55 protein-coding genes (2 of these 55 only partly in view) are annotated in these 57,671 nt (G+C 42.8%); 29 read left to right on the top strand and 26 right to left on the bottom strand.

The window, feature by feature from the left end:
• The 3 genes in view from PHU20_RS12415 to PHU20_RS12405 are tightly spaced (at most 1 nt apart) and all read left to right on the top strand, a layout consistent with a single transcriptional unit that may run on beyond the window.
• A protein-coding gene (locus PHU20_RS12415; protein WP_274825696.1) for a hypothetical protein crosses the window boundary here: on the top strand, positions 1–1,880 show its 3' portion. Its footprint begins 1,207 nt before the window's first position; only the last 1,880 of its 3,087 coding nucleotides appear in the window; the start codon falls outside the window, past its left edge; the stop codon is at positions 1,878–1,880.
• Between the two features lies 1 nt (position 1,881).
• Complete coding sequence (locus PHU20_RS12410) at positions 1,882–3,105, top strand: hypothetical protein (RefSeq protein ID WP_274825695.1); 1,224 nt, start codon at positions 1,882–1,884, stop codon at positions 3,103–3,105.
• Entirely contained in the window at positions 3,102–4,631 is a 1,530-nt protein-coding gene (locus tag PHU20_RS12405; protein ID WP_274825694.1) for a cellulase family glycosylhydrolase, read from the top strand. The genes PHU20_RS12410 and PHU20_RS12405 overlap by 4 nt, the downstream gene beginning before the upstream one ends.
• 54 nt (positions 4,632–4,685) lie before the next feature.
• Here PHU20_RS12405 and PHU20_RS12400 read toward each other — a convergent pair whose 3' ends face one another.
• Positions 4,686–5,915 carry a glycosyltransferase gene (locus tag PHU20_RS12400; RefSeq protein WP_274825693.1) on the bottom strand — a complete coding sequence of 410 codons (1,230 nt, stop codon included), beginning with the start codon at positions 5,913–5,915 and terminating at the stop codon, positions 4,686–4,688.
• Positions 5,916–6,118: 203 nt separating this feature from the next.
• A complete protein-coding gene (locus tag PHU20_RS12395; RefSeq protein WP_274825692.1) occupies positions 6,119–7,354 on the bottom strand; it encodes an oligosaccharide flippase family protein in 1,236 nt (411 codons plus the stop codon).
• A gap of 213 nt (positions 7,355–7,567) precedes the next feature.
• On the opposite strand from PHU20_RS12395, the gene PHU20_RS12390 reads away from it, so the two are divergent.
• Entirely contained in the window at positions 7,568–9,625 is a 2,058-nt protein-coding gene (locus PHU20_RS12390) for a tetratricopeptide repeat protein (RefSeq protein WP_274825691.1), read from the top strand.
• Between the two features lie 23 nt (positions 9,626–9,648).
• Here the strand turns inward: PHU20_RS12390 and PHU20_RS12385 are convergent, their stop codons facing one another.
• The 17 genes from PHU20_RS12385 to PHU20_RS12305 form a co-directional block, all read right to left on the bottom strand.
• Complete coding sequence (locus PHU20_RS12385; RefSeq protein ID WP_274825690.1) at positions 9,649–10,356, bottom strand: LytR/AlgR family response regulator transcription factor; 708 nt, start codon at positions 10,354–10,356, stop codon at positions 9,649–9,651.
• A gap of 1 nt (position 10,357) precedes the next feature.
• Positions 10,358–10,678, bottom strand: a complete 321-nt coding sequence (locus tag PHU20_RS12380; RefSeq protein ID WP_274825689.1) for an Hpt domain-containing protein — start codon at positions 10,676–10,678, stop codon at positions 10,358–10,360.
• 1 nt (position 10,679) lies between these two features.
• Positions 10,680–12,272, bottom strand: coding sequence for a PAS domain-containing sensor histidine kinase (locus PHU20_RS12375; RefSeq protein WP_274825688.1), 1,593 nt, complete (start codon positions 12,270–12,272; stop codon positions 10,680–10,682).
• Entirely contained in the window at positions 12,262–12,807 is a 546-nt protein-coding gene (locus tag PHU20_RS12370) for a heme NO-binding domain-containing protein (protein WP_274825687.1), read from the bottom strand. The genes PHU20_RS12375 and PHU20_RS12370 overlap by 11 nt, the downstream gene beginning before the upstream one ends.
• 80 nt (positions 12,808–12,887) lie before the next feature.
• On the bottom strand, positions 12,888–13,289 hold the full coding sequence (locus PHU20_RS12365) for a response regulator (RefSeq protein ID WP_274825686.1): 402 nt from the start codon (positions 13,287–13,289) through the stop codon (positions 12,888–12,890).
• 155 nt (positions 13,290–13,444) lie between these two features.
• Complete coding sequence (locus PHU20_RS12360) at positions 13,445–15,217, bottom strand: MutS-related protein (RefSeq protein ID WP_274825685.1); 1,773 nt, start codon at positions 15,215–15,217, stop codon at positions 13,445–13,447.
• A gap of 316 nt (positions 15,218–15,533) precedes the next feature.
• Positions 15,534–15,893, bottom strand: a complete 360-nt coding sequence (locus PHU20_RS12355) for an MmcQ/YjbR family DNA-binding protein (RefSeq protein WP_274825684.1) — start codon at positions 15,891–15,893, stop codon at positions 15,534–15,536.
• 10 nt (positions 15,894–15,903) lie between these two features.
• Complete coding sequence (locus PHU20_RS12350; RefSeq protein ID WP_274825683.1) at positions 15,904–16,227, bottom strand: Dabb family protein; 324 nt, start codon at positions 16,225–16,227, stop codon at positions 15,904–15,906.
• A 65-nt stretch (positions 16,228–16,292) separates the two neighbouring features.
• The gene (locus PHU20_RS12345; RefSeq protein WP_274825682.1) at positions 16,293–16,916 is read right to left on the bottom strand and encodes a DUF4230 domain-containing protein; all 624 of its coding nucleotides are present in this window, start codon (positions 16,914–16,916) and stop codon (positions 16,293–16,295) included.
• Entirely contained in the window at positions 16,909–17,268 is a 360-nt protein-coding gene (locus PHU20_RS12340) for a DUF4260 domain-containing protein (RefSeq protein WP_274825681.1), read from the bottom strand. The genes PHU20_RS12345 and PHU20_RS12340 overlap by 8 nt, the downstream gene beginning before the upstream one ends.
• 72 nt (positions 17,269–17,340) lie before the next feature.
• The gene (locus PHU20_RS12335) at positions 17,341–18,096 is read right to left on the bottom strand and encodes a cyclase family protein (RefSeq protein WP_274825680.1); all 756 of its coding nucleotides are present in this window, start codon (positions 18,094–18,096) and stop codon (positions 17,341–17,343) included.
• A 151-nt stretch (positions 18,097–18,247) separates the two neighbouring features.
• The gene (gene hemW / locus PHU20_RS12330; protein WP_274825679.1) at positions 18,248–19,381 is read right to left on the bottom strand and encodes a radical SAM family heme chaperone HemW; all 1,134 of its coding nucleotides are present in this window, start codon (positions 19,379–19,381) and stop codon (positions 18,248–18,250) included.
• 94 nt (positions 19,382–19,475) lie between these two features.
• Positions 19,476–19,841, bottom strand: a complete 366-nt coding sequence (locus tag PHU20_RS12325) for a four helix bundle protein (protein WP_274825678.1) — start codon at positions 19,839–19,841, stop codon at positions 19,476–19,478.
• 255 nt (positions 19,842–20,096) lie between these two features.
• Positions 20,097–20,651 (bottom strand): crossover junction endodeoxyribonuclease RuvC, encoded by a 555-nt coding sequence (gene ruvC / locus PHU20_RS12320; RefSeq protein WP_274825677.1) that lies wholly within the window; start codon positions 20,649–20,651, stop codon positions 20,097–20,099.
• A gap of 90 nt (positions 20,652–20,741) precedes the next feature.
• The gene (locus PHU20_RS12315) at positions 20,742–21,221 is read right to left on the bottom strand and encodes a hypothetical protein (RefSeq protein ID WP_274825676.1); all 480 of its coding nucleotides are present in this window, start codon (positions 21,219–21,221) and stop codon (positions 20,742–20,744) included.
• A 362-nt stretch (positions 21,222–21,583) separates the two neighbouring features.
• Positions 21,584–23,809 carry a TonB-dependent receptor gene (locus PHU20_RS12310; protein WP_274825675.1) on the bottom strand — a complete coding sequence of 742 codons (2,226 nt, stop codon included), beginning with the start codon at positions 23,807–23,809 and terminating at the stop codon, positions 21,584–21,586.
• A 109-nt stretch (positions 23,810–23,918) separates the two neighbouring features.
• Entirely contained in the window at positions 23,919–24,359 is a 441-nt protein-coding gene (locus PHU20_RS12305; RefSeq protein WP_274825674.1) for a hypothetical protein, read from the bottom strand.
• Positions 24,360–24,472: 113 nt separating this feature from the next.
• Between PHU20_RS12305 and PHU20_RS12300 the strand changes: the two genes are divergently transcribed.
• On the top strand, positions 24,473–24,988 hold the full coding sequence (locus tag PHU20_RS12300) for a DUF456 domain-containing protein (protein WP_274825673.1): 516 nt from the start codon (positions 24,473–24,475) through the stop codon (positions 24,986–24,988).
• A 12-nt stretch (positions 24,989–25,000) separates the two neighbouring features.
• Here PHU20_RS12300 and PHU20_RS12295 read toward each other — a convergent pair whose 3' ends face one another.
• On the bottom strand, positions 25,001–25,555 hold the full coding sequence (locus PHU20_RS12295) for a nitroreductase family protein (protein ID WP_274825672.1): 555 nt from the start codon (positions 25,553–25,555) through the stop codon (positions 25,001–25,003).
• Positions 25,556–25,596: 41 nt separating this feature from the next.
• Complete coding sequence (locus PHU20_RS12290) at positions 25,597–26,481, bottom strand: LysR family transcriptional regulator (protein ID WP_274825671.1); 885 nt, start codon at positions 26,479–26,481, stop codon at positions 25,597–25,599.
• A 77-nt stretch (positions 26,482–26,558) separates the two neighbouring features.
• Here PHU20_RS12290 and hutH point away from each other — a divergent pair, with 77 nt between their 5' ends.
• From hutH to hutG, 4 genes are read left to right on the top strand one after another with little or no spacing between them, the layout of a single operon-like run.
• On the top strand, positions 26,559–28,139 hold the full coding sequence (hutH, locus tag PHU20_RS12285; RefSeq protein ID WP_274825670.1) for a histidine ammonia-lyase: 1,581 nt from the start codon (positions 26,559–26,561) through the stop codon (positions 28,137–28,139).
• A 60-nt stretch (positions 28,140–28,199) separates the two neighbouring features.
• Positions 28,200–29,441, top strand: a complete 1,242-nt coding sequence (hutI, locus tag PHU20_RS12280; RefSeq protein WP_274825669.1) for an imidazolonepropionase — start codon at positions 28,200–28,202, stop codon at positions 29,439–29,441.
• 8 nt (positions 29,442–29,449) lie between these two features.
• Positions 29,450–31,474, top strand: a complete 2,025-nt coding sequence (locus tag PHU20_RS12275; RefSeq protein WP_274825668.1) for a urocanate hydratase — start codon at positions 29,450–29,452, stop codon at positions 31,472–31,474.
• A gap of 2 nt (positions 31,475–31,476) precedes the next feature.
• The gene (gene hutG / locus PHU20_RS12270; RefSeq protein WP_274825667.1) at positions 31,477–32,421 is read left to right on the top strand and encodes a formimidoylglutamase; all 945 of its coding nucleotides are present in this window, start codon (positions 31,477–31,479) and stop codon (positions 32,419–32,421) included.
• Between the two features lie 149 nt (positions 32,422–32,570).
• On the opposite strand, the gene PHU20_RS12265 is transcribed toward hutG, so the two are convergent.
• The 3 genes from PHU20_RS12265 to PHU20_RS12255 form a co-directional block, all read right to left on the bottom strand.
• Positions 32,571–33,908, bottom strand: a complete 1,338-nt coding sequence (locus tag PHU20_RS12265; protein ID WP_274825666.1) for a sulfatase-like hydrolase/transferase — start codon at positions 33,906–33,908, stop codon at positions 32,571–32,573.
• A gap of 213 nt (positions 33,909–34,121) precedes the next feature.
• Positions 34,122–36,191 carry a hypothetical protein gene (locus PHU20_RS12260; protein WP_274825665.1) on the bottom strand — a complete coding sequence of 690 codons (2,070 nt, stop codon included), beginning with the start codon at positions 36,189–36,191 and terminating at the stop codon, positions 34,122–34,124.
• A 367-nt stretch (positions 36,192–36,558) separates the two neighbouring features.
• A complete protein-coding gene (locus tag PHU20_RS12255; RefSeq protein ID WP_274825664.1) occupies positions 36,559–37,716 on the bottom strand; it encodes a homogentisate 1,2-dioxygenase in 1,158 nt (385 codons plus the stop codon).
• A gap of 424 nt (positions 37,717–38,140) precedes the next feature.
• On the opposite strand from PHU20_RS12255, the gene PHU20_RS12250 reads away from it, so the two are divergent.
• Positions 38,141–38,365, top strand: a complete 225-nt coding sequence (locus PHU20_RS12250; protein WP_274825663.1) for a hypothetical protein — start codon at positions 38,141–38,143, stop codon at positions 38,363–38,365.
• On the opposite strand, the gene PHU20_RS12245 is transcribed toward PHU20_RS12250, so the two are convergent.
• Both PHU20_RS12245 and PHU20_RS12240 read right to left on the bottom strand, forming a co-directional pair.
• Complete coding sequence (locus tag PHU20_RS12245) at positions 38,362–39,261, bottom strand: universal stress protein (protein ID WP_274825662.1); 900 nt, start codon at positions 39,259–39,261, stop codon at positions 38,362–38,364. The two genes, PHU20_RS12250 and PHU20_RS12245, sit on opposite strands and share 4 nt — an antisense overlap.
• A gap of 150 nt (positions 39,262–39,411) precedes the next feature.
• Positions 39,412–40,113: a Crp/Fnr family transcriptional regulator gene (locus tag PHU20_RS12240; RefSeq protein WP_420828677.1), complete on the bottom strand. Its 702-nt coding sequence runs from the start codon at positions 40,111–40,113 to the stop codon at positions 39,412–39,414.
• 116 nt (positions 40,114–40,229) lie between these two features.
• On the opposite strand from PHU20_RS12240, the gene PHU20_RS12235 reads away from it, so the two are divergent.
• From PHU20_RS12235 to PHU20_RS12145, 19 genes are all read left to right on the top strand, one after another.
• On the top strand, positions 40,230–42,602 hold the full coding sequence (locus PHU20_RS12235) for a heavy metal translocating P-type ATPase (protein WP_274825660.1): 2,373 nt from the start codon (positions 40,230–40,232) through the stop codon (positions 42,600–42,602).
• 75 nt (positions 42,603–42,677) lie between these two features.
• Positions 42,678–42,893: a cbb3-type cytochrome oxidase assembly protein CcoS gene (ccoS, locus tag PHU20_RS12230; protein ID WP_274825659.1), complete on the top strand. Its 216-nt coding sequence runs from the start codon at positions 42,678–42,680 to the stop codon at positions 42,891–42,893.
• A gap of 2 nt (positions 42,894–42,895) precedes the next feature.
• Positions 42,896–45,097, top strand: a complete 2,202-nt coding sequence (gene ccoN, locus PHU20_RS12225; protein ID WP_274825658.1) for a cytochrome-c oxidase, cbb3-type subunit I — start codon at positions 42,896–42,898, stop codon at positions 45,095–45,097.
• Between the two features lie 3 nt (positions 45,098–45,100).
• Complete coding sequence (locus PHU20_RS12220) at positions 45,101–45,295, top strand: CcoQ/FixQ family Cbb3-type cytochrome c oxidase assembly chaperone (RefSeq protein WP_274825657.1); 195 nt, start codon at positions 45,101–45,103, stop codon at positions 45,293–45,295.
• Positions 45,292–46,242: a cbb3-type cytochrome c oxidase N-terminal domain-containing protein gene (locus PHU20_RS12215; RefSeq protein WP_274825656.1), complete on the top strand. Its 951-nt coding sequence runs from the start codon at positions 45,292–45,294 to the stop codon at positions 46,240–46,242. The genes PHU20_RS12220 and PHU20_RS12215 overlap by 4 nt, the downstream gene beginning before the upstream one ends.
• A 31-nt stretch (positions 46,243–46,273) precedes the next feature.
• On the top strand, positions 46,274–47,695 hold the full coding sequence (gene ccoG, locus PHU20_RS12210; protein WP_274825655.1) for a cytochrome c oxidase accessory protein CcoG: 1,422 nt from the start codon (positions 46,274–46,276) through the stop codon (positions 47,693–47,695).
• A gap of 28 nt (positions 47,696–47,723) precedes the next feature.
• Positions 47,724–48,170, top strand: coding sequence for a FixH family protein (locus tag PHU20_RS12205; RefSeq protein WP_274825654.1), 447 nt, complete (start codon positions 47,724–47,726; stop codon positions 48,168–48,170).
• A gap of 2 nt (positions 48,171–48,172) precedes the next feature.
• Positions 48,173–48,877 carry a sulfite exporter TauE/SafE family protein gene (locus PHU20_RS12200; RefSeq protein ID WP_274825653.1) on the top strand — a complete coding sequence of 235 codons (705 nt, stop codon included), beginning with the start codon at positions 48,173–48,175 and terminating at the stop codon, positions 48,875–48,877.
• Positions 48,878–49,037: 160 nt separating this feature from the next.
• The gene (locus PHU20_RS12195) at positions 49,038–49,640 is read left to right on the top strand and encodes a TetR/AcrR family transcriptional regulator (RefSeq protein ID WP_274825652.1); all 603 of its coding nucleotides are present in this window, start codon (positions 49,038–49,040) and stop codon (positions 49,638–49,640) included.
• 28 nt (positions 49,641–49,668) lie between these two features.
• Positions 49,669–50,955 (top strand): TolC family protein, encoded by a 1,287-nt coding sequence (locus tag PHU20_RS12190; RefSeq protein ID WP_274825651.1) that lies wholly within the window; start codon positions 49,669–49,671, stop codon positions 50,953–50,955.
• A gap of 28 nt (positions 50,956–50,983) precedes the next feature.
• The gene (locus PHU20_RS12185; RefSeq protein ID WP_274825650.1) at positions 50,984–51,880 is read left to right on the top strand and encodes an HlyD family secretion protein; all 897 of its coding nucleotides are present in this window, start codon (positions 50,984–50,986) and stop codon (positions 51,878–51,880) included.
• A 13-nt stretch (positions 51,881–51,893) separates the two neighbouring features.
• Positions 51,894–52,796: an ABC transporter ATP-binding protein gene (locus PHU20_RS12180; RefSeq protein WP_274825649.1), complete on the top strand. Its 903-nt coding sequence runs from the start codon at positions 51,894–51,896 to the stop codon at positions 52,794–52,796.
• 52 nt (positions 52,797–52,848) lie between these two features.
• Positions 52,849–53,583, top strand: coding sequence for an ABC transporter ATP-binding protein (locus tag PHU20_RS12175; RefSeq protein WP_274825648.1), 735 nt, complete (start codon positions 52,849–52,851; stop codon positions 53,581–53,583).
• Positions 53,584–53,587: 4 nt separating this feature from the next.
• Positions 53,588–54,694, top strand: coding sequence for an ABC transporter permease (locus PHU20_RS12170; RefSeq protein ID WP_274825647.1), 1,107 nt, complete (start codon positions 53,588–53,590; stop codon positions 54,692–54,694).
• Positions 54,694–55,815 (top strand): ABC transporter permease, encoded by a 1,122-nt coding sequence (locus PHU20_RS12165; RefSeq protein WP_274825646.1) that lies wholly within the window; start codon positions 54,694–54,696, stop codon positions 55,813–55,815. The genes PHU20_RS12170 and PHU20_RS12165 overlap by 1 nt, the downstream gene beginning before the upstream one ends.
• A gap of 27 nt (positions 55,816–55,842) precedes the next feature.
• Complete coding sequence (locus tag PHU20_RS12160) at positions 55,843–56,235, top strand: group III truncated hemoglobin (protein ID WP_274825645.1); 393 nt, start codon at positions 55,843–55,845, stop codon at positions 56,233–56,235.
• A gap of 100 nt (positions 56,236–56,335) precedes the next feature.
• Positions 56,336–56,770, top strand: a complete 435-nt coding sequence (locus tag PHU20_RS12155; RefSeq protein WP_274825644.1) for an RrF2 family transcriptional regulator — start codon at positions 56,336–56,338, stop codon at positions 56,768–56,770.
• 69 nt (positions 56,771–56,839) lie between these two features.
• Entirely contained in the window at positions 56,840–57,571 is a 732-nt protein-coding gene (ric, locus tag PHU20_RS12150) for an iron-sulfur cluster repair di-iron protein (protein WP_274825643.1), read from the top strand.
• 15 nt (positions 57,572–57,586) lie between these two features.
• On the top strand, positions 57,587–57,671 hold the 5' end (the start) of the coding sequence (locus PHU20_RS12145) for a hemerythrin domain-containing protein (RefSeq protein WP_274825642.1). It continues 377 nt past the right edge of the window; 85 of the gene's 462 nt are visible here — the first part of the coding sequence; the start codon lies at positions 57,587–57,589; its stop codon lies beyond the right edge, outside the window.

Genomic DNA, 57,671 nt, shown 5'->3' with positions numbered 1-57,671 from the left:
TTCGACCCTCGCAGCCCCAGAAAATAAAAATGCTCCCCATCGTTAATTTTCTCAGTCAGGACGATCACGACCATTGGCGGTACCTGCCATTGGGTTTTGGGGATCAAATGGCATGGCTGTCGGCCCAGACCAACGCCATGACCGTGGACGGCAATTACCATTCGGCACGCCGTCTTCCAGAATTGACGACCAGGGCCATAGAACGATTGGAGAATTCAAAATTCAGGGGAGTCGAAGGCATTGGTTCTTTACAGCAATTTTTAACCGTTCCCGAAAAATATAATTTGAAATACATATTTTCCAATGACAAATTTTATGATCCCATTCTATACTTCTGTGGATGGCAACGCTTGCAGCAGCTCGAGAACGGCATCATGGTTTGGGAAAGACTCAACATACCTCCTATCCCCGCGATCATATCCAAAGATGACGTGGCCACATGGCTTAAGGTTATATGGGGCATCATACCCCTGCTTACGGTTATTTTGGCCTTTATCATCAATATCCAATGGGTATGGTTGCGTATGCTAAAATCCAAGAAGTTACCGGACGGGGCGTTTATGGACTATACCATCACCTATAAGAAATTCCCGAAAAAATTGGTGGACATCAACCATTTTTGGGCGTTGATCATGATTGGGATCCTTGCTTACGGGGCCTATTCTTTCTACCTGACCAATGCCACCCAATTTGCCCCAAAAAATGTCTTGACGGCTTATTATGATGCTTTGGATTTTAAGGAGTTCAAAAGGGCACATTCCTATCTTGATCCAGACGACGGGGTAGAACTATCGCAATTTATGCTGGAAGTTTCGGTAACCGATGGTATTCTTAGTTCTTATGCAAAGTTGGATTCCATTGGCATTGAGATAACACAGGAAACCCCATCGAGTGCGCAGGCCAAGGTAATCACCCATTGGATCACCCCTTTGGAAAAGGTCAAAAAGGACTTTTACCACACTTTGGCAAAGAAGAACGGCAAATGGTACATTGCGCCCTCAAAATTTGACAATGACCTGCCACCTGACCAATTGTTATCCTCAAATGGCACAACTTATTTCAATCATGGGAGACGTAGGATCACCACTCAGCAAACACATCATGAGGATGTTTTAAGACAACCTGTCTTGGAGGTGCTTACCGCTAAGTTGGTAAGGTTCAATGGCCAATATAGTATTGTGGGTGAATTACAGAACATTGATAAAATCCCGGCCGATGTGGTGATCAAGGCAACGCTATATAACGATGCCAATAAAGGATTGGCAACCTACAATGCCAAACACCAAATGAAGCACAAACTACTACCGATGGAAACCACTCCCTTTCGCATCGATTTTGAAGGCATTGCCTGGTCTTCGACAAAAGATACCCTGCCCCCCACCTTTGACCCAGATGAGTTTACCCCAATTGCCCTTGAGGAGCAGCCTACCAAATTCAACTTGCAATGTGCGGCCAACACGGCAACAACCGACTTGTACAAACAAATATCCCTCCAGGATTTGGGCGTTGACGCTAGTGGCATCAATGGAACACTATTCAATTCCGGCATCCAAGAGGTGACCATACCCCAACTTTTGTTCTCATACTACGATAACGCGAAAGAATTACTCTGGGTCGATCATCATTTCTTGCAGGAAGGTATTCGAATACAGCGAAAGCAGTCATTCCATTATGGGCCCTTGGATTTGAACAGTCTCCAAATCATAAATAGCAGTTTGGAAAATTGTTTTGTGAACGGTTTGCCCAATGCATCCATTTCGGATCTGATTTTCCCGAATAGGGAGCCTTCACACCTATTGGAACAAGTACAACCCTTTGAAGGAAACGGTTTTTCATTTTTAAAAATAGCAGTCAACGGTTATATAGGAAACCCCAAATAATTTGAAATACAGTATTTACATATCGATTTTTTTAATAGGCCTTCTGGGGTGTAGGGATACTATTCCCGAAATCCCACTTAAGCCGCATACTTTCGCTATTAGGCCAGTGCCGACACAAACAGTTGCAGGCACCCCCATAGAGATCCAATTGAAAACAAATGCCACGGCCGATCTAAGTTTGATCATCTCCAACGCCTTTGGCAGTGCGGTGATAAAACCCACCCATAAAAAAAATGTATCGTCATTTAGGTTCCCGAACGAATTCGCACAACGATCGGGGATTTGCCAATGGTCTTTGGTACATGACCATAAAGTATACCAAAAGGGTGAAATAAACATTCGCCCAAATCCAGGCCAAGGCACGACCATGGAATCGTATCTAGGGCCTAGGAGCATTTCGGCTGGGGGTACCGACTTTTCAATGTTCGTGGTATCCCCCACGGATAATTACGATAATCCTTTGACCGATGGTACGGAAATCGCATACACCTACCAGTTCAATAATACCATTCAATCGATACCGGTAGAACTCAATAAGCTCATTGGTTGGAAAAACATCCAAAGTACCGAAAAATCAGGACGCCTATTGGTTACCGCTTCATGCAATGATGCCAAGAGCAAAGCATTGACCACCTTGGTCTACCCTGCCCATGCCATCGATTTTAAAATCGATTTTACCCGCAACCATCAATTTGCCGACGGAAACCAAATCATTCGATTTTCGACAGATGTCATTAAGGATGCTTATGGCAATGTGATTAGTGATGGTACATTGGTGTCTTTTTCCGTGCTTAATTCAGAAGGAATGTTATTACAAACCAAAGGGACGACCATAAACGGGGTGGCCAAAGCCGAACTATTGCATCCGATCGAACGGGAAAATTGGGAAATTACCGCATACATTACCGGAACGGCCAAAAGCAACTCCCTTAAGGTTTCTTTTGAAGCTGCCGTTAGGGATTTTAACGTTTCGCTTTCGCAAGACCATAGAATCATAACGATCGCCAATATCGAAAGTTTTATGGGGCAATGGATTCCTGATGGCCTTCCCATTTCTATAGAAATAAAGGACGGGAAAGGTAATTCAATCGGCAAAAAACACACCACCTCCAGAAAAGGGAAAGCTGTTTTTACGCTACCGGGCGATTTTTATCCCAAGGGAAATTATCAAGTGCAGGTCGAGATTGCCGGCATTTTAAAAACCATTAACACAAGCCTCCAATGAAATTGAACAAGACTCTATATCGGGCGTTGTTATTGTCGTCATTTTTGGCCATAAATGGGCTCATCCTCTTTGGCATAAGCTCCATATGGTCTTATTTGAATACCGGAGCCGACCGTTCAACGATGCTCCACCTGCCCGAAGAACGTGCCTCCAACTACCTGCCCAAGGTCGATTGGGCCCCGCTAGACCATGAAGGTCGACCTATGGAAGAACAAACCTTAAAGGAAATAGAACGCGATTATTTAAGGGCTTGGCAAGTTCGCAATAGCGCACTGGAAACGAACAATACCTACGGCGTAGCCGATTATTATACCGATAGTGCCCGCACAAAACTCTTCCGAATCCTGGAACTCAATTCAGCCAATAACACCACCATTAAGAGCACAACGCTACGGCATCATCCAAAGGTCGAATTCTATAGTGCCGATGGCAAGTTGGTGGTACTCACAGACGAAAATGTAGAACGCCATGAACACATCTATTCCGATGGGAAATTGATCCTTTCCCAAAAAAGCACTCCCTCCTACCAGATTATGGTCATATTGGAGGACGGCTTTTGGCGGATAAGGCATCTTGTGGAGACCCCCAATGAAAACCCTAGGAATGCGGAACAAATACCCCCTTCAACTGCATCGATATCCCAAATAAAAGGTGTCAACTACTATCCCAGAACCCAAGCTTGGGATATGTTCGGGGAACAGTTCAAGGATAGTATCATCGATCATGACTTTTCCATTATCAGAAGCTTGGGCCTGAATACCGTTCGGTTATTCGTACCCTATGAAGCTTTCGGCAAGGTAGAGATCGACCCGGAAAAAATGGAGCAACTCAAACGCACTATGCACCTAGCTTCTAAAAATGACCTCAAAGTAATGTTGACCTTGTTCGATTTTTATGGGGAATACGGCATTCAGGATTGGACCCTTACCCGTACACATGCGGCTCAAATCGTAAACGCTTTAAAAGACCATAAAGCCTTACAGTCCTGGGATATCAAGAACGAACCCGATCTGGATTTCGAATCGCGGGGAAAAGAAAAGGTACTTGCCTGGTTAGATCAAATGATAGGCACCATAAAGCAGTATGACAACGAACATCCCGTTACTATCGGTTGGTCTAACCCTGAAGCGGCCATCAATCTTTCAAAAAAGGTCGATTTCATATCCTTTCACTATTATCGCGATCCCTCCGAATTCTTGGGCTCCTACGATGCACTTAAAAAAAAGGCATCCCTGAAACCGCTGGTACTTCAGGAATACGGATATTCTTCCTATAGTGGCATCTGGAACGGGTTCCTGGGTTCGGAAAATGACCAAAATGATTATTATAAAATGATGGACCGGATATTGGTAGAGGAACATATCCCACGTCTTTTTTGGACCCTATATGACTTTGGGGAAATCCCGGTTTCGGTGGTAGGCAGGTTACCTTGGCGGAAAGCGAAACAAAGATATTTCGGGATTATCGACCGTTACGGAAATCCAAAAAAATCCTATTCCCATTTCATTGGCGATCCAAAAAAATGAAAAGGGAACAGCTAACCAAACTGTCCCCCTTTCTGCTTAACCTAATTTATATTCTTATACCGAAATCCCTTTTTCCAACTTGGGAATATCCAAAGTAAAACCTTCTGATTTTGACAATGCAATGGCCTTGAAAAAATCGCCATACATTTGGGTAATGGCTGACATGGGTAAGGAACAGGCGGCTTGGTAATTTGCTTTTCCCAAAGTTATCCTATACGCATCATCGGTCAAGATGCTTTGAATGGCATCTGCTAGCGAATCCGCACTTTCAGGCTCGAAAAACCCTCCTTTATACCCCTCTTCCTTGACCAATATGCTTAAATCGCCCAAATCGGGTAGGGCTACTGCCTTTCCATAACTCCCGGCCTGGTGCAATACGCCAGAACTTCCGGTCGTAGAGGTATAAGGGAATACGACCACGGCACTCTCCCCGAAGATGATGGGCACATCCTCCTCCGCCACATAGCCGGTAAACCGCAACTTATCAACGTGGTCATATTTCCCCTTTACGTTTTCCAAATATCCCGGTGTGTTGGGGCTGTCGGTACCTGCGATAACGATTTCAATATCCTCATTCGTACGTTGTCGGATCAATTCAACCGCCTCGATCAATACCTCTACTTTTTTATAGGTTCCGAACTTGCCAAAGGCCATCACCTGCTTTGGACCTTCCTGCAAGCTATAATCCGGTTCCGGGGGTGTTTCGAAAGCTCCATGGGGGATCAATGCAACATTGCGCGCATCGTATTTCTTTTCCAGGATCGTTTTGTATTTACTTATGGTTACCGCCAATACATCGGAGGCCAAAACGAAGCGGGTTAGTGTCGTACCGATAAAATTATATATCCCCTGCAAAATTTTGTTCTTGGTAAAACCGGCATTTTCCAAATCGACCTGTTCCAAAATATTGTGCAATAAGGATATGGTGGGGATACCCCTTAACTTGCACATCAATGGCAACATCAGACCCAGGGCGGCCGGTATCTTTTTATCCCCGAACTTCAAGAATTGCAGATTGAACAAAACGGCATCCGGTTTCGTTTCGGAGATGGCCTTATTGATCTTAAAAACATTCTTCATACTATTGAAGTCCCAGCATTCCTTAACCGTGATCTTACAACCCTCCCCCTCAAATTCGAGATCCTTCGCTTCTTGGGTCCTATCGGTTATCAGTATAATTTCACTTACTTCTTCTTGGAGCCTAAAATGTTTTACCAAGTGGTATCCATACTCGGTCAAGGTTACTTTACTAGGCGGATATGCCGTTACAATCGCTAATTTCATAGGTTAAGATTTAGATTGATTCTTTGTTTTGATTCCGATACAAATATCATGGTTCACAGCCTTTAAATGGGCTGCTCGGCGGTGGATGGAAGTTTGATATAGACGAATGGAAGAAGTGGTCGGTTAAAGCAAGAGCCCCTAAGTATTGGGGATTTCTTAGGAGCTCTTTGGACATACTGCATAAATAGTATCGAATGACGGTATCAGACGATGGTTTTGGCAAAATAGATGAGTTGGGCGATCAATAAGGCCACCATGGCAATGATTTGTACTTGCACCACCATAGCTAAACTACTGTGAAAGAATACGACCAAGAGTATTTGGGACAATCCCAGTATTCCGGAGAGTAGTATGGGCAAGTAATGGTCTAGGGACAAGAAGTAGTAGGCAAAAATATTTGAAATGGCGAAAAGTGATGTTGCCAAAGCATAAAGCCATAATAAAGGGGCCATGGGCAAATAGGCTTCCCCGAACATCAACTTTATGATCAGTTCAGGAAACAGGTAACAGGAGGTTACGATCGCCAATGACAATAGCCCTATATAACCTACATATTTAAACAGTATGGGTGCCGTGGGTTCTCCATCCTTTTGCTTTTGGACAACAGCAGGGAGTAACAGCATTACGAACATCCAGGCGACAAAATAGACCACACGGCCAATCAGGGCCAAGGAAGCGTAAAGTCCGGCATCCAATGCATCAAAATAATGCTTCACCAGCAATACATCACTGTTGTTGATCACTATCTGCGTGAGTTCATAACAGGCGGTCAACACTATAAAATGGGAAACCCGCTTTTTATTCGTCGGGTGCAACAATCTTGATTTCCTTAAAGAAACCCCCTTATAATTCGAAGGTATCAATCCGAAAACAAATGACAATGCCATCCCTATCGCCACTAATAAAGCGGCATTGGAAGGCACCATTACGATGAGTCCCAAAGTAATCAACAACCTACTCCACATTTCGGTCTGATAGGTAATCGATAGCTTTGCAAATTCTTGCCTTCCTTGGTATTTACCCCTATTCACCGACATAAAAAAGTAAAGGGGTATCGCCAAACCGAAAAACCGGAACATCCATGGGGTGGTTGTATGGAACAATTGCTGTAGGTCCGATGAAAAGAAGATCAGCAACAAGGCGACCAGAACACCGAAAATACCCGCGTAGCGATACATTAAATTTTGAAAAGCCGCCCATTGCCCTTCCGAAAAAAGGACAGCGAACTTTGCCGTTGCCAATTGAAAGGTCATACCCAAAAAGGACAATACCAATAAAAGGGTTACCAAGAGGGCTGCATCGGCGAATGCTTCAGGCCCCAGCAATCTTCCCAAAATAAGGTTATAAAGGTAATTGCCCCCATTCACTAAAAGTACACTCCCCATAAACAGTTGCTCCGGGGATATTTTTTTCTGTACCAATTTAATCACTAATGCCATAATGGTTGATTTTTAGGATAAGCGTTTTTTCATATTTCGGTTCAAATATCTTCCAGATCAGCGTTTTATATTTTCGATTTAGGGTGGATGGGAGATTACTGTAGACGAATGGCAATTATCGTACTTCCGAGGTGAAACGACCTGTTTTACCTTTACCATGGAAATAAATCATAGCGTAACCCCTGTGATTTTTTAATATAAATCTTTTATAAAATGAAGCTTAACCTACCCTTCGTACTTTTATTTTGTATCTATACCGCAATTGCCCAAAGTCCTATGGAAAAAGGTTTTAAACTCTTGGAAACCGGTCAATTCGCAGCAGCAGAACTTTTTTTCGAATCCTATCTGGAAAAGGACCCCGCAAACAAAACGGCCCAAATTTGCTATGGCAGGGCCATGGGATTGAACGGCGAACCCAAAAAGGCAAACACCCTTTTTGCAAGGTTATTGGAAACCTATCCGGGTGATTTTGAAATTCAAATCAACTATAATGAGTCATTCTTATGGATCAAGGATTACCAAACCGCGAAACCTTTATATGCCGATTTGGTAACCCAAAACCCCGATAATTTCGGAGCCATATTGGGATACGCCAATACCTTGAGTAATTTAATGGAATACGAAAATGCATTACACTGGGTCGAAAAAGCCCTGGCCATCCAACCTGGCAATGAAGGTGCCGAAGTTTCACGAAAATATATGCGATTGGGGTATGCCAATAGTTTGGTCAATGGGCAGAAATACGAAAAAGGGAAGGCGCAATTGAACACTATCCTTACCGACTTCCCTGAAGACAAAGAAGCCCTGCTTAACCTGGCCAATTTATTCTTAATCACCAAGGCCGTCGACAGTGCGAAAGCAACATACCGACGCTATGCCACATCGCCCAAGGATTCCATTACCGCATTAAACGGCATTGCCCTTGCTGAACATATCAACGAAAAGGACAAAAAAGCTCTTTCCGTGGCGGAAATAGCCATGACCAAAGTTACGGAATTGAACGATCCAGCACTCCTGGAACGCACCTTGGAGCGATATGTGCAGGCGTTGATTTGGAATCGGAAGTTCAAGTCCGCCAGTCAGCAAATCGATAGTTTGTTTCGCGCATATCCAAATAAAACTTGGGTACATGCCCTTAATGCCACTTTAGGACTCTATACTTCCGATGCGAAAAAAGGTATTGAGAGCTATGATGCCATCTTGGCCCAAGATAGTGCATCGTTCGATGGGAATTTAGGAAAAGCCAACGCCTTATTTGCTGCGGATCAAATCGATGAAGCCTATAACGCGGCATTCAAGACCTTGGAAATCTTCAAAAACCAAAAAGACGCCATGGGTTTTATCGAAAAATTAAATGCCATTCATACACCCAGTATCGAGGAACACGCTGCATACACCTTTGACAATGGCAATAACATCGCATTTTACACCACTACCAGGGCAGACATTTCGCTTTCCACAAAGTTTCGAACCACGGTCTCTTACTCCTATAGGACCACCGAAAATACCGAAACGCTGAACAAGGCCGAATCCCATGTATTATTGGCCGGTCTGGCATATCGATTGTTGCCGAAAACCAAGCTAACGACCATATTCGGATTTAACAACTCCATATCTTCAACAGCCTCCTACACACAGCCTGTCCTGGATATCAAATTACAACTGCAGCCATTTAAACTACAAAATTTAAACCTTGGCTACCAGCGTGAAGTACAGAATTTCAATGCCGATCTGACCGAGCTTGAAATTGTACAGAATCATTATGGTCTGGACTACAATTTGGGCACCAACTTCGATTTAGGATGGTACACCCAGTTGATGCACACCCAACAGACCGATGGGAACCGGCGTAACCTTTTGTTCACTTCCCTATACTATAACCTTTTACGCAAACCGGCTTTAAAAACGGGAATCAACTTTCAGTATATTACTTTCAAAGCGCAATACCCTACCATATATTTTAGTCCGGAACAATACAAGGCCGTAGAGATCTTCGTTGATATGAGAGGTAAATTTTCAGGGAAAACAACTTATATGGTGAGTGCCGCATCCGGGCTACAACAAGTGGAGCAAGAAACACAAACCACGATTTTTAGGGCAGAAACCAGCCTTCAACATCAATTTTCAAAACGTTTCAGTGCCAACCTTTACGCAAAGTATAGCAATATTGCCTCGGCGACCGCTGCCGGATTCGAATTTACCGAAGTCGGACTTAAGCTAAAATGGTTATTGACCAAAAAGCCCTTGTTCTTTACAAAACTTGGAAACTAAAGTGTACTGCGGGAGTAGGGCGCCTATAGTAAATTAAGTCTTCGCATTAGTTCCGGTCTGTTTGAACGGCTAATGGGAATAACACTTTTTTCGATCAAGACACTATTGTCCTCGATGTCTATGATCTTTTTAAAATTAATGATAAAGGATCGATGGATCTGTAAAAAGGTCTTCTCCGGAAGTTTTTCCTTTATTTTCTTCAAAGTGGTATGTACTCGAAAAGGTTCTTTATCGGTTTTAATTTCAATATAATCCCCTTTGGCCTCGATGAACAGGATCTCATTGAACTTTAGTTTGATCAAGCGCCTATCTATATTTATATATAAGTCTTCCCCGATATCAGGGGTTTCCTCTACGGCATTGGCCTTTGGCCTTATGGCCAGGGCATTCTTGATTTTCCGAATCGCGATTTCAAAGCGTTCCAAGGTTATGGGCTTTACCAGGTAATCAACGATTGCCTCATATTGATAGGCATCGATCGCAAAGTCGGTATCCGATGTGGTCAAAACGATCCTTGGCGGATCTTTTAAGGTCTGTACCAGATCGACCCCGGTAAATCCGGGCATATGGATGTCTAGAAAAACTACATCTATAGCATGCTGGTTTAGGAATTTTATGGCATCAATGGCATTATCGAACTCCTCAATAACATCAAGCTCAGGCATTTTGGAGCATAATTGCTTTACAATGGCCCTTGCGGCAATCTCGTCGTCTACGATAATACAGTTCATATTAAATGGTTTTTAAGTACGATGTTATGGTATTCAATATCCTACGGAAATCCAAATCCAAATCGGTATTTCCGGTACGCAAATGCTCCTCATAGATTACGGCAAACCTATAAGCGTCTTCCATACTTAGAATGCTGAATTTATGCTTTAATTTATGTACGATTTCAGATGCCGCACGGGGTTCTTGCGCCACGATATGGTTTAAATAGATGTCCACTTCCTCTGGAAATTCATCTTTGATGATCGCAATGAATTTATTTTCGAATTCGACATCCTCTCCCGCGAGCTCTTTTATATAATTCAAGTTCGGTTGTTCCTTCATTCTATTTTTTTAATGTGAAGAAAAATGTGGTTCCTTCTCCCTTACTACTCTCCAACCAAATACGGCCTTCATAGAGCTCAATGATTTTTTTGACGATAGACAATCCAATTCCTGTCGAACGTTGCCCATTACCGATAGATTGGAATATCTTGAATATCTTTTCGTGATATTCCTTGGGTATCCCGACACCATTGTCCTGTATACTGAACTTCCAATAAGCTTCGGATTCTTCCGAGTAAATCTGTACAAGACCCTCTTCTCTTTCTATATTGACCACCGCATTGGCAATCAGGTTTTGAAACAGCTGGTGTATTTTTGTTTTATCCGCGAATATCGTCGGCAGGGTGTTCATGATGATTACATTGACATTTTCAGGGATGAAAATAATCTCCCTTATTTCGTTGATAACCTCATTCAAATCGACCTTCGTATTTTCCAGATGATCGTTATTGATGCTTGAATATTTCAATATCCCATCAATAAGCTTATCCATTCCTGCGATCTTCTCCTGGATCTGCTGTAGATTGAATACCCCATTTTCATCCAGTTTATCGTTATAATCCTCGGCTAGCCAGGTGGCCAATGCACTTATGCTCCTTAAAGGTGATTTAAGATCGTGGGAAACAATATGCGCATATTCGTGCAACCCTTGATTACTGGCTTCCAATTCTTTCAGCAATTTTTCTTTTTGCAGCTCAAGGTTTCTTTGTTCCGTGATATCCTCGATCATGGCGACTTCATACGCTACCCTCCCATCGTCATCCTTTACCGCATTTACAGAAGTTTTGGCAAGAAGGGTCGTACCGTCTTTTCGAACATAATGCTTGGTTATCGAGAAATTGTCGAGTTCCCCAGACTCCATCAAAGTCAGTAATCTCAAGGATTCCTCACTTTCCTCGGGAGAGGAAATATCATTTACACTAAGTTTCTTCAGTTCGGCCTCGGAATACCCCAAGAGGTTCAAAAAGGTCTTATTGGCCTTGATTACCTTCCCATCAACTATCAAAGCAATGCTCAAGGGGGAATTTTCTATAATGATATCGAGCTGCCTTTTCTGCTCGGTCAGCAAATGACTTATTTCCATTTCATGGGTTACATCACGGATTATGCCCTGTGCCGCGATAGGCTTATGATCTTTGTCGTAGATCATACTGGCGTTGATCTGTACATATTTCTCAGATCCGTCCTTTACATAGATCTTGGCCTTATAGTTCTTTAAAGTGCCTATCTCAAGCAATGAATTGAATGAACTGACCGTATAATCGATGTAATCTTTATGGACCAACTTCTCAAGGTTTATGGTTTCCTTGGTATGGTCATACCCTAAAAACTCCTTGGCCGACAAATTCATATTGATCACGTTGAACTGGAGGTCCATGACCACGTACGGATCGATGATATTAATGAAAACCCCATCCAATTCAGAGGTTTTCTCACTCAATAGATTTTCTAATTTACTATTGGCGTGTTTTAGATGTAGGGTAACGTCATAAAGCTCCTTGGATTTGCTCTCTAGGATTTTTTCTGCTTGGACCCGTGCTTTCTTCTGTCTATCCAGCGCTTTTTTCAGAAGTATAACTTCCTTACTTTCCATTCTGGGTAATATCAAATTTTACTTCCGTACCATCTTCCTTAATGAGTTCGTACGTAATCATCGCACTTCCATTGAAGTGTTCAAAGCATTTTTCGATCAATCCCTGGGCCAATCGGTAAAGGCCGCGTGAAGACGAATAAATCATGGATATCGAGGTATCGGTCTTGTCCAATATCTTGAACGATGGAAGCTCGGCATCCGGATACAATTTCTTTACATGGACATGAATATGGTCCTCTATCGAATATAGAAGTCCCAATGGGGAATTATAGCTCTGAATCACCTCCGGATGGGCTTTTCCCAAACTGGTAAATAGATAAAGTCCAAAAGCATACAGCAGATCGTTTACAGGTATGTTCACTTCCCCGCTAAGACCGGTGATCAAACTCACCATTTCATTGAAATCATACGTCCCGACAGAAGTATAAATACCTTCCGAGGGCAGATTTGCCTTTTCAATGATGTTATCTACCGTTTCTAGACCGAATTCCGATTCGACCATTTCCAAAAACTCTGTAAAAACAATTCCTTTCATTTATGATTTCATATTATTATCATAAAAGTAAGAATAGTAATACGTAAATGATAAAATTTGTTGTGTAACGGTCTTTTTTGTTAGGCTTTCACCAATTCATTGATGTTCCAATAGTCGAGCACCTTTTTCAATTTCGATTCGTAATCTTCGTATTTAAGTGGTTTAATGACATAACCGGCGATACCTATTTTGTAGCATTCCAATAGATCGGCCCTATTCTCTGAAGTGGTCAATACTATGGTCGGCAAATATTTCATCTTATCATCTTCCTTAAGGATTTTAAGGAATTCGATACCGCTCATTCTGGGCATATTCAAATCCAAGAGAATTATATCGGGCGATTCCCCTCCAGACTTTAAATACTCCAAAGCTTCTTCACCATTTTTGGCCTCAACAATGTTAACCCTCAATTGCAGTTTTGAAACCGTTCTATGAAGTTTCATCGTTTCAATGGCATCATCTTCGATAAATAGGATATTCATGAGGTATGTTTTAGGATTAACAAAGATGCTTAAATTACCCGAAGACCAAGGTTTACCATAGATGAATGAAAATTAAGTGTAGACGAATGGGAAGTTACTGTAGATAGACCCCAAAATTGGCCCCGCACTTCCAGTACTGCCCCAAGGATCCTAATTTAATTTACAATCTCCATCTTCTTCAATAAAAAAGAGGCATTCATATTTTGGCAAACCCCTTTTTTGAGTTTGTAATCAAAATACAATTCCCCATCGATGATTTCCGCATCAAAATAACAGTTCGCTACCTGGGGTAGATCCTTGGCGATTTCACAAAGGCTTAGATCATGGGTGGCAATGATACCGGTAGATTTGGAGGCCACCAGTTTTTGTACGAATTTTTTGGACCCAATGGCCTTATCCGTGCTATTGGTCCCCTTTAATATTTCATCCAAAATGATAAAGTAACGATCTTCTTGAATCTCATCGACAATGAATTTCAAGCGCTTCAATTCGGAAAAAAAATACGACTCATCATCGGCCAAGGAATCGGAAGTACGCATACTGGTGATCAATTTTATCGGTGCATATTCCGATCGGGACGCACATACGGGAAGCCCTACATTGGCCATAACTATCTGAAGGGATACCGTTCTCAAAAAAGTACTTTTCCCTGCCATATTCGCCCCGGTAATGATAAAAAACTGCTCCCTATCGATTTGAAAATCGTTCAAAACACTTTTTTTCGGATCCAATAAGGGGTGGCCTGCCTGGGTCGGCTTCAATACCACATCCCCTGTTGTGATCTTCGGATAGGTATATTCCGGATGGTTAAAAGCGAAATTGCCCAAACTATTATAGGCATCAAAAAATGCGACCACATTGAACCAAGAACCAACATCATGGCCATGTTTTCGTATCCACTGCTCCAACTTAAAAGACTGCCGTAAATCCCACAATAGAAAACCGTTGCCCAAAAAGCCGAAAATCATATTGTTCCTTTGGTCAAATGCATTTAAGATTTTGGAGAACTCCTTTAAAATTTTTGAGGTGGGTATTTTATGTTGCAAGACCCTTTCCTGTTTTTGTTTTAACAACCCCGACTTAAAATCGGTTCGTTCAAGTTGCATTATCAATTTTTGATATTGATGGAATGTACTTTGGACTTTTGAGGTATCTGCCGATAGTTTATTTATCCTTTTTAAATGCACTCCTGTGATACCGAGACCCAAGAACAACCAAAAAACAACGCCCCATCCACTTAAAAGGTCCATAAAATAAAGGAAGGTGAGTCCCACCGACACCAATGAAAAACCCATGGGCAAAAAAGACATATACTTGGGCACAAAAGCCTGATATCCCTTCAACCAATTCATGATGACACTAAAAGGGGTCTCAGTCTTTACCAAGCTGGCCACGGCTGAAAATTCCTGTCTCCATTTGGGCATTTGGCCCAATTCATTCACCGCCTCCTGTTTGGCCGGAATGTCTTGAATATCATTTTCCAACAATAGGGATGCTAAATACGCGCTGCCTTCCTTCAATGCCGTTCGGTTGGTATACTGATAAAAAGAACCCCTTCCGAATAGGTCGATATCCCGACAATAGTAATGATCGTCCCTATTGAATTCCTCCCCATCGGGCAAGTGATGGAAATTTCGCCCCAAAACCTCAACTTCGACTGTATTGATGTTGCGTATGGCTTTTATCCGATCTCGTCGGTATTGTAAATCGGTATGTCGTGAAACCAGAAAAACGAAAATAACAATCGTTACAATTACGATAGCCGCTACCCATTTCCCATTCCCGAAAGCAACGTATATACCGATCGCAGCGATACAAAAAATCGCCAATCGCAGCATACTCGAAGCAAACAATCGCTTTTTTAATTGGGATAATCGATCTTTATATTCGGAAATCCGTTCGTTATAGAACAATAAGGGTTCTTGCATTGGAGCTAACTTAATTAATCGGTAAAGATAGTGAAACCATCCTAGTTTTTGGAAAGGGCGTTTAGCTTTGCCATAGGTCCCGAATGATAAATAACACGTTGGGGAAAACGGTTTAAAATAGGTCCTAATCCATATTTTTAACCAGCACCGCTTCATAGGGCAATTTATCTACGCACTAGGTCAATTGTTCCGGGATGTTTGCTTGGGTACTACGAACTTCACTCCAAAGGCGACATCCTTTATGTTCATTATCCACCACGGTAACGGCCCAATCATTCAATAGCTCGGTCTTGTATTCCAAAATCGTTCGCACAACCTATTCCAGGGCTTCCAATTCCGCTTTGAGTTTTTTGGTGAATTTGGACACCACCAGATCATAGGAATGATCTACCAAGTCCTTCACCAAGGCATCTGGCAGTTCTTCGATGAACAAGGTGTTCCAATGTACTTTACTCATATGGTATCCCGGCGTAATCATTCCATCATATTCCTCCCGTAAGGAGATGGCCCTTTCTGGATCACATTTTAAATTGGCTTGGGATGGGACTCGCTCCAAAGGAACCAGAGCGAACATTTTACCCATGACCTTGAAGACCAAAGTATGTTCATCAAAAGGAAACTCCTCGGTAATCCCTTTTTTGGCAATGCAATAATCCCTAAACGCCTCGATGTTCATATCCTGATTTTTAAATTCCCATGGAATCGTAAACGATCACCTTTTTCCATAGATGGCCTACCTCCTCAATAAAAAGTTTATGGGGTGCTTCATCTTGATATTTTTGCTGGGCTTCCGCCGATTCGAAAGTAACGATCAACGCATAGGTGAATGAGCCATCGACCACATCCCTACTTGCCCTAGGGGGCTTGCCGATATATTTTGTCTTGGCGTAGGCCGAAGTATCCATGAATTTCCGGAGGGAGGCTTCAAATGCCCTCCGGTCTTCCTGCCTATCCGGATTTTGCAACCAAAAATATACGGTATGTGCAAAAGTAGTATCGAATCGTGTCATAGTATCGGTTTTTTGGCCATAACCTATCGCACTGAAAATTAAAAACATCACGGTGACCAAGAGCTTCATATATCCAATAGTTTCTTTTGTTTCCCTTCTATTTTCAAAGCGGAATAATCCAATTTCCAACCAATGGTCTCCACGATTTTTTCAATCAACAAAACAGCCTCCAAGGCTTCGCGTTTTGCGGTATCCATCAGGCCACTTTCCGGAATTTTTTCCAACACATGCATTTTTGCCTCCTTATTCAACGAGGTGAGATCATTTGGGGTGAAGGTATTGAACAATCCATTCTGTATATCATAGAATTCCAATTCGGGTTCTATTGAAATTACTTCGGGTTCCGGAAAATTGGTCAGGATTATTTTCTTCTTATCATTATCGGCATGCATGATTATTCTCTGCAGATCGTAGCCTATCAGGGCTTTGGCATTGATTACGATCAAGGCTTTCTTTTTACTGCTCACCAAGCTCAGAAAATGTTCCTTGGTGTTTTCGTATTTATAAATTTCCGCGAAATCACCTTCCACCGAAATAAGTTTACAGACACTTCGTATCTTTTCCAAAAGCACCGTTGATTGCCGTTCGGTAAGTTCCTTATTTTGCCTTTTTCGGAACAGGCTAAAGACCCAATACATAAGAATGGCCCCTAAAATAAGGCCAAGAAACATCTCTAATATACTATCCATTTTTCTTTCCGATTTCCCCCAAATGGGTATACTTAAATCCTTTATTATATTTTAGGCCATAGCCCAATACCCTATCCAAGGCGGCATGGGAAAACAAGATGACCCCAGCCAACTGTATTATGGGTGACGAAAAAAACATGCCTGCAAAATATAAAACAATGGTCAACCCTTTATGATGAAATACGTTATAGGCAATAGCCCCTGCCTTATTACCGAACAAATACCCTACCATTCCAATATCGGGGACCATTATCAAGACCAAGAACCACCACCATTGGTAACCCAATAGCCCGAACATGAACAATCCTAGGGTGAACATCATGAACTCTTCCAATTTAATCAATATTTTCATGTCATGCTTTTCGTTAAGTGGGTTTCCGTGCTTATTTCGGCACAACGATTATATGGATAGCTTGGGCAAGTCCTACTCCTCAACAATATTTTCATACAATACAGGTCTACTCGGAGAGGCATCGTTCTCAAAGGGCGCCACTTGTAAATTAAGGAAATAGGTGCCATCAACAATACTATTGGGCACATATATAAACTCCGTAATGGTTGCTTGATTTCTGATCTTTGATCCTAGGCCCCAAAATGCCCTATGGGCCAGGAGCTCCCCACCATCGCGTTCTTTATCGATCGAGGGTAGATCGATCAATAAATGTTCTACCCCTTTCTCCACCAAAAATTTAGCCGCATCTTCAGTCACATAAGGGGGATTGGTTTTTGAATATTGCCTGGAGAATTTATCCCTTAAATTGGGCAAGGTGCGTATTATGACAGCATCCCTTTTTTTGTTCCCAAAGGCATAATGCAGCTGTTTTTTCGAAATTACAAAATCCCCGTTCAGCTTTTCCGGGGCAATGGTGACCACTTCGGCATAAAAGAAATATTGCATAAGGTTTTTATTGACCGAATTGAATTCTTCGGTTATATGTCCCAAGCATTCGGTATGTGTAACATGTGAATGGGGATTGAACCAAATATCGTTGAAATTTACCGCGGCCCCTTGGGCCACCGCCCCCACAAAATCACCTTCGGTGTGCGGTTCTATTCTGGGATGTCCAATGTACCACGCATTTACATTGGATGCATTCCCCTTCATGGGTATTGAGATATCCAAGGGTTTTGAAAGATCTATCGTATGGTTTCTATTGTTGACTTTTAATGTTGCAAGCATAAAAAAATCGTCCCGTCGAGCGCAACCGAGACATTGTGGGTTTATAAGTTCCGGTGTTTGACTTCGCTCGAACAGCCAAAAACCTATCGATATTGGCTTCCCAACTGAATTGATCGATACAGATCATACGATTGGGAGACCATGGATAATTTTATCCTAAATTAACCATAAACAAATCGCTGGCAATCCCATCGACCAAGAATTTTCCTTTTTTTGTGGCGATCAACTGCCCTTTAGACCACATCAAGAGTTCCTGTTCTATGTATTTTTCCATCTCCCGGGTTATATAAACGTAGTATTTTTCCCCGAATTCCGATTGTATCCTATCTAAGGAAATGCCCCAAATGGTTCGCAGACCGGTCATTACATATTCGTTGTATTTATCGGTCATTGAAAGTGTTTCACGGGTCGTTGGCAGCTGCCCTTGTCCGATGATTTTGATATATTTTGGATTGTTACTGATATTCCAACTTCTAATTTTTCCATCATAGGAATGTGCCGATGGGCCTATACCCATATATTTTTTACCCAACCAATACGCCGTATTGTTTTTGGAATAATAGTGCGGTTTTCCAAAGTTCGATACCTCATAACAATCATAGCCTGCTTCGACCAGCCTATCATACAATACTTGAAAGTGTCGCTGTGCCAATGCATCATCGACAGGCGGGATCAATCCTTTTTTGATAAAACTGGCCAAGGCCGTTTTTGGTTCCACCGTCAATGCATAGGAAGAAATATGGGGTATCCCGAAAGAAAGGGCTTTTTCGATGTTCTGTTTCCAGCGCAAATCGGTCATTTCGGGAATACCATAGATGAGATCCACCGAGATATTATCGAAATGCTGCGTTGCCCACTTTAAGGAATTTGAGGCTTGTTCCGCATTATGGGCACGATGCATCATCTTCAGATCTTCCTCGAAGAATGATTGCACCCCAATACTTAATCTATTGACCTCACTTTGGGCCAATTGCCCGATCTTCCTTTGGGATAAATCATCCGGATTGGCTTCCAAGGTTATTTCCGGGTTTTCGATGACCTCGTAATTGGATCGAACGGTATGTATGAGCCCATTGATTTCATTCGTTTCCAAAACCGATGGGGTACCTCCCCCAAAATAGATGGTTTCTACCACTTCATTCCTGAATTCATCCTTTCGCAAAACCAACTCATTTTGCAACGCAGCGATCATCGCATCTTTCTTCGCCATACTGGTCGAAAAATGGAAGTCACAATAGTGACAGGCCTGCTTGCAAAAGGGTATATGGATGTAAATTCCGCTCATATATCAGTGGTCAGTGGTCAGTGGTCAGTGGTCAGTGGTCAGTGGTCAGTGGTCAGTGGTCAGTGGTCAGTGGTCAGTAAAATAGACATTATAATTATTTTGAACCAAATTTCTCAGGATTGTTCATCATAAAATTCATTAATCTTCCGACTTCTTTACTTTGCATGGACAAATCTTCAAATAGTACATTGTTAATATAACCGCATGCCAAGGCAAATTCCAACCAACTTTGGGTTTCCAGATTTTCTGCGTCTGCATCTGTTAGTTTACTAATAAAATATCTTGGGTAAACTCTCTTTGCGTAAGACTCGGCAATATTGGCCGAAACACTGCGAGAAGACCTTCTAATTTGATCAGTCAACGAATATCTTTCTTCTTGGGGAAAACCCTGTGAAATCTTAAAAATAGACATGGCCAGAGCAAATGATTTTTGATATGCTAAAAGGTCTTGAAATTTCATTTTTAATCATTACTTATTTTAATACAAGTGCCTTCTCATCACTGTTTCCTGTTCACTGCTTACTGTTCACTGCCAACTGCTTACTGTTCACTGTTCACTGCTTACTGCTCACTGCTCACTGCTTACTGCTCACTGTTCACTGCTTACTGCTCACTGCCAACTGCTTACTGTTCACTGCTTACTGTTTACTGCCAACTGCCTACTGCTTACTGTTCACTATTCACTGCCAATTGCTAATCGTACATTGTAACCCGATCACTTCTTGATCCTACTTTCATTCTGCTTTACAAAGGCATCCCAACCGGAATAGCTTTTTCCGATATCTATCTTGCCCTCATTGTAAAAATGGCAAACCGCAGCTGCAAGTCCGTCGGTACTGTCCAAATTTTTGGGCAAGGACTTTAATCCAAGGGTACTCTGTAGCATACGTGCCACTTGTTCTTTACTTGCATTTCCATTCCCCGTAATGGCCATTTTAATTTTCTTGGGGAGGTATTCGGTAATGGGGATTTGCCGCGACAACCCCGCCGCCATGGCCACCCCTTGGGCACGTCCCAATTTTAGCATGGATTGGACATTTTTACCAAAAAAAGGCGCCTCAATCGCTATTTCATCGGGATGATAGGTATCTATCAATTCGATCGTACGTTCAAAAATGAGTTTGAGTTTGGTATAGGGGTCACTATACTTTTGAAGCAACAACTCGTTCATCTGAACGAACTTCATTTGCTTGTTCTCCACTTTAATGATCCCGAACCCCATGATGGTGGTTCCCGGATCGATTCCCAATATGATTCTTTCGTTCGACAAATTCTTCTTTATTAGTTGCTGAAAATGGAAATGTTCTTGCCTTATTTGATTTTATGTTGCCCAACACCTTTTCTTGATTCCGTGTTTTGCCTATTGGTTCGCATGGAGCACAATGGGAATCCTGAATTTTGCCCGTACGGGAATCCCTCTTTTCAATGCCGGTGCCAAAGAGGGCAAATTACTTAGACTTTGGGAAATAATACGATCGAATTCCGGCATCGTTTGCTCTATTTTCCGGTCCTTTTGAATATTCACTACGCCTATCCTACCCTCTTGGTCTATCAGAAAATCAACATATACCGTAGTATCCGTACCGGGATCGATGACAAATTCAAACTCTCGCAAAGTTGCCGAAAAATAACCGAGCAATTCCCTTTCAAAACATGCTTTTTGACTTGCTTTGGAGGTTGATTCATCGCAGTTTTCAAACAAGGGGTAATTGTCAACATCGTTCCAGTCAATGGCCCGCATTTCCCGATTGATCAATTTTTGGGTCTTTGCCTCCTTGGATTCGAAGAAACCACAGGAAAGGCAAGAACATAAAAGCAGTATGGCTAAAGACTTTCTCATGAACCCCATTTCTAGGGCGGAAATTACGATTTTTTAAGGAGCTTCACCAATACCTTCATATCGAAAAAACAAGCCCCATTCGATAAATGGGGCCAAAACCAGCTAGCGATCCTATAACTGTGGACGCGTTTTTATTGGGAGGAGTGGAAATTAGTAGGGTTTTTTAACTATAACCACTAATCCGAATATAACTTGGGCCCAATACATCAGTCAAGTACAAACACAATGGGAATCGAATAGGGAACATCCACTACTCTCCCTTTTTGTTTTCCCGGTTGCATCTTAGGGCATCGACCTACATTGACCCCTAAGTTGAAAAGGAATCAGAAATCCGCCAGCTTAGGGTGCCGGCGGATATTTATTCAGAAGGTTACCGTTATTTTCCCCCTTAGATAAAAAGGTGTACCCGGTGTAAAATGGATTTCCTCCACAGCCTCCGGTTCATCAAAAAGCCGGCTTTCGGTGGCAAACTGGGTTTCGTTCCATTCCGCATCGAAAAGGTTTTCCACAATAAGGCCAAACGTCCAATTGTTCACACTGTAATTAAGCGTTGCATCGGTCACAAAATAACCTTCTGCCACTATGGAATTGTCCTCATTGCCCGGTCTATCATCAATATATCTATAATTAAGTCCTCCTGAAAAGCCTTGATTGCTTCCCAAGGTTACTCCACCAGCCATTGTAAAATCGGGTGCCAATGGAATGTAATCCGCTCCATCGGCCTCTTCAGTGCTACGTGCGTGCGTGTAATTGGCATCAGAATAGATGTAAAGCCAATCCAAAGGCTGGTACCTTGCCCCTACTTCAAGTCCCATTCTTCTGGTTTTTCCACTGGGTTCCACAATTCCCGCATCACCCACGTACACAAACTCCTGATCCAAGAACAAGGACCACAAAGTGGCATTCAAAACCAGTTTGTCCATTGGTTTTAAGATGGTTCCCAAATCCACTCCATAAGCGGCTGGCAGAATCTCTTCGCCACCGTTTGCCACTACAACCCGGGTATCGTTGGAGTGAAAACCGATTCCTGATTTAAGGAATAACCGTGTATTCTCCGTTGGACTGTAAACCATATTGAACTTTGGACTGAATGCCACTTTTTCTTCACTTTGGCTATCGTACAGTTCACTCATTTTGTCAATGTAATCGAACCTAAAATAATCCAAACGAACCCCTGGTTCAAAAGTGAATTTTCCTGATTTAACAATGCCCCCGGCAAAAGCATAACTGTTCACCTCATCCACATCCCCATAGGCCAAACGCTCTAACAGTTCTTGTCGATTTGCGGTATGCGACAACTGGTTATCGTCCACATTATCGTACCTAAAACCAATCCCGGCATTGTATTTAAAATGCAAATCCCCCAAACTTGCCGAATTGTTTTTGAATTCCGTTTTGGCTCCGGCCAATAAACGATCTTCATACTGTTTGATCTGGTCCCCATTGACCGGATCTTCCAAAAAATAGGTAAAATTGGAATAGAGTTCAAAATCATAATGGGACACAAAAGCCATGGTGTTCAAGGATCTGCCCATCCCTAGGATTTTGTTGTGGTTCAAAACGAAATTGGTTCTACTGGTCTGTCCGCCCTCGGTATCGTCAATAGCACCAAAACGACCTATCAAACCTTGATCAATTGCCCTTTGCGGAATTTGACCGGAGGCATCCCATTTACTGGAAAAATGAGAAGCGGTCAACATTAATTCCTGTTCCCCGGGCAATGCATAGCGGTATCTCCCCAAGATATTGATTCGATTAAAATGCTGGGGGGAATCAAACGGACCATCCGTCAAATACAGTTCGGAGGCCAAAAAGGCATTGCTGTTTTGATGGTCGATCAGATTGAACATCCCCATAAACCTCCGAGTTCCATATTGGCCCACTTCAGCGGATAATATACTTTCATCCAAACTTTTTCTCAACTTCAGGTTTACGTAACCTGCCGTATTGAAATTACCTTGATCGGCATAATAAGGTCCTTTTCCAAAATTTACATTTTCTATGGTCTCGGGAATTACAAAGTGCAGATCGGCGTAACCTTGCCCGTGGGCGTGTGACACCATATTCACGGGCATTCCATCTACATTGATGGCCACATCGGTACCGTGATCCACATCAAAACCCCGCAAAAATAATTGTTCTGCCTTTCCGCCCCCTGCGTGTTGACCAATGATCAACCCTGGAACTTTTCTTAGGATTTCTTGTGACGATTTTACAGGGTTCGTCTTTACGTCCACATCCACCACTTTACTCATGGTATCCACCCCGGATACCAAAACCACTTGATCTAAAGAAATTGCACTTTCTTGGAGTACTATCGTTATCGACCCCTCCAAATCAGCAGGGCGTACCACTTTGGTTTGGGTAGCATACCCCAATCTGGAAAAGTAAACCGTATCGTTAACGGTGGTTCTGTCCAACACAAAATGTCCCGTACCATCGGTATGGCTATGTTGACCACTGGTTTTATTGAATACGCCTGCGTCCTCTAAAGGCGAACCGGATTCATCCATTAATTTTCCCTTTAAGTTTTGTGCAGCAACAGCACCCATGAACAGCATGCAAAATGCCGTCATATAATATTTCATGTCCTTATATTTTAAATTGATTTGCGTAATAAAATCTGAACAATAGGAAGCCTAGACCTTGTTCCATGCAGTTTGGAACCTGTTCTTTAAAATTTTGGCCTGGCCCATGTCAGCTATTTTGAGGAGGGGGAGTACTGACCCCAAGGTGCCAAATAGTGTTTACGCTTTGGTTTTTCCAATTGTTGTTCCGAACAATTGGAATATTCGTCCCTAATGGACAATTGGCATCCTTAACAAGGTGTTTATCCAATTTAAGACTGAGTTCACCCTTGGATTCTTGTTCATCTGGTTGATTGGCTTCCAACAACTCTTTCAAAGCCTCCAAAGCTTCGTGTGAATGCCCTGCCATACCTTCCAAAGCGGCATAATCAATCGCTTCATGGCCAAATGCAAAATAATGTTGGTGTGTTTTTGGCCCCATGATATGTGAGACCCCATGCAATGTTTCCATAACCAGACCATTGAATAGCCCCAATACATAGAATATACATAGCACAGTACATCCCATTTGTCGCAACTTGGAGATTCGATATGTTTTGAGGATTTTCATTACCTGACCCAATCTTTTTCAAATTTACTTATCCTAGTTGAAATGTAAGGGGTATTTTGGTTTTGTCTGTAACAATTGTCCATTAAATTTGTCTGATAGTAAAAAACACATCCATGGATATTGTTTTATTGATTTTCGGATTCATCCTTATGTTGATCGGTATTCTGGGAAGCTTTCTTCCCGTCTTGCCCGGCCCTCCAATAAGTTGGATCGGCCTTTTGCTTTTGTACCTTTCAAAAGCCGTGCCCGATGATTGGGTCTTCTTGGGTATTACCTTGGTGATCGCCTTGGTTGTTTTTGCGCTCGATTATGTGATCCCAGCCGTGGGGACCAAAAAATTCGGGGGAACCAAAGCAGGTATGCTCGGAACGACTTTGGGATTATTGGTTGCCTTGATTTTTCCTATCCTAGGTGCTTTCGGGATCATCATATGGCCCTTTATCGGGGCATTGGTCGGAGAACTTTTGAACAAGGCCGATAGAAAAACGGCCACAAAGGCCGCTTTCGGTTCTTTTATCGGTTTTTTGACCGGGACCTTTCTGAAATTTTTGGTCACTATCGTATACCTAGGCCTTTTTTTAACCACAGCCTGGGAATACAAAGCTACCTTGTTTCCTTTTTTCAATTAAGTTAAACAGAATCTAATCGAGCCAAACGACTTTATCTTTAATGGGTTTTCTCTTTCCTTGGGGCAACTCTTCATCATAATACCCCATGTACAGGAAGCCAAGGCATTTTTCCCCCTCTGCCAAGTCGAAAAATTCGTCCATATATTCAATGATCCCAGGGGAACTCCAATAACATCCGATGCCCATTTCGGTACAGGTAAGCCACATATTCTGGACAGCCATGGCAACCGCCGCCAATTCCTCCCATTCCGGTACCGATTCCTTTGGGTCACGCTGCATGCATATGGCAATTACCGCTGCGGATTTTTTAGGGTTCGATTTCAACTTCTTTATCTTTACCTGTTTGGGGTGCTCTTCCACCTCTTGGTACTTTTTTGATAAAAATTCCCCTAATTTGGTCTTGGATTCCCCTTGTAACACCTTAAATCGCCAAGGTTCGGTATTATTATGGTTGGGTGCCCAGTTGGCCGATTCCAAGATCTGTTGCAGGTTTTCTTTGGGAATCACCATATCTATATACTGTACGGGAAAGACCGATCGTCTTTCCTTGATCAAGTCGCGAATCATACTTTACTGTTTTAGATTTTAAATCTACTATTTTATAGGGCTTACTTCAAAAGTAAATCCACACAATTTTTCAAGACGGGGTTGGGATTGTCCTTTTTCCAAATAACGGATAACAATGCCCGTTGATCAATGTTCTTCAATTCAATGAATTTCACCCGCATTTGAAAACCGAATTTCAATGCGGTGGGTACAATGGCTATTCCCAAATTGTTTTCAACGAGCTTAAAAATAGTATGTGCATGAACCGTCTTGTGTGATACTTTGGGAACAAAACCGGCATCCGAACATATACCCATGATCGTTTCAAAATAAAAAGGGCTATACTCCTTACTGAACAAAATAAAATTATCATTGGCAAATTGATGCATACCCACATAGTTACGGGTAAGCATGGGATAATTCTCTGGCAACACCAACGAAAATGTATCTTCGTAAACCGTTGTCATTTGCAAGGTGGCCGGAACCCTGGACAGCCTTACAAAACCCATATCCAGTTCATCTTTCAATACGGCCTCCACCTGATCCATATTGGACAGTTCCTCCAAAGAGGTTTTTATCTTTGGGTATTTGTCCTTTAATTCCAACAGCAGTGTAGGAATTACATTTTGCATGGCCGACCCTAAAAACCCGATACGCACTTCCCCTGAGTCCCCTTCCCCGATCAACTGTACGTGACGCTTGATGTCCTTTATCCCATGGAATAGCTCTTCTGATTTGCCTTTAAGATAATGACCCGCAGGTGTCAACACTACTTTTTTCTTATCCCGTATAAATAGCTGTACCTGCAGTATTTCCTCCATTTGTTTGATCTGTCTGCTCAGCCCGGGCTGGGAAATAAACAATTTCTCAGCGGCCTTTCTAAAATGGAGCTCTTCGGCCACCGCCAAAAAATAAGCGAAATGTCGAAGCTCTATTTGATAACCCATAAGTATTGAATGTTGATGTTTTTGGTATTGGTAATTATCAAACTTAATCAATAATTTTATACTATAAAACATTTACAATGATTTCATTACCAACAACATTCAGTCTAGGCGAGGATTGGTTAACCGCCAGTACGGCCCTAGCCATTGCCCAAGGTCATACGGCCATACGGCTATCCAAAGACACAAGACAAAAAATTGACAGAAGTTGGAAAATCGTCAGTACGATCGTCGCTAAAGATCAACCGGTTTACGGTATCAACACCGGTTTCGGACCGCTATGTACCACCAGAATATCAAAGGCGGAGACAAAAATCCTACAAAACAATATACTCCAAAGTCATAGTGTAGGCGTTGGCGAACCCATTGACCGGGAAATTGCCAAACTGATGTTGGTATTAAAAGTACACTCCTTGGCCAAAGGCTTTTCCGGGATTGCCCAAACCACCTTGGAACGGATCATTTGGCACATTGAACATGACGCCATTCCCGTTGTACCTTCCCAAGGTTCCGTTGGGGCTTCGGGCGATCTTGCCCCTTTATCCCATTTGTTCCTTCCTTTGATAGGTTTTGGGAAAGTAGCCTATAAAGGAAAAACCATATCAACGACCCAACTTTTTGAAGAAACAGGTTTGGAACCCATAGCGCTAGGCCCCAAAGAAGGTTTAGCACTCATTAACGGCACCCAATTTATTGCGGCACATGCCATTAAGGTAATAGAGAAATTCCACAGTTGCCTTTCACAGGCCGATATCATCGGAGCCATGATGATCGAGGGCCTGCAGGGTTCCATAAAACCATTTTACAATGAACTGCATAAGTTACGGCCTTTCAAAGGCAATATCCACGTTGCCAAAAGGATAAAGCGTTTGTTGAAGGGGTCCGAAATCATGGAGGCCCATGCCGCCTGTGAACGTGTTCAAGACCCTTACTCCTTACGTTGTATACCCCAAGTGCACGGGGCCTCACGAAATGCATGGTTGCATTTGAAGGAGTTGTTGGAGGTTGAATTGAACGCGGTGACCGACAATCCCGTCATCATTGATGATGAACTTACCATAAGCGGTGGAAACTTTCACGGCCAACCCTTGGCCATGGCCTTGGATTATGCCTGCCTGGCTGCCTCGGAAATAGGCAATATTTCCGACCGCAGGGTTTATTTGGCCTTAAAGGGAAACAGTCCGGGCGTGCCCAAACTTTTAATGAAGGATACCGGTATCAATTCCGGTTATATGATCCTGCAATATACGACTGCTGCCTTGGCCAGTGAGAACAAAGGGTTATGCTTTCCGTCAAGTGCAGACAGTATTCCGACCTCTTTGGGTCAGGAAGATCATGTGAGCATGGGATCGATCAGTGGTCGAAAAGCTTTGCAGGTACTCGATAACGTACAAAAAATATTGGCTATTGAATTATTGACAGCGGCACAGGCTTTTGAATATCGGAAACCCTTAAAATCGGGCATATTAATGGATGAAGTATATAAAGGGGTTCGTGAAAAGGTCGCTTTTGCCCCCAAGGATAGGGTATTTGCCGATGATATTGCCATTGGTATTGCCATGATCAAGGACAATACGATCATTAAAATCATCGAAAAGACGAAAAAGGAGAAAAAGATTTCATTCAAGACCCCTTATTCCGATGAATTTGAGGTATTTTAATGGCATCCTTTTCACCTTCCCCCCTAAACTTATTGGCTTAAATTAATTTAATGTTGCAACATGAAACTCATAGGTCCTTTTAAACAAATAATCCCCATGACCGGACTCCCCCCAAAAGGAGCGTTGGCCGATAATCAATTGGTCATCGTGGAAGATGGCGGAATCCTTATAGAAGGTGACCTTATAAAAACAGTGGGGAGCTTCGATGCACTGACAAAGGCAGCATTGCCCGATAATACGGAAATCATAGAGCTGCATGGAGACCATACATGCCTTCCGGGCTTTGTAGATGCCCATACCCATATCTGTTTTGCAGGATCCAGGGCCAATGATTATGCACTGCGCAATTCGGGGAAGACCTATTTGGAAATCGCCAAAGCCGGTGGTGGCATCTGGGATACCGTTACCCAAACCCGAAAGGCGTCCAAAGAATCATTGATCAAAGGCATCGTAAAAAGGGCCAAAAGACATTTGACCAATGGGGTAACCACAATCGAAGTCAAAAGTGGGTATGGCCTGTCTGTCCACGAGGAATTGAAAATGCTGTATGCCATCAAGGCGGCCGATGCCCTGCTTCCCGTGGATTTGATAGCCACCTGTTTGGCGGCACATATGGTCCCCAAGGATTTTAAAGGGAGTGCGGCGGATTACCTAAAACAGATGGCCGAAGAATTATTGCCCGCCCTTAAAGTCGAAAAGCTTACGAATCGGATAGATGCTTTTATCGAAGAAGGCGCCTTTTCCCCATCCCTTATTGCGCCCTATTTTGACAAAGCCAAGGCACTTGGTTTCGATATTACGGTACATGCCGACCAATTTTCGACCGGTGGAAGCCAAGTTGCCCTAAAATACAATGCCCTAAGCGCTGATCACTTAGAGGCCAGTACCGATGTCGAAATCGGGCTATTGGCCCAGAGCCCGATCATTGCAACGGCCCTGCCCGGGGCTTCCATCGGATTGGGTTGCGCTTTCGCACCGGCCCGTAAGCTCCTTGATGCCGGTGGTGCCGTGGCCATCGCAAGTGATCATAACCCCGGTTCGGCCCCCATGGGCGATCTTCTGACACAAGCAGCTATTTTGGGCACTTTTGAGAAGTTATCGAACGCAGAGGTACTTGCCGGAATTACCACGAGGGCCGCAGCCGCTTTGAAATTGACCGATAGAGGACAACTGCAATCGGGCTGTTTGGCCGATATCGGCATTTTCCATACCGGGGATTATAAAGAAATCCTATACAATCAGGGAAATTTCAAACCGTGCATGGTCTGGAAAAAAGGGGAATTGGTTTACAACAAACACTGAAATAAAAGATGAAAAACAATATGGTCGCATCGGATTTTAAATCCCAAATCCTTCAGGGGATCCCGGAAGTTTTACCCGAGAAAAGAAAACGGACCCCCACGATCAGTCACGCCCCAAGGCGCAAGGACATCCTTACATTACAGGAAAAAAAACTGGCCTTGGAAAATGCACTTCGGTATTTCCCTAAAGCCTGGCATCCCGAATTGGCCAAGGAGTTTGCCCATGAATTGGACACCTACGGCAGAATATACATGTATCGTTTTATCCCGGGATATGGGATGCATGCAAGACCCATTTCCGCATATCCGGCCAAAAGCACCCAAGCGGCGGCTATTATGTTGATGATCCAGAACAATTTGGATCCCGCGGTTGCCCAACATCCCGAAGAATTGATTACCTATGGCGGCAATGGGGCGGTTTTCCAAAATTGGGCGCAATACCTGTTGACCATGCACTATTTGGCCACTATGACCGAGGAGCAGACACTGCATATCTATTCGGGACACCCCATGGGTCTTTTCCCCTCCTCTAAAGATGCCCCTAGAGTGGTTGTCACTAATGGTATGATGATTCCCAATTACTCAAAACCCGATGATTGGGAAAAATACAATGCACTTGGGGTGACCCAATATGGACAAATGACCGCTGGATCTTACATGTACATTGGACCCCAAGGTATCGTACACGGTACGGCAATTACGGTAATGAATGCCTTTCGAAAGGTGTTACGGAAAAACGAATCGCCCAAAGGCAAAATTTTCTTGACCGCCGGATTGGGGGGAATGAGCGGGGCGCAGCCGAAAGCCGGTAACATTGCCGGATGTATCACTATTTGTGCCGAGATCAATCCGGTCGCCGCAAAAAAGAGACACACCCAAGGTTGGGTAGATGAATTGATCGATGATATCAACGAACTGGTACAAAGGACCCAAAAGGCCATTGCCGCCCACAAAGTGGTGTCTTTGGGTTATATCGGAAATGTTGTGGATGTATGGGAAGCCTTCGATGCCAATGACATCTTCGTGCATTTGGGATCGGACCAAACCTCGTTGCACAATCCTTGGTCGGGGGGGTATTACCCTGTCGGAATGAGTTTTGAGGAATCAAACGATTTGATGGGCAAAGACCCCATAGCCTTTAAGGCCGCGGTGCAAAAATCGTTACGAAGACAGGTTGCCGCCATTAATAACCATACTGCCAAAGGCACCTATTTCTTTGATTACGGAAATGCTTTTTTATTGGAAGCGTCCCGTGCGGGGGCCGATATAATGGCTGAGAACAACATCGATTTCAAATACTCCTCCTATGTTCAGGATATTTTGGGGCCCATGTGTTTTGATTATGGTTTCGGGCCTTTCCGTTGGGTCTGCACCTCTGGTAAACCTGAAGACCTCAGCAAGACCGATGCCATCGCATTGACCATCATGAAACAGATCAAGACAGAAGCACCAAAGGAAATTCAACAACAGCTACAGGACAACATTACATGGATCCAGGAAGCAGAAGAGAATAAATTGGTGGTAGGGTCCCAAGCCCGCATTTTGTATGCCGATGCCGAAGGTCGCGCCAGTATCGCCGAGGCCTTTAACCAAGCGATAAAAAAAGGTGGGATATCCGCGCCCATCGTCTTGGGAAGGGATCACCACGATGTAAGTGGCACCGATTCCCCTTTTCGGGAAACCAGCAATATCCATGACGGCAGTAAATTCACTGCCGATATGGCGATACAAAATGTCATCGGGGACAGCTTTAGGGGCGCCACATGGGTATCGATCCACAATGGCGGGGGAGTAGGCTGGGGCGAAGTCATCAATGGGGGTTTCGGGATGGTCTTGGATGGATCGGATGCAGCTTCAAAAAAACTCAAGAACATGTTGTTCTACGATGTCAACAACGGTATTTCGAGAAGAAGTTGGGCCCGAAACAAAGAAGCTCTTTTTGCCATTAAACGGGAAATGGAGCGAACGCCCGAACTTAAGGTAACATTACCTAATTTAGTTGAAAAAGGATTATTGGATAATATATTCGATTGATTATGGCTACATTTAAAAAACCAACCCAAAAAAACTGGTCGGGAAGGATTTCCGGACAGCAACTTTACATGCATGAAAAAATAACGTGTAGTGCGATTGAAAAGGTCACTCCCAATTCGATAGCCCTATTGGGTTATGCTTGTGATGAAGGCGTTAAGCGAAACCAAGGTAGGATCGGGGCCATCGCCGGACCTGATGCCATTAGGGCCCAACTCGGGAAAATGCCGAACCATTTGGCCCCGGAACGCAAAACCTTTGATTGCGGCACCATCGAATGTAAGGATGGGGATATCGAAGCGGCACATAACTCGCTTTCTCTAAAAGTTTCCCAGCTATTGAAACAAAAGGCCATTCCCATCGTATTGGGCGGAGGTCATGACATGGCCTATGGCCATTACAAAGGACTATTGGCGCATGTAGGTAAAGGGAAAACCATCGGCATCGTCAATTTTGACGCCCACTTTGATCTTCGGAACTGCGAAGACGGTCCTAATTCCGGAACCCCTTTTTATCAAATTGCCCAGGATTGCCAAGATGAAGACATGCCCTTTGAATACCTCTGCTTGGGCATACGACCGGATTCCAATGACAGAATACTGTTTGAAAAGGCCATTGATTTGAATGTGGATTTTCTAAGGAACAGTCAATTCAGTTTCCACAATTTAAAAACCGTCACAAAAACCATTGACAAGTTCATATCCAAGGTCGATTATATCTATACGACCATAGATTTGGACGGATTTTCATCGGCCTATGCCCCTGGGGTCAGCGCCGCATCACCTATGGGTTTTTCCCCCGATATCGTCATGCATTGCTTGAGTATCCTTATCAGGTCGAAGAAATTGTTGTCCTTGGATATTGCGGAAATGAACCCCACCTACGATATTGACCATCAAACCGCCAAACTGGCGGCTTCCTTGGTACATCTGGTGATGCGCAAACTCTAAAAGGAAAAATAGGCAAGACAAAAAATGCCCTTTTCAAGGGTTTTGGGGATTTTCAGGTCCGAACGATACCCATGACCATCGGCAATAAGGCAACCTTTTACCAATGGTTTGGATGGGGCAGAACCTAATCCGGCCCATACATCGTGTGATTAATGGGTCACTAATTGGACTCCTTTTCTCACTTCAACATCCCAATGCGCAAGCCTGTTTTTCATTTCGTTTAACAAAGTCGGATGCTCCAGTGCGACATTTTCACTCTCAGAAATATCATTCTCCAGATCATAAAGATCATATATGAAGTCCTCCCCCTCTTTGATTCGAAGCATCTTCCATTTCCCCCTACGTATGGCGCTTTTATTGCCATAATCAAAAAACACATCCCTTTCCTGTAAGTCGGTTTCGTTGATCAGGTTGTCTTTTATACTGACCCCATCAATGGTATGGGCCTCGGGCTTCTTACCTATAAAATCAAGAACGGTAGGAAGTAGGTCCATCGTAAGCACGGTTTCGGCATTTATGGTCCCTGGCTTAATGTGCCCGGGGTAGGTAATGATCGCGGGCACCCTTGTACCTCCTTCATAAACCTGGTTTTTAAAACCCCTTAAGACCCCATTGTTTCCATAACTATTGGCTCCATTGTCTGACAAGAATATGATTACCGTATTTTCATACGCCCCGATTTCCTTGAGGGTATCCATGATATCGCCAATCCCTTCGTCCATAACCTCGACCATCTCCTTGTAAATATCCTGGATACTATCTTGGGCAAAAAGGTTACCCGGTTTACCGACTTCCCTCAATACCCTGTCAATACGTCTTTGATACGGCCTGTGGGGCGACTCGTGTGCCAAGTACAAAAAGAAGGGTTTGTGCGTTACCTTGGGATTGTTATCCTTAAGGAACCCAACACCATATCGGGTGATCAGATCGGTGGTATAACCACTTTCATCCTCCATCTTTTTCCCTTTCCACCAATCCTTGTAACCCTCTTGGTCTATATGTGCATGGTAGTCCACTCCCCCACTGACGAAGCCCGCATAATGGTCGAACCCCTGTTCCAAAGGATTGAATTCCGTTGAATACCCTAAATGCCATTTCCCGTATATGGCCGTGGTATAATCGTATTTTTTCAATTCCTCGGCCAGGGTAATCTCATCCAATGGAAGACCTACATCCCTATGGTTTTTTGAAGTGACCACACCCTCAATCCCGGTTCGCTGTTGGTATTTGCCGGTCATCAATGCTGCACGGGTCGGGCTACATACCGCCCCATTGGAATGAAAATCAACAAACCGTGTCCCCTCCTTGGCCAGTTGATCGATATTGGGGGTCTGTGTTAATGGATTGCCATAAGATGAAATATCCCCGTACCCTAAATCATCTGCCATAATGATAACGAAATTGGGCATCTTGGGCCCGACTTCCTTCTTGTCCGTGCATGATAATAGACAAACAACGATCAAGAGCAGTCCTGTGTTTTTCAACATATTGATCATTTAAATTGAATTATTCCCGCGGTTATTATGAATTGGCCCATTTACTTTACCTCACAATCCCGCATAACCTTCGTGTTGATGGCAGAAGTAACAACGGGATGAATACATAGACCTTACCTTTTCCAAACCTACGCCTAAGAAGTTGACATAAGGTCGCACTGGAGTCTCAAAAAACAGCCTTTGGAACAAGATAGACCTTCCTGATCAATCCAACAACCCAGGCGTATTGAGGATCAATTCTATTTTTTTGATGATTACGGTGATTTGATCCATTTGTATCTCTATATTCCTAAAATAGAGGCTGACATCCCTATTGACCCAACTTTCGGATATGACCCTTGCACCCAAACTGATCCTTAAAACAGCACTGTCAATAGCATCATATTTTACACTGACCGCTTGACCAATATGGCATTTTTGGGCTGCAAGCCTAATGGTTTCCAAAGGGGAATCCTGAAATTGACCGGACAAATCGGAATTCAACAACGTATAAAGTTTTTTGACCTTATCGATCGCTAAGGGTTCATTATCCTTTAGGATAAAGAAAGGGAAAATGGTACGTATGTTCCGAATTCCGAATTCTTCACTGTCAAAACTGTTGGTTTTCGTTTCACTCCCGTATATCGGTTCTAAAAAAGTCGCATCTTTAATGGAATCCTCCACAAAATTACAGAACATCTCGATGCCCATATTCCGGTATAGGATCGGTGTCCTAAAGTATCTATCCATTTCAACCATCGCGGCGTTCCAACGCATATAGGAACCATAATTATATCCGCTGGGCAAATCGTTTGAACAGAACCAGGAAGTTGGCCAATCGGAATGATTGTAATATTTGGTCAAACCTTCCGGTAGCTTATCTTTTACGGAATGCACCAATTCACCGACACTTTTTGGCAAGATCAAGGCCCCTGAATAAGGAGGGCCCGTAAAATATTTACTTCCCGTTATGGTAACGATATACCCCTTATTCAAATATTTTTTTACGTCTTTGGGATCTAACCGGAGTTGAGAGCCATCCACGATGATCTGCATTGACAATTTATCAAGCGTATGCAATTTTCGGATAAGATCGTCACTAGGGGATTGATAGCCCAATTTGGACTGATCCATGGTATGCAAAACAACATGTCGCCCCAGTTCATTGGTTTTGGAAATGGCATTGAATACCTCCTCGTCCAATTGTTTGGTCGATTTTAAGGCCCCTTGTTCGTCCCTAAAGGTGATTTTGATAACATCGACATCCCTAAAACCCTCGATCTTATCCCCTTTATTTACCGGATGGTTCAAGGCCGTGGTGTTTTCAAAATGGCATCCTTTCAATGCGGCGGGCACCCCGCTCCCGGTTTCATCAGAAGCCACAAGGACATGGGTAATGTCACTTTTGGATACAATTTGGGTTATGGCCGCTATTTGAAGTGCCGAATCGGTGCCTGAGGGTGAAAAAATGATCTCACACCCATCATATAATTTAAATATTTTCCTGAGATTGTTTTTCAACAATTCGGAAAACGCAATGGTGGTTTTCTTAAATCCATTTTTTAAACTATCCCTGATAAGGATACTTCTGACCTTGTCCGTTTTATCAAAAGCAAAATTCGATACACTCGTTGCCGTTGATGAGGCAAAAGTAAATGCTTCCGGTCTGGGGAATGGTCGGCATCCGTATTTATTCAACAAATCGATTTCATCGATATTCAACCTAAGATCGCCACCTGCCATTAATAAGTACTCCGTAGGTTTTGCCAGGTTTTCCACGATGGGCCTCCAAGATTCCTTGAATTCCTTTTGGGTACTATTCAATCCGTGGTAAGCCTGCAACTTTTCATATTTCACTAAAGACTCGGCATTCAACCCTTCATTTTTCTTGATCAGACCAATTAAATAATCATCGACCGATTCCAGCTTTTCCTTATCGGTTTTAGGCAATAGATCATAAAATATGCGTGTTACTTCCAATGCAGCGACATCACATAAAAGGGTGTCCCGTTTATCGTTACCCAAAGCTTTGTACCAAAGTTGCCATTCAATGCCATATCTTAAATAAACCAAGGCAAGGACAGGCTTTTCCAAAAACAACGTACCGATTTTGATCGTTTTGTTCGGCACAATTTCAAATAGATCGGGCTTTCTATTGGAGGCAATGATATTGATGTTGTTTATCTTCGGGACGGTATTGAATCTTTTTAAAACGCGAACCAGATAATTCACGTTTTCCTTCTCGAACAAACTGGTTCTTTTGTATTGATTTTCAATAAGTATATTATCTGTCATAGGTGTTTTATATTAAAACATTCTTCAAAACATAATTTTCAAAAGGGAATATTACCCATAAAAGCCAATACCCTGTAAACCGTAATTCGTATAACCGGCCCCGCTGTACAACCCACAAAAATTTGCAGTGTGACCACTCTTGGGACTTCATAAAAAACGAAACCCCAAAGATAACTGGTTTTTAAACAATTTCAGCTTTGTTAAAAGCAAGTTTTGTATAGTTATAACCAAATCACCATTCTAAATACCAAAACCTAACCAAGAGAGGGCAATATTCCACAATAAGGCCATGGATATCCTTCCATGGGACCCTGACCGCCTTAACGCTGACCCGAATTAACGGAATAAAACCAATCGATGCCCATGACTACTCCAACCAAGACCTATAGTACGTTTTATCATCAATATCCAATGCGGCCTGAGTAAGCTTTAGCGGTTTAAAAGTATCGATCATAACGGCCAGTTCTTCCGTTTTGGCCTTGCCGATACTTGCCTCATAAGTCCCCGGATGCGGACCATGGGGTATCCCTGCCGGATGCAATGATATATACCCTTTGTCGATATTCTTTCGGCTCATAAAATCCCCGTCCACATAATACAGTACTTCGTCAGAATCTATATTGGAATGGTTATAGGGTGCCGGAATGGCCTGTGGGTGATAATCATACATGCGAGGTACAAAGGAACAAACCACAAATGCATTGGTTTCAAATGTTTGATGTACCGGAGGGGGTTGATGCACCCGTCCCGTGATGGGTTCAAAATCATGGATCGAAAAACCATAGGGATAATTATACCCGTCCCAACCCACGACATCAAAAGGGTGCGAAGCATATACAAGCTCGTGCAATTGCCCTTGTTTTTGGACTTTTATCACAAACTTACCCTTTTCATCATGTGTGGGTAAATTTTGGGGCAGTTTAAAATCGCGCTCACAAAATGGGGAATGCTCCAAATGCTGTCCGAACCAATTTCGATATCGTTTGGGGGTGTAGATGGGGCTATACGATTCGGTGACCAACAATCTATTGTCTTCCGAATCAAATTGGATCTGATAGATCATCCCCCGAGGGATTAAAATATAATCCCCATATTCAAACGCTATCTCCCCCAAGAATGTTTTTAATGTCCCCTTGCCTTTGTGTATGAACAACAATTCATCGGCATCGGCATTTTTATAAAAATAATCGGTCATTGATTTCCTTGGTGCCGCAAGACCCACATTCACATCGGAATTGAAAAGGACAACCTTCCTACTTTCCAAAAAATCATCCTCGGGCTCAACTTGGAACCCTTTCAATAATCGCGATGTGATATTATAGGTTACCGCTGCTTTTGGGGAAATATCCTTAGGTACACCCACCGCTTTTACCATCGTAGGCTGGTTCAAGTGATACAGTAATGATGACATCCCCTCAAAACCAATAGTCCCGAAGAGCTGCTCATAATGCAAGGAACCATCCGCCTTTTTAAAAACAGTATGTCGTTTATGGGGTATGTCCCCCAATGTATGATATAGAGGCATAATTGCATGATTTTGTTGTACTTATTAAAAATACGACAATCTATCCTGCCAATAAAATACAATCCCGTGAATTATGGATCGCCTTTTCATTATATGGGCCGATATTTCGGGAAAAGGCATAAAAAAAGCCTCCCAGAATTAGGAAAGCCTTTCATTGGATAATGCCCTAAGACATTTTCACCATAGCCCCGACCGAAATCGAAGCTCAACACAACAATGCAAATATACAAAGGTTTTTCGTATTCCTGATACAGTTCGGAACAATTCTAAAAGCTATTCTTTCACTTTATAGGGTCTAACGATCAATCGAGCCGCCTTATCGAAATTGATGTAATTATACATCCGGTTAAAAAAGACGATCAATCATTTTTATTCTTTTATTAACTTATGAAAAAACCGATTTTTCGTACCTTAAGAATAAAACATGAAAAACACGGCAATGTTCTGGGTCGCCAATACCACCATTACCCTGGTTATCTTAACGATAATGGCCACCATGAACTTCCCTTTCAATTGGGTATTCTATGTTACCGTATTGGGGCAATTCATGGTAGTTTATATGGTTTACAAGGTCTTGACCGATAAGTATACCACGACCAAGACTTTCAAGGATTTTTACGAAGATCACCCCATAGGCCGATCTAACTAATCCATTACGGCATTTTTTCTGTTCAGTGAAGATTTTCTCGGTGCGTTCATACCGAGTTCGGGAATGACCAATAAGGGTATCTGGGTATGGAAAGCCATACGCTTGACCACAGCCTCCCGGGTCATTTTTTCCATATAGCTATGTTGGTAATTCAGCATGGCCATCAAATGGATATCCAATTCTTTGGTGAACACATCCAAGGTTTTGGAAACCGAGTTCAGTTCTGAAACCGTATGTACGTAATGTTCCACCTCATTGAGGTATTTTCGCAACATATTCAGATTGAACATTTGGATCTCGGTCAACGCCTTGATCTCATATTGCACATGAACAATACGTATGGCCGCTTTAAAAGCCTTGGCCAAATCTATGATCGGCTGTAATTCCGAAAGGGAATAAAACCTATTGAAGTCGGTCGCGAAGGCGATTTGTGTTGGACTTATATACTCAAAATATTGCGGAATCGCCAATACCGGACAGTTCTTTACGGACTTAATGATACGCACGGTGTTACTTCCCATAAAGACCTCATCCAACCCTGAAGCCCCTTTGGTACCGGTGACCACCATATCGATCCCTTCCCTTTCCACAATATCCTTTATTTCATCGACAAGAAGACTGAAAGACGAAATGGTCTTATAAGTATGCCCTGGGAAATTATAACTTTTCCCGATTTTACGAACCACTTCCTCCAGTCCCTGTTCAGAAATTTCACGAACGTTCTTTTCCTGTGCATGTCCTACATGGGTCGCCATAAACCTACTACTTACAATAGCAGGGGTATAGGTGTTGAGTAGATGAAAAACACATTTCTCATCCTTGAACAATTCAATCGCATACTTGGTTGCATTCCAAGCATTCTCAGAAAAGTCCGTAGGCAATAATATATTTCTCATTCCAATCAATTTTTATTTTGGTGTAAAATTATCGGAAGGTAGGAGCCTAAACTATGACTTATATCAGTTTTTACAAAAAGTCACAACCCCCTTATAATAAGGATGTTTGAAGGATGTATTTAGAAAAAAACAGGAAATAAAATGAAGGTTTCAAAAGCCTTCCGTAAGTTCTTGGAGCAATTTTTCGTTCAAAACCCCAATTTTTTTACCCGAGGTCTTGATCATCCCTTTCTTCTTGAATTCGGAAATGATCCGTATGGCCGATTCCGTAGCGGTACCGACTACGTTGGCGATATCCTCTCGGGAAAGTGTAAGTACAAGGAAGCCTTGTTCATCTTCCCCATAATTGCTTTTAAGGTACAGGAAAGCTTCGGCAATACGCTGCTTCACGGTTTTCTGTGACATGTTCACGATGACATCATCGGCCTCCTTAAGATCATGGGCCATATGTCGCAATATTTCAACCGCATAATCGGGATTTCTATTGAGGGTATGCACAATGCTATCCTTTGGAATGAAACAGACCTCCATATCACTGACAGCCACGGCACTTAAGTTGGTATACTCTTCGGCGATCACGGACCTTTGTCCCATGACCTCTCCTTTGCTGGCCAATTTTACGATCTGATCTTTTCCGTTCGCACTTAATTTTGATAGTTTGGAAATACCATCCCTGACACAGAAAACCCCGTCCAGTTTATCCCCCTCTTCAAAAAGGGCTTCCCCTTTCTTGACTTTTTTTGTGACCTTTGTGTCCGAAACCTTCTTTAACTCCGCCTTGCTCATGGCACGAAAAGAGTTAAACTGCCTTATAATACAGTTTTCACACCTGCTATGATTTCCCTCATCCATAATTAATGTTGTTTGGACTTTCCTAAATATGGTATAAAAATATTGAAAAGGTGACAATTATCATATAATATTTCATTAAAGTTATCGATATTTGTTAAAGGTATAAGCAAGAGTTAATGGATAAGGTCCAATGTTATCACTGTGGTGACGATTGTGGCAGGAATCCCATCGTATATGATGGGAAGGATTTCTGTTGCAATGGTTGCAAAACGGTATACGAAATTTTCTCCAGCAACGACCTTGAGCATTATTACGAGTTGCAATCCGCTGCCGGGGCGACCCCTAAAGAGGTTGAAAGCAAATATGACTTTCTGGACGACCAAAAGATCATCGAAAAACTATTGGAATTCAATGAGGACAACCTTCAAATCATAAATCTTCATATACCCCACATCCATTGTAGTTCCTGTATATGGATTTTGGAAAACCTGAACAAACTGAATCCCTCGATCAGTAGTTCTCAAGTGGATTTCCCCAAAAAAACAGTGCGTATCGTTTTTAATCCGCAAACCACAGGACTGAAGGACTTGGTCATCTTATTGGCACGCATTGGGTATGAACCCTATATTTCCCTTGATGATTTTGACAAAGGCAAGAAGCATGTAGATCGTGGATTGATCTATAAATTGGGAGTAGCGGGATTTGCCTTTGGGAATGTGATGTTCCTTTCTTTTCCTGAATATTTTGAGGTGAATGAATTTTGGCTCGATCAATACAAATTTTTGTTTCGCTGGCTGATGTTCGCTTTTTCCTTACCCGTTGTTTTTTATGCAGGCCAAGATTATTTGGTTTCGGCCTATAAAGGACTGCGTTCAAAAATCATGAATATCGATGTACCCATCGCCCTCGGTATCTTGACGCTGTTCCTCCGAAGTACCGTTGACATCATCTTTGATTGGGGGTCTGGTTTTTTTGACAGTTTAACCGGACTGATCTTTTTTCTCTTGGTCGGCAAGTTCTTCCAACAAAAAACCTATTCCTTCCTTTCCTTTGAGCGGGATTATAAATCGTATTTCCCCATTGCCGTGACCAAGATCGACAATGGCAAGGAAGCGACCGTGCAGGTATACGATATCAAAAAAGGCGATCGACTACTGATTCGGAATGAGGAGCTGATTCCGGTCGATGGCATCCTTATCAACGGTAAGGCACAGATCGATTATAGTTTTGTCACCGGCGAATCCGAGCCGGTTTTCAAAGCATCGGGAGACAAGATCTATGCAGGGGGCAAACAATTGGACGGCGCCATTGAAATGGATGTCCTGAAAACCGTTTCACAAAGTTATTTGACCCAACTTTGGAGCAGCACCGTTTTTAGCCAGGACAAGGAAAGTAGGTTCCAAACCTTGACCGATAGTATCGGAAAGCGTTTTACCTGGGCCGTTTTGACCATAGCCTTCATAACCACCGCCTTTTGGCTGTATCATGACAGCAGCAAGGCCATGAATGTCTTTACGGCCGTGCTTATAATCGCCTGCCCTTGCGCCATAGCCCTGGCAGCTCCCTTTACCCTAGGGAATATGCTTCGGATCTTTGGCCGCAAGAAATTCTATTTGAAAAACACACAGACCATTGAGCAATTGGCACAATTGGACACTGCGATTTTTGACAAGACCGGCACCATTACCACTACCCAAAAAAGCAGTGCCACCTATGAAGGCATGCAATTGTCCCTAGCCGAAGAATCCCTATTGAAGAACACCTTACGGGCATCCAACCACCCCCTGAGCCGAACATTATACGATATGTTGGCCGAACACAATATCGTACCCCTTGATGATTTTCAAGAACATTTGGGCAAAGGTATCGAAGGCCAAAAAGATAAAGGATCGATCAAGGTAGGGTCGGCCGATTTTGTTGGCAATACCACAGATCAAGAGACAGAAACAACATCGGTGCATATTAGCTCGAACAACACCTATAAAGGTCGTTTTGTTTTCCATAACCATTATAGGGATGGCCTATCCCATGTTTTTAAAGCCATGGGGCAACATTTGGATCTTGCCATTTTATCAGGGGACAATGAAGGGGAAAAAAACAGGCTCGAGAACCTATTACCTCCGCTGACCCCCATGTATTTCAACCAAAAACCCAAGGATAAACTCCATTTTATCCAGAAGCTCCAAGAGCAGGGTAAAAAGGTGATGATGGTCGGGGACGGACTCAATGATGCCGGTGCCTTGGCACAAAGCAATGTGGGAATAGCCATATCGGAGAATGTCAACGTTTTTTCGCCGGCATGCGATGGCATACTAGACGCCTCAAAATTCAAAGAACTGAACCAATATATCCTGACTTCAAAAAAAGCAATGAAAATCATTAAACTGAGTTTTTTACTCTCCTTTGTTTATAATGTTGTCGGTTTGTATTTTGCCGTTACCGGGCAGTTAGAACCGGTTATTGCAGCCATTCTAATGCCTTTGAGCTCCATAAGCGTAGTTGGGTTCACGACGCTGGCCACAAATGCCTTAGGAAGAAAAATAAATTAATGTAAAAAAACATGACAAATATCATAGTATGCACAAAGGTGTATACATATGTTTGAGTCGAATTTCAGGTAAGGTATGAGTGTTATTTATGTGTTATTGGCTATTAGCCTTGTCGTTGCTATAGTCTTTTTCACGATTTTTATAATTTCCGTTCGCAGCGGGCAGTACGATGATTCGTATACGCCCTCTGTGCGTATGCTATTTGAAGATGAGATAGTTAAGAAGGTCCCATCCAAAAACAAAGAGAAGAAGAATAAAACAAACCAACTAAAACAAAGTCAAAAATTGTAATTATGGAAGTACAACAATTCTATTACGATAACAAAATCGTAAAAAATTTCCTTTATGCGACCATTTTCTGGGGCGTTGTGGGAATGTCCGTGGGGCTCTTGCTCGCCTTCATGTTTCTTTTCCCCAATGTCACCGATGGTATCCCATGGTTAAGTTTTGGTCGTCTTAGGCCTTTGCATACCAATGCCGTGATTTTTGCATTTGTAGGGAATGCCATATTCGCAGGGGTCTACTACTCTACCCAGCGATTGTTAAAAGCCCGTATGTACAGCGATTTCTTGAGCAAGTTCAACTTTTGGGGCTGGCAATTGATCATAGTCGCTGCAGCGATTACACTTCCATTGGGGTATACTTCTACCAAGGAATATGCGGAATTGGAATGGCCCATTGATATCGCTATTGCCGTAGTATGGGTGGCCTTCGGGGTAAACTTGATCGGTACGATGTTCAAAAGAAGGCAACGCCACCTATATGTGGCCATTTGGTTTTATCTAGCCACTTTCGTGACCGTTGCCGTACTTCATATTTTCAATAGTCTGGAACTTCCGGTAAGCGCCTTAAAAAGTTACTCCGTTTATGCAGGGGTTCAGGATGCCTTGGTACAATGGTGGTACGGTCACAACGCCGTAGCCTTCTTCCTGACCACCCCTTTCTTGGGACTTATGTACTATTTTGTCCCTAAAGCAGCCAATAGACCGGTCTATTCCTATAGACTTTCGATTGTCCACTTTTGGTCTTTGATCTTTATCTATATATGGGCAGGACCACACCATTTGTTGTATTCCGCTTTACCCGATTGGGCACAGAACTTGGGTGTTGCCTTTTCCGTTATGCTGATCGCACCATCATGGGGTGGTATGATCAACGGATTACTGACTTTGCGCGGGGCTTGGGACAAGGTTCGTGTAGATCCCACCTTAAAATTCATGGTCGTTGCGATTACCGGTTACGGGATGGCAACCTTTGAAGGTCCAATGCTTTCACTTAAAAACGTAAATGCCATTGCCCACTTTAGCGATTGGATCGTTGCCCACGTACATGTCGGTGCTTTGGCTTGGAACGGCTTCCTGACCTTTGGTATGATTTACTGGTTGGTCCCTAAAATGTTCAAGACCAAATTGCATTCCCTTGGCATGGCCAACTTCCATTTTTGGATAGGAACCTTGGGTATTATTCTATATGCCTTGCCCATGTACGTTGCAGGGTTTACACAAGCCTTGATGTGGAAAGAATTCAACCCTGACGGCACCTTGGCCTACGGAAACTTCTTGGAAACCGTACATGAGATCATTCCTATGTATTGGATGCGGGCCATAGGTGGTAGCTTGTACATTCTAGGTATGTTCACCTTGGTTTTCAATGTTATCGCGACCATAAGATCCGGAAGCAAAGTAGAAGACGAATTGGCAGAAGCTCCCGCATTGGCGCGAGTATCGAGCAGGAGAACTGCCGGTGAAACTTTACATACCTGGTTGGAGCGTAAGCCGGTACAAATGACGATATGGGCCACAGTGGCCATTCTTATCGGCGGTATGATCGAAATCGTACCGACCATCATGGTAAAATCGAACATCCCGACCATAACCAGCGTAAAACCGTACACCCCATTGGAATTGGAAGGTAGGGACCTTTATATACGTGAAGGTTGTGTTAGCTGCCATTCCCAAATGGTTCGCCCATTCCGTAGTGAAGTAGAACGTTATGGGGAATATGCCAAAGCCGGGGAGTTCGTTTACGACCACCCCTTCCTATGGGGCAGTAAACGTACCGGTCCTGATTTATTACGGGTTGGAGGCAAATATTCCGACAACTGGCATTTAAACCATATGTACGACCCACAAAGTACGTCATCGGGTTCTATCATGCCCGCCTATAGATGGCTGGTCATCAATGAACATGATCGCAGTGCCATTCAGACGAAAATGGAAGCCATGGTGAGCCTAGGGGTCCCGTACACCGAAGAAGAGATCGCCAATGCCTTTGAGCTAATGGACGCACAAGCGACAAAAATCGAGAAAAATCTTTACGCCGATCCCGATTTTGTAAAATCCTATGAGGCCGATAAACAATACGCCCAAGAGAACGGATTGGATTTTGTGGAAATGAAGGATCGTGAAATCGTTTCCTTAATCGCCTACTTGCAGCGTTTGGGTACCGACATCAAAGTAAAGGAAACAGGGGAATTATTAACCGAAAACGAGTAAGCCATGCTAAAATTCATAAAAGGTCACCTGGAAAGTATTGATGGGGTAACCACCTATCCCTTGATATCGTTAGTCATATTCTTTGTCTTCTTTGCATTGCTTTTTTGGTGGGTATTCACCGCTCGCAAAGCATACATTGATGAGGTAAGCGCACTCCCTTTAGAAGATAACAACCAAAACAATAAACTAGAATTATGAAAAATATGTCACCCTGGTGGATCAGGATCCCCGTAACCTTCTTCATCATTTTCGGATTGATGGAGTACTTTATAGACTCTGGAGAACAACTGGCAATTTTCGAGTATCCCATTACACAATTCTTTATGTTGATGGTACTCTTGATATTGATTGCCATGGAAGTGATATTGAAGTCCATCGAAAGCGTCATGTTCCAAACCTTAAGTGAAGAGGGAAAACAACGCTACCTGGAAGCAAAGGCAAAACAGTGGGAATGGCCTTGGGGCAAAAAAGTTTGGGCCAAAATGACCGCCCACAAACCCATTGAGGAAGAAGGCGAGATCATACTCGACCATAATTATGACGGCATAAAGGAATTGGACAACGACCTACCCCCTTGGTGGGTATGGATGTTCTATGCCACTGCCGTTTTTGCCGTGGTGTATTTGGTCCGTTTCCATATATATGGGGATTACGACCAAGAATTGGAATATGAACAAGAAGTTGCCGCCGCCAATCTGGCCATTGAGGAATACAAGAGAACCGCCAAGGACCTCGTCGATGCCAATACGGTGGAATTATTGACCGATGCTTCCGATTTGAATGCAGGTAAGGCCATATTCGAAACCACCTGTGTAGCTTGTCACATGGCCGATGGTGGTGGTGGTATCGGACCCAACCTGACCGATGACCATTGGATTCTGGGTGGGGGCATCAAAAATGTCTTCAACACCATTTCCGAAGGAGGTCGTGACGGTAAGGGAATGGTATCCTGGAAATCGAACTTCAAACCTGCGGAAATAGCCCAGATAGCCAGTTATGTACTTAGTTTACAAGGAACCACACCCGCTAACCCCAAAGCACCGGAAGGTGACCTATGGGTAGACGAGAATGCACCTGCAAAGGAAGGAACACAAGAACAAACACCAGAACAAGCGACCGATTCAGTAACAGTGGCCGTGAATTAATAATATTCTTTACCCAAAAGAAGATTAGACAATGGCAGAACAGGAAAAAGAGAATTTTCGGGATAGCATAGGCACCATAACCGAAGAAGGTAAACGCGCTTGGGTATTTCCCAAAAAGCCAAGTGGTAGATTTTATACGTATAGAAAAGTTGTAAGTTATTTTTTGCTGGCTTTCTTGATATTGTCGCCCTTTATCAAAATCGGTGGCAACCAATTCTTAATGTTCAATGTATTGGAACGGCGTTTCAATATATTCGGCTTTCCGTTCTGGCCGCAGGATTTTCATCTGTTCGTGATCTCTATGATCATAGGCGTTATTTTCATCGCACTGTTTACCGTTGCTTTCGGGCGCATTTTCTGTGGATGGATCTGCCCCCAGACCATATTTATGGAAATGGTCTTTAGACGCATCGAGTTTTGGATCGATGGCGACCGTCATTCCCAAATGCGCTTGGACCGTCAACCCTGGAACGCCGAGAAAATAAGGAAAAGGGTGACCAAATGGATTGTCTTTTTCCTCATATCCTTCATTATAGCCAATGTATTCTTGGCCTATTTGATAGGTAGCGACAGGCTGATAGAATATATTACCGATGGCCCTTTGGTACATCTTAGTACATTGGTCGCACTCTTGGTATTTACAGGGGTATTCTATTTTATTTTCGCCTGGTTTAGGGAGCAGGTCTGTATTATCGCTTGCCCTTACGGTAGAATGCAAGGTGTTCTGCTCGACAACAAATCCATTATCGTTGCCTATGACCATAAACGGGGCGAAGCTGAGAATGGCCGTAAAAAATTCCGGAAAAACGAAGACCGAGAAGCTTTGGGTTATGGCGATTGTATCGATTGTAAACAATGTGTACATGTATGCCCCACGAACATCGATATACGAAACGGGACACAACTCGAATGTATCAACTGTACCGCCTGTATCGATGAATGCGATACGGTTATGGAAAAAATAAACCTTCCTAAAGGTCTGATCCGTTACGCCAGTGAGGACGAGATCACCAAAAAGGAAAAATTCAAATTCACGCCAAGATTAAAAGGCTATTCGGCAGTATTGTTTATTTTGACCGGTATTCTAATAGGTATGCTGTTCTTAAGAAATGACCTTGAAGCCAACATACTGAGACTTCCTGGCCAATTATACGAACACAAGGAAAACAATATCATCAGCAACGTTTTTACCTATAAATTGATCAACAAGACCACTAGGGAGGTTGATGATGTCAGCTTTAAATTATTATCCCATAAAGGGACCATAAAGTTGGTTACCCAAAATAATTTTGAGGTACCGGCACAAGGGCTGGCCGAAGGTACTTTATTCATAGAAATCAACAATGCCGCCCTTAATGGGGATAAGGACAAATTGAAAATAGGGGTCTATAGTGGAGATAAATTAATAGAAACCACTACAGCCAGGTTTTTGGCTCCAAGGAGTTACAATTAACGGATATAAACAATAAAGAAAGACTATTATGAAGATCAATTGGGGAACAGGGATTGTCTTGGCATTTATCGGTTTTATCAGCTTTATATTATTTTTCGTAATACGTATGAACATGGATGATCATGCCAACCATGATCTGGTCACCGAAGAATATTACAAGCAGGAGTTAAAATACCAAAATGAGATCGATGCCGAAACCAACGCCAACAACCTCTCCTCAAAAGTAATTATTGAAAAAAAACCGGAAGGCTTAACCGTCGCCTTTCCCAAAGAAATCGACTTAAAGAAAATCAAAGGCACTGTGTCCCTATACAGACCATCCAATAAGCACTTGGATTTCGACTTACCCATAAGTTTATCCAATACACATTTGCTCATACCTGACAATCGTTTGTTGGGTGGTCGCTGGGACATTAAAATTTCTTGGGAATATCTTGACAAGCCCTATTTATTCAAAAAAAGCATCACCTATTAATCATGTTATTATCTGCACTGGTATTGGGTCTTATGGGCAGTTTACACTGTGTGGGAATGTGCGGCCCGATAGCTTTCATGCTTCCGGTCGATAGGGATAACAACATTAAGAAAATCTTGCAGGTTACCCTGTACCATTTTGGCCGACTCCTGGCCTACGGAATGATCGGTCTTGTTTTCGGACTTTTGGGCAAAGGGCTTTATGTGTTCGGTATGCAGCAGAAACTATCGATAATCATAGGCATTATAATGATCGTCGTTGTCCTGATTCCTTACAGATCATTCAATACATATAATTTTTCGAAGCCCTTATTCCGGATCATATCGCGGATAAAAAGCCGCTTGGGCAAGGAATTGAAGAAAAAATCACCCGATACGTTCCTGACCATTGGCTTCCTTAACGGTTTCTTACCCTGTGGTTTGGTCTATATGGCGCTATTTGGGGCCATAGCCATGGGAAGTACCCTGAAAGGCGGACTCTATATGGTACTTTTCGGACTGGGTACGGTACCGCTAATGACCACCGCCATCTATATGAGCGGTTTTTTACAGCGCTCGGCAAAACGAAAGATCCAACAACTCATTCCCGTATTCGTAGTGATCATCGGGGTATTGTTCATTTTAAGGGGCCTTGGACTGGGAATACCCTATATTTCTCCAAAACCCGTCACGAACATGACCTCCAGCACTATGGAATGCCACCCTTAGTATTTTACCCCCTATTTTGATCACCCGCCTGGGTTTTAACGAACCCATACCGGTCGAATAAGACTTGAAACCACCCTTCAAGGGAATAAAAACCCCATTCAGTGTTGGAGATCGATTATTTTTTTACTTTTGTTAACCACTTGGTTAAACCATATAGTTAATGAAAGACATAAACACGGAACAAAATATATTGAATGCCGCAATAACGGTATTTCAAAAAAAGGGCATGGCCGGGGCACGTATGCAGGAAATTGCCGATGAAGCCCAAATAAACAAAGCCATGCTGCATTATTACTTTAGGAACAAACAACAACTGTTCGAGGCCGTTCTTATGAAGGCATTTCAAAAACTGGCCCCACAAATGAACATTATTTTCGCAATGGAGATCAATGTGTACGATAAGATAAGGCAATTCACATCAAGCTATATCGACTTTGTCCTTGAAAACCCCTATCTGCCCACGTTCATCATCCACGAGTTGAACAACGACCCCCAATTTGCCACAAAACTTATGGCGCACCCCAACAAACCCGATCCCAAACCACTTTTACGTCAGTTCGAAGAAGAAATAAAAGCTGGAAACATAAAAGACATCCCCCCAGTTCAACTTCTTTTGAACCTATTTTCACTAACCATCTTTCCCTTTGTAGGGGAAACATTGTTCAAGGTCATCCTCGATATATCCGACACCCACTATCACGAATTGCTCATAGCGCGCAAAACCGAATTAGCGGACAGGTTTATAGAAAGTATAAGAACTTAAGTATCAGTACAAAGCAAACCAATTCAAAATGGACATTTCACTACATAAAGTCATCAGCATAGGCAGTTTCCTTTTACTTTTTGTACCGAAACTCGAAGCCCAACACCTATTGACCCTTGATGAATGTTTTGATAAGGTCACCGAAAATCACCCCTTGGCGGCCCAAAAAACAGTACTGAACGAACAATCCGATTTGGATATCGCGGCGATCCGTAAAGAAAAACTACCCCAATTCGACATAAACGCCCAAGCTTCCTATCAATCGGATGTGACCCATTTGAACATTGACCTCCCGAACATCACGGTTACCCCGGCAAACAAAGACCAATACAAGGCCACTTTGGATGCCAGTCTACCCATTTACAATGGCGGACTTATCGCAGCAAGGGCCAAGGTCAAAGAAAGTCAAGCGCGAGTAGGACTGCAGGAAGTGGAAGTCAATCTCTATACCCTTAAAAACAAGATCAATGAAGTATACCTTTCGATACTGCTTTTACAGGAAAACCACTTATTATTGGAGGCCAAAGAGAAACAATTGCAGTCACGCCTGGATGAAGTTTCGGCCGGAGTGGCATATGGCACTTTACTTCCTTCCACGGCAGATGCCCTTCTTGTGGAACTTTTGAAAATAAAACAAAAATATATAGCGCTTGATCATTCAAAAACAAGTCTGATCAAAAGACTATCCCTCTTAATGGGAAGCGATCTTAAGGCAGACGTCGTTTTGGAAACCCCAAGGGTCACCTTGACGGTAGAAAATAATTCCCGAAGACCCGAACTTACCTTATTCGATCTACAAAAAGAAGAAATCGACTTTTCCGTACTACAATTGGAAAAAACAAAATTACCAAAGTTGAATGTTTTCGCCCAAGGGGGTTATGGCAATCCCGGATTGAACATGCTAGACAATTCCTTTACCACCTTTTACATGACAGGGATAAAATTGAATTGGAACATATTCGATTGGAATAGGAACAAAACCAAAAGTAAAGCCCTAGCCCTCAATAAAGAACTCATTAAAACACAAGAAGCGGCTTTTGAACTCAATACGAACCTCGAACTTGTACAACTCCGATCGGAAATCGAAAAGTTGGAAGGGTATTTGGCCATAGACCGGGAAATCATCCCGATTCGGGAAAGAATGGTTGAAACGGCCGTATCCCAATTAAAAAACGGGATGATAACCTCCTCGGCCTATATCGCCGAATTCACCGACCTATTTGAAGCAAAAAGCAATTTAAACCTGCATAAGATACAGCTGTTAATGCAACAGATAACGTACCAAATAACCAACGGAACTTATGGGCTCAACTAATTCGAACCTTATCAAACACTCCTGTACCATGAAAAATTCAACCGTATTGACCCTACTCATCATCGCAATCAGTTTGGTATCCTGCAACGGCAATGGGGATAAAGCCGACGGTTACGGAAACTTCGAGGCCACCGAAACCACCATATCGTCCGAAGCAACCGGCAAATTGTTGTTTTTAGATGTGGAAGAAGGCCAAGTACTCCAAGAAAACCAAGTGGTCGGTGTGGTCGATACGATACAATTATCCTTAAAAAGAGACCAATTGATGGCCACTAAAAAGAGTGTTTTTTCCAAATCACGTAATGTGCTTTCCCAACGGGAGGTGCTTAAAGAACAATTGAAAGTTGCGGAAAATGACCTCAAAAGGATCCAAAACCTTATCCGCGAAAAGGCCGCTACCCAAAAACAATTGGACGACATCACTGGGCAAATAGACGTCCTGAAACAGCAAATGATCAGTATAGAGACGCAAAATGCACCCATCGTTGCCGAGGTCAACAGTATCGAAGTACAAATTCAACAGATTGAAGATCAAATTAAAAAAAGTATCATCGTAAATCCGTTAAAAGCAACGGTCCTTACAAAATATGCCGAACCTCACGAAGTAACCGCCTTTGGCAAGCCCTTATATAAAATCGCCGATCTTAATGTGATGGAGCTCCGCGTATATATCAGTGAACCCCAATTGACCGACGTGAAGCCCGGAAACCAAGTAACGGTAAAAATCGATGCTCAGGAAGGAATGAAATCCTACCAAGGTACGGTTTCATGGATTTCCGATACGGCGGAATTTACCCCGAAAATCATACAAACCAAGGAAGAACGGGTAAACCTGGTTTATGCCGTTAAGGTATTGGTGAAAAATGACGGCAGTCTAAAGATAGGGATGCCCGCAGAAATTTGGATTACCCATAACGAAGAATAAACTCCCGTTACCCATGTCGATCATCGTAAAAAACATAAGTAAGTCCTATAAGCAGGTAAAGGCCCTGGACAATATTTCCTTAGAGGTACCATCCGGGGAGTTGTTTGGATTGATAGGTCCTGACGGTGCGGGTAAAACCACCTTATTCCGGATCTTGACGACATTGTTACTCCCCAATGAAGGAACCGCTTCCGTAACCGGATATGATATCGTAAAGGATTATAAATCCATTAGAAACACCGTTGGTTATATGCCAGGGCGATTCTCCCTCTATCAAGACCTTACCGTGGAAGAGAACCTTCGGTTCTTTGCTACGATTTTCGGCACCACCATTGAAGAGAACTACGACCTTATACGGGACATTTATGTTCAAATTGAACCTTTTAAAAACAGAAGGGCCGGAAGGCTTTCGGGCGGTATGAAACAAAAATTGGCCCTTTCATGTGCATTGATCCATAAGCCCAAAGTATTGTTTTTGGATGAACCCACGACAGGTGTCGATCCCGTATCGCGGAAAGAGTTTTGGGAAATGTTGAAGCGACTGCAAGAACAACAGATTACCATTTTCGTTTCGACACCCTATATGGACGAGGCAGCGCTTTGTGACAACATAGCTTTGATCACCAATGGCAAGATCTTACGCATTGATACGCCAGAAGGCATAAAAGCTTCCTTTCCCCATAAAATATACAAGGTAAAATCAACAAAAACCTTTAAACTGATTCAAGATTTAGGGGCTTATGAACAAACCCATAGTGCTTATCCCTTTGGGGAATATATCCATTTCACCCCCAATACGACGGCCTTCAGGACCCAAGATTTGACCCATTTCCTTAAAGAAAACCATCATACGAATATTGAGGTTTTCGAAACCGGCCCCACGATCGAAGATACGTTCATGGAATTGTCCGATTAAAACCCCAAAAAGCATCGTCCCCTATTTTGAACCAGATGACCCATAACGAAGAATGAATACGAAAAATGCCATACAAGTAGAAAACCTGACCAAAACATTCGGCGCTTTTACCGCGGTCAACAATATCTCATTCCATGTGGGTAAAGGTGAAGTATTCGGTTTTCTTGGGGCAAATGGTGCTGGAAAGACAACAGCCATGAAAATGCTGATCGGTATTTTAAAGCCGAGCTCGGGCAATGCCCTTGTCGCCAATTTCGATATTGCCACCCAGGCAGATAGCGTTAAGAAAAGCATTGGATACATGAGTCAGCGGTTCTCTTTGTACAATGACCTCACCATAAAGGAGAACATCACTTTCTTTGGGGGTATCTACGGACTTAATAAAGCGGATATCAAAACAAAGACCCACGCCTTGATCGATGATCTGGGATTGCACGACGAAGCCAACAAACTTGTAGGTGCGTTGCCCTTGGGATGGAAACAGAAAGTGGCCTTTTCGGTATCGCTCTTACACGACCCTCAGATTATTTTCCTTGATGAACCTACCGGAGGGGTAGACCCCATTACCCGTAGGCAATTTTGGGAAATGATCTATCGGGAAGCGGACAAAGGCAAAACGATTTTCGTAACCACCCATTATATGGATGAAGCGGAATATTGTAATCGGGTATCGATTATGGTCGAAGGAAAAATAGAGGCTTTGGATACCCCCAAAAACCTGAAGACAACATACAACGCGGATTCGATGGACCAAGTGTTCTTAAAATTGGCAAGAAACTTAGCATAAGGGAATGAAACGATTCATTGGATTCATACAAAAGGAATTTTACCATATCCTAAGGGACAGGCGCTCATTGTTCATTCTGTTCGGAATGCCCATTGCGCAGGTCTTGCTTTTCGGTTTTGCCATTACCAATGAGATAAATAATGTGGATATTGCCATCCTTGACCATTCTAAAGATGCAACCACCAAAGAAATCATCGCTAAAATAGCCGCTTCCGAATATTTCAGCATTAAACAGATCATACCCAATGAAGCTGCCATAGAACCCGCTTTTAAAAAGGGGCACATCAAAGCGGTCTTGAATTTTGAAAAGGATTTCAGTAAAAAATTGATCACTGAGAACAAAGCGACCCTACAGATCCTGACCGATGCCACTGACCCCAATACGGCCAACACCATAAGCAACTATACTTCATCGATCTTAAAGAACTACCAACAAGACCTGAACAAAGCCGCACAGACCTCCTATAAAATAGAACCCAAGGTACGCTTGGCCTTTAACCCCGAACTTAAAAGCGTTTTTATGTTCGTACCTGGGGTCATGACGGTTATCCTAATGCTGGTTTCGGCCATGATGACTTCCATATCGATAACCCGGGAAAAGGAACTTGGCACGATGGAAATTTTATTGGTCTCCCCCTTAAAACCCTTTCAGGTAATTATCGGAAAGGTCGTACCCTACATCCTACTGGCCGTTGTCAATGCCGTTGTAATCATTCTATTAAGCCTTTTCGTTTTCAAAATGCCCGTTGAAGGCAGTTTGTTCCTATTGGGGGCCGAAAGCATTCTTTTCATTATCAACGCCCTATCATTGGGCATTCTGATCTCGACGTTGGCCCGCACCCAGCAAACCGCCATGATGGTTTCCTTAATGGGCTTAATGCTACCGGTGATTTTATTGTCGGGTTTTATATTTCCCATTAGCAGTATGCCCCTGCCCCTTCAGATCATAAGCAATATCATTCCGGCCAAATGGTTTATCATCATCATAAAAGGAATTATGTTGAAAGGAGTCGGATTGGACTTTATATGGAAAGAAACCCTGATCTTGATCGGAATGACCTTGTTCTTCATTGCCATTAGTATTAAGAAATATAAAATTCGATTGGAGTAATGAACATCATTCGCTATATCATACAAAAGGAATTCCGCCAAATTTTCAGGAACAAAGCCATGTTGCCGATCATATTTATAATGCCATTGATCCAACTGATCATTCTTTCGAATGCGGCTTCATTTGAGGTAAAGAACATCAAATTCGGATATATCGATAATGACAGGACCTCCTCTTCCAGGGAGCTGATCGAAAATTTCAACGCCTCGACGTATTTTAATGTACTCACCGACTTTTCCTCTTCCAAGCAGGCGAAATCGGCCATGTTGAACGGTGATGTTGATGTGGTCCTGGAAATCCCCCGACATTTCAACCGAAACCTCATAAAAGAAAAGAAAACCGACCTATCGGTCACGATCAATGCCATAGATGGGGCCGCAGCGGGTGTTGAAAATGTTTATGTAAACCAAATCGTTGAACGCTTCAATGCAAATACCAAGGTCCAATTAATCCAACTGGGAACCGCAGGCGTACAGCCACAGATCATAGATACCATTCCATTATTTTGGTACAATGAGACCTTGAATTACAAAACCTTTATGGTACCCGGGATTTTGGTACTATTGGTGACGATGATCACCCTTTTCCTTTCCGGGATGAACGTGGTTCGGGAAAAGGAAATAGGCACTTTGGAGCAAATAAATGTTACCCCAATCAAAAAACATCAGTTCATAATCGGTAAATTATTCCCTTTCTTGATTTTGGGGTTGCTGCTTCTGACCGTCGGTTTGATCATTGCCAAAATATTGTTCCATATCCCTATTGTCGGCAGCATCTTTCTCATGTATGGGTATACGGTGATTTATATCCTTGTCATACTTGGTATCGGTTTGTTCATTTCAAATTTTACCGACACCCAGCAACAAGCCATGTTCATCGCTTGGTTCTTTATGGTCATTTTTATTTTGATGAGTGGTTTGTTCACTCCTGTCGAAAGCATGCCGCAGTGGGCCCAAATATTGACAGAGGCCAACCCGATCAAATATTTTGTCCAGGTCATGCGCATGGTCATGCTAAAAGGTGCAGGTTTTTCGGATATTCTTCCCCAATTTGCCAAGACATTACTGTATGCTTTTGCCATGAACGGTTTGGCCGTAATGAGTTATAAAAAATTCACGTAGTTTTATGCCGGAACAAAACATGGACCAATGGCAACAAAGACAGATATAAAAGACCGAAAGGACGTTTCTTTATTGGTCAACACTTTTTACGGAAAAGTCCGGAAAGACAAGATCCTCGGCCCTATCTTCAATAGTATCATCAAGGATTGGGATGCCCATTTGGAACTGTTGACCGATTTCTGGGAAACACAATTCTTCCGAAAGGGAAAATACCTTGGCAACCCCGTAACGGCCCATGAAAAAGTGGATGATATGACGAACCGGACCATAACCCCGGAACACTTTGGGTTTTGGCTCAACCTGTGGTTCGAAACATTGGATGAATTGTTTGAAGGGGATACGGTTTATATCGCAAAAAACCGGGCCCAAAAAATGAGCACCATGTTATTCATGCAAATGTATCAACACCGATCGAAATAACGCCCCGCCCCCTATTGCCCAATAGACAACATTTATTTCGGATATTTTTGTCCTATTTAAAAATTAATACTATCTTTGCCTCAAATAATGATTGGCATAAATGTTTTCAAAAGCATGTGAATACGGGATTAGGGCAGCAACATATATTGCCTTGCAGTCACTTGAGGGCAAACGGACAAGCCTAAAAGATATCGCAAAGGAAACCGATTCCCCGGTTGCGTTCACGGCCAAGATCCTGCAGCAGTTGTCAAAAAATAAAATCGTTGAATCGGTCAAAGGGGCTTCGGGAGGTTTTGAAATCCAAAAAAGGAATGTACAAACCATAAAACTCAGTCAAATCGTTTACGCCATCGACGGTGATAAGGTATATCATGGATGTGGTCTGGGCTTAAAAGAATGTAATGGCGCTAAACCCTGTCCGGTACATGATAAATTTGTAGGTATTCGCGACGGACTTAAAAATATGTTGGAAACAACGACCTTATTGGAAATGACCACAGGCCTGGAAGTCGGCCTCACCTATTTAAAACGATAAAAAAATTTATCAATAAACAGGACATTTTTATCCTATTTAAAATCAAATCAATTAATACCAAGAGCTATCATGGAAAATACACTAAAGACGAACATTGGGGAGATCGTAGCAGAAGACTACCGCACGGCACAGGTTTTTAAAAATCATAATATTGATTTTTGTTGTAGGGGCAATCGAAGCATACAGGAAGTTGCCGAAAAGAACAACTTGGATGCCGAACAACTCTTGAAAGAAGTCAATGAAATCCTGAATCAAACGAAAGCGGATACCATCGATTTTAAATCATGGCCTTTGGATCTTCTTGCAGACTATATTGAGAAAAAACACCACAGATATGTGGAAAAGCAAATACCGGTTTTAAAACAATACTTGGATAAACTTGCCAACACACATGGCACCAACCATCCCGAACTATATGAAATAAGGGAACATTTCAATAAATCTGCCGACGAACTGACCAAACACTTGAAAAAGGAAGAATTGGTTGTTTTTCCAGCGGTCAGGAAAATGGTCGCAGCCACCCAAAACAGTGCCCTTTTAGATAAATTCCATTTTGGCACCATCCAAAATCCCATACAAGTCATGATGCAGGAACACGATAATGAGGGAGAACGATTTAGACAAATAGTTGCGTTAAGCAATAACTACACCCCACCTGCGGACGGATGCACAACCTATAGGGTAACATTTTCACTATTAAAGGAATTTGAAAATGACCTACACAATCATATTCATTTGGAAAACAATATCCTTTTCCCCAAAGCAGCGGAACTGGAAAAACAATTGGGCGATCCCAGATAATAAATTCACCATAGCATGAAAAAATCACCCATTAAAAGGAATAAGGGCCTGATACCGGTAAGTCGTGATCATCATCACGGCTTACTCCTTTGTTGGAAAA

The sequence above is a fragment of the Maribacter polysaccharolyticus genome (assembly GCF_028882255.1).
Lineage (GTDB): Bacteria > Bacteroidota > Bacteroidia > Flavobacteriales > Flavobacteriaceae > Maribacter_A > Maribacter_A polysaccharolyticus.
The sequence above is the reverse complement of the archived record's forward strand: the minus strand, read 5'-3'. Positions and strand labels throughout refer to the sequence as shown.

Coding starts and splice junctions, on each gene's coding strand:
- PHU20_RS12240 (WP_420828677.1), bottom strand. CDS start 40,113: ATGGATGAGGGAAATCATAGCAGGTGTGAAAACTGTATTATAAGGCAG.
- PHU20_RS12335 (WP_274825680.1), bottom strand. CDS start 18,096: ATGCTTGCAACATTAAAAGTCAACAATAGAAACCATACGATAGATCTT.
- PHU20_RS12190 (WP_274825651.1), top strand. CDS start 49,669: ATGGACATTTCACTACATAAAGTCATCAGCATAGGCAGTTTCCTTTTA.
- ccoG (WP_274825655.1), top strand. CDS start 46,274: ATGGCAGAACAGGAAAAAGAGAATTTTCGGGATAGCATAGGCACCATA.
- PHU20_RS12215 (WP_274825656.1), top strand. CDS start 45,292: ATGAAAAATATGTCACCCTGGTGGATCAGGATCCCCGTAACCTTCTTC.
- PHU20_RS12385 (WP_274825690.1), bottom strand. CDS start 10,356: ATGAACTGTATTATCGTAGACGACGAGATTGCCGCAAGGGCCATTGTA.
- PHU20_RS12180 (WP_274825649.1), top strand. CDS start 51,894: ATGTCGATCATCGTAAAAAACATAAGTAAGTCCTATAAGCAGGTAAAG.
- PHU20_RS12405 (WP_274825694.1), top strand. CDS start 3,102: ATGAAATTGAACAAGACTCTATATCGGGCGTTGTTATTGTCGTCATTT.
- PHU20_RS12205 (WP_274825654.1), top strand. CDS start 47,724: ATGAAGATCAATTGGGGAACAGGGATTGTCTTGGCATTTATCGGTTTT.
- PHU20_RS12315 (WP_274825676.1), bottom strand. CDS start 21,221: ATGAGAAAGTCTTTAGCCATACTGCTTTTATGTTCTTGCCTTTCCTGT.
- PHU20_RS12290 (WP_274825671.1), bottom strand. CDS start 26,481: ATGGGTTATCAAATAGAGCTTCGACATTTCGCTTATTTTTTGGCGGTG.
- ric (WP_274825643.1), top strand. CDS start 56,840: ATGGAAAATACACTAAAGACGAACATTGGGGAGATCGTAGCAGAAGAC.
- PHU20_RS12155 (WP_274825644.1), top strand. CDS start 56,336: ATGTTTTCAAAAGCATGTGAATACGGGATTAGGGCAGCAACATATATT.
- PHU20_RS12300 (WP_274825673.1), top strand. CDS start 24,473: ATGGATATTGTTTTATTGATTTTCGGATTCATCCTTATGTTGATCGGT.
- PHU20_RS12250 (WP_274825663.1), top strand. CDS start 38,141: ATGAAAAACACGGCAATGTTCTGGGTCGCCAATACCACCATTACCCTG.
- PHU20_RS12220 (WP_274825657.1), top strand. CDS start 45,101: ATGCTAAAATTCATAAAAGGTCACCTGGAAAGTATTGATGGGGTAACC.
- PHU20_RS12165 (WP_274825646.1), top strand. CDS start 54,694: ATGAACATCATTCGCTATATCATACAAAAGGAATTCCGCCAAATTTTC.
- hemW (WP_274825679.1), bottom strand. CDS start 19,381: ATGAGCGGAATTTACATCCATATACCCTTTTGCAAGCAGGCCTGTCAC.
- PHU20_RS12325 (WP_274825678.1), bottom strand. CDS start 19,841: ATGAAATTTCAAGACCTTTTAGCATATCAAAAATCATTTGCTCTGGCC.
- PHU20_RS12200 (WP_274825653.1), top strand. CDS start 48,173: ATGTTATTATCTGCACTGGTATTGGGTCTTATGGGCAGTTTACACTGT.
- PHU20_RS12350 (WP_274825683.1), bottom strand. CDS start 16,227: ATGACACGATTCGATACTACTTTTGCACATACCGTATATTTTTGGTTG.
- PHU20_RS12345 (WP_274825682.1), bottom strand. CDS start 16,916: ATGGATAGTATATTAGAGATGTTTCTTGGCCTTATTTTAGGGGCCATT.
- PHU20_RS12260 (WP_274825665.1), bottom strand. CDS start 36,191: ATGACAGATAATATACTTATTGAAAATCAATACAAAAGAACCAGTTTG.
- PHU20_RS12390 (WP_274825691.1), top strand. CDS start 7,568: ATGAAGCTTAACCTACCCTTCGTACTTTTATTTTGTATCTATACCGCA.
- PHU20_RS12305 (WP_274825674.1), bottom strand. CDS start 24,359: ATGAAAATCCTCAAAACATATCGAATCTCCAAGTTGCGACAAATGGGA.
- PHU20_RS12275 (WP_274825668.1), top strand. CDS start 29,450: ATGAAAAACAATATGGTCGCATCGGATTTTAAATCCCAAATCCTTCAG.
- ccoS (WP_274825659.1), top strand. CDS start 42,678: ATGAGTGTTATTTATGTGTTATTGGCTATTAGCCTTGTCGTTGCTATA.
- hutH (WP_274825670.1), top strand. CDS start 26,559: ATGATTTCATTACCAACAACATTCAGTCTAGGCGAGGATTGGTTAACC.
- PHU20_RS12185 (WP_274825650.1), top strand. CDS start 50,984: ATGAAAAATTCAACCGTATTGACCCTACTCATCATCGCAATCAGTTTG.
- ccoN (WP_274825658.1), top strand. CDS start 42,896: ATGGAAGTACAACAATTCTATTACGATAACAAAATCGTAAAAAATTTC.
- PHU20_RS12355 (WP_274825684.1), bottom strand. CDS start 15,893: ATGAACATCGAGGCGTTTAGGGATTATTGCATTGCCAAAAAAGGGATT.
- PHU20_RS12245 (WP_274825662.1), bottom strand. CDS start 39,261: ATGAGAAATATATTATTGCCTACGGACTTTTCTGAGAATGCTTGGAAT.
- PHU20_RS12170 (WP_274825647.1), top strand. CDS start 53,588: ATGAAACGATTCATTGGATTCATACAAAAGGAATTTTACCATATCCTA.
- PHU20_RS12195 (WP_274825652.1), top strand. CDS start 49,038: ATGAAAGACATAAACACGGAACAAAATATATTGAATGCCGCAATAACG.
- PHU20_RS12380 (WP_274825689.1), bottom strand. CDS start 10,678: ATGAAGGAACAACCGAACTTGAATTATATAAAAGAGCTCGCGGGAGAG.
- PHU20_RS12175 (WP_274825648.1), top strand. CDS start 52,849: ATGAATACGAAAAATGCCATACAAGTAGAAAACCTGACCAAAACATTC.
- PHU20_RS12265 (WP_274825666.1), bottom strand. CDS start 33,908: ATGTTGAAAAACACAGGACTGCTCTTGATCGTTGTTTGTCTATTATCA.
- PHU20_RS12365 (WP_274825686.1), bottom strand. CDS start 13,289: ATGAATATCCTATTTATCGAAGATGATGCCATTGAAACGATGAAACTT.
- PHU20_RS12235 (WP_274825660.1), top strand. CDS start 40,230: ATGGATAAGGTCCAATGTTATCACTGTGGTGACGATTGTGGCAGGAAT.
- hutI (WP_274825669.1), top strand. CDS start 28,200: ATGAAACTCATAGGTCCTTTTAAACAAATAATCCCCATGACCGGACTC.
- PHU20_RS12395 (WP_274825692.1), bottom strand. CDS start 7,354: ATGGCATTAGTGATTAAATTGGTACAGAAAAAAATATCCCCGGAGCAA.
- PHU20_RS12375 (WP_274825688.1), bottom strand. CDS start 12,272: ATGGAAAGTAAGGAAGTTATACTTCTGAAAAAAGCGCTGGATAGACAG.
- PHU20_RS12255 (WP_274825664.1), bottom strand. CDS start 37,716: ATGCCTCTATATCATACATTGGGGGACATACCCCATAAACGACATACT.
- PHU20_RS12360 (WP_274825685.1), bottom strand. CDS start 15,217: ATGCAAGAACCCTTATTGTTCTATAACGAACGGATTTCCGAATATAAA.
- PHU20_RS12370 (WP_274825687.1), bottom strand. CDS start 12,807: ATGAAAGGAATTGTTTTTACAGAGTTTTTGGAAATGGTCGAATCGGAA.
- PHU20_RS12160 (WP_274825645.1), top strand. CDS start 55,843: ATGGCAACAAAGACAGATATAAAAGACCGAAAGGACGTTTCTTTATTG.
- PHU20_RS12310 (WP_274825675.1), bottom strand. CDS start 23,809: ATGAAATATTATATGACGGCATTTTGCATGCTGTTCATGGGTGCTGTT.
- PHU20_RS12295 (WP_274825672.1), bottom strand. CDS start 25,555: ATGATTCGCGACTTGATCAAGGAAAGACGATCGGTCTTTCCCGTACAG.
- PHU20_RS12400 (WP_274825693.1), bottom strand. CDS start 5,915: ATGAAATTAGCGATTGTAACGGCATATCCGCCTAGTAAAGTAACCTTG.
- PHU20_RS12340 (WP_274825681.1), bottom strand. CDS start 17,268: ATGAAAATATTGATTAAATTGGAAGAGTTCATGATGTTCACCCTAGGA.
- hutG (WP_274825667.1), top strand. CDS start 31,477: ATGGCTACATTTAAAAAACCAACCCAAAAAAACTGGTCGGGAAGGATT.